49 protein-coding genes and 6 tRNA genes (1 of these 55 cut by a window edge) are annotated in these 56,989 nt (G+C 67.1%); 30 read left to right on the top strand and 25 right to left on the bottom strand.

Annotated features, from left to right (window positions below; all coding sequences use genetic code 11):
* Positions 1–481, top strand: partial view of a hypothetical protein gene (locus tag AC5P60_RS16175; protein ID WP_049452765.1) — the 3' portion only. It extends 161 nt beyond the left edge of the window; only the last 481 of its 642 coding nucleotides appear in the window; the start codon falls outside the window, past its left edge; the stop codon is at positions 479–481.
* 29 nt (positions 482–510) lie between these two features.
* Here the strand turns inward: AC5P60_RS16175 and AC5P60_RS16170 are convergent, their stop codons facing one another.
* Complete coding sequence (locus AC5P60_RS16170) at positions 511–1,137, bottom strand: hypothetical protein (RefSeq protein WP_049452782.1); 627 nt, start codon at positions 1,135–1,137, stop codon at positions 511–513.
* Positions 1,138–1,247: 110 nt separating this feature from the next.
* On the bottom strand, positions 1,248–3,974 hold the full coding sequence (locus tag AC5P60_RS16165; RefSeq protein WP_483693260.1) for a TonB-dependent receptor plug domain-containing protein: 2,727 nt from the start codon (positions 3,972–3,974) through the stop codon (positions 1,248–1,250).
* A 217-nt stretch (positions 3,975–4,191) separates the two neighbouring features.
* Here AC5P60_RS16165 and AC5P60_RS16160 point away from each other — a divergent pair, with 217 nt between their 5' ends.
* Entirely contained in the window at positions 4,192–4,791 is a 600-nt protein-coding gene (locus tag AC5P60_RS16160; protein WP_099490249.1) for a GNAT family N-acetyltransferase, read from the top strand.
* Here the strand turns inward: AC5P60_RS16160 and AC5P60_RS16155 are convergent.
* Positions 4,788–5,564 carry a CDP-diacylglycerol diphosphatase gene (locus AC5P60_RS16155; RefSeq protein ID WP_495201774.1) on the bottom strand — a complete coding sequence of 259 codons (777 nt, stop codon included), beginning with the start codon at positions 5,562–5,564 and terminating at the stop codon, positions 4,788–4,790. The genes AC5P60_RS16160 and AC5P60_RS16155 overlap by 4 nt on opposite strands.
* 68 nt (positions 5,565–5,632) lie before the next feature.
* Positions 5,633–6,313 carry a hypothetical protein gene (locus tag AC5P60_RS16150; protein WP_049403501.1) on the bottom strand — a complete coding sequence of 227 codons (681 nt, stop codon included), beginning with the start codon at positions 6,311–6,313 and terminating at the stop codon, positions 5,633–5,635.
* 170 nt (positions 6,314–6,483) lie between these two features.
* Here AC5P60_RS16150 and AC5P60_RS16145 point away from each other — a divergent pair, with 170 nt between their 5' ends.
* Positions 6,484–6,780: a hypothetical protein gene (locus AC5P60_RS16145; RefSeq protein ID WP_005413768.1), complete on the top strand. Its 297-nt coding sequence runs from the start codon at positions 6,484–6,486 to the stop codon at positions 6,778–6,780.
* 94 nt (positions 6,781–6,874) lie between these two features.
* Here AC5P60_RS16145 and AC5P60_RS16140 read toward each other — a convergent pair whose 3' ends face one another.
* The 7 genes from AC5P60_RS16140 to AC5P60_RS16110 form a co-directional block, all read right to left on the bottom strand.
* The gene (locus AC5P60_RS16140) at positions 6,875–7,759 is read right to left on the bottom strand and encodes a hypothetical protein (RefSeq protein WP_149501188.1); all 885 of its coding nucleotides are present in this window, start codon (positions 7,757–7,759) and stop codon (positions 6,875–6,877) included.
* A gap of 122 nt (positions 7,760–7,881) precedes the next feature.
* Positions 7,882–9,582 carry a D-lactate dehydrogenase gene (gene dld, locus AC5P60_RS16135; protein WP_262101613.1) on the bottom strand — a complete coding sequence of 567 codons (1,701 nt, stop codon included), beginning with the start codon at positions 9,580–9,582 and terminating at the stop codon, positions 7,882–7,884.
* Entirely contained in the window at positions 9,579–10,718 is a 1,140-nt protein-coding gene (gene lldD / locus AC5P60_RS16130) for an FMN-dependent L-lactate dehydrogenase LldD (protein WP_483693261.1), read from the bottom strand. Before lldD ends, dld begins: the two co-directional genes overlap by 4 nt.
* Before the next feature lie 4 nt (positions 10,719–10,722).
* Positions 10,723–11,487, bottom strand: a complete 765-nt coding sequence (lldR, locus tag AC5P60_RS16125; RefSeq protein ID WP_005410034.1) for a transcriptional regulator LldR — start codon at positions 11,485–11,487, stop codon at positions 10,723–10,725.
* 53 nt (positions 11,488–11,540) lie between these two features.
* A complete protein-coding gene (lldP, locus tag AC5P60_RS16120) occupies positions 11,541–13,199 on the bottom strand; it encodes an L-lactate permease (protein ID WP_033833904.1) in 1,659 nt (552 codons plus the stop codon).
* Between the two features lie 223 nt (positions 13,200–13,422).
* On the bottom strand, positions 13,423–13,875 hold the full coding sequence (locus tag AC5P60_RS16115) for an MgtC/SapB family protein (protein ID WP_005413774.1): 453 nt from the start codon (positions 13,873–13,875) through the stop codon (positions 13,423–13,425).
* Between the two features lie 126 nt (positions 13,876–14,001).
* Positions 14,002–14,760: an SDR family NAD(P)-dependent oxidoreductase gene (locus tag AC5P60_RS16110; RefSeq protein ID WP_060380112.1), complete on the bottom strand. Its 759-nt coding sequence runs from the start codon at positions 14,758–14,760 to the stop codon at positions 14,002–14,004.
* A 447-nt stretch (positions 14,761–15,207) separates the two neighbouring features.
* Here AC5P60_RS16110 and AC5P60_RS16105 point away from each other — a divergent pair, with 447 nt between their 5' ends.
* Positions 15,208–16,161 carry a helix-turn-helix transcriptional regulator gene (locus tag AC5P60_RS16105; protein ID WP_005413776.1) on the top strand — a complete coding sequence of 318 codons (954 nt, stop codon included), beginning with the start codon at positions 15,208–15,210 and terminating at the stop codon, positions 16,159–16,161.
* Positions 16,162–16,535: 374 nt separating this feature from the next.
* Here the strand turns inward: AC5P60_RS16105 and AC5P60_RS16100 are convergent, their stop codons facing one another.
* The 3 genes from AC5P60_RS16100 to AC5P60_RS16090 form a co-directional block, all read right to left on the bottom strand.
* The gene (locus AC5P60_RS16100) at positions 16,536–18,446 is read right to left on the bottom strand and encodes a CocE/NonD family hydrolase (RefSeq protein WP_005413777.1); all 1,911 of its coding nucleotides are present in this window, start codon (positions 18,444–18,446) and stop codon (positions 16,536–16,538) included.
* A 221-nt stretch (positions 18,447–18,667) separates the two neighbouring features.
* Positions 18,668–19,054, bottom strand: a complete 387-nt coding sequence (locus tag AC5P60_RS16095) for a DUF4440 domain-containing protein (protein WP_062607263.1) — start codon at positions 19,052–19,054, stop codon at positions 18,668–18,670.
* Positions 19,054–20,412 (bottom strand): MFS transporter, encoded by a 1,359-nt coding sequence (locus AC5P60_RS16090; protein WP_483693262.1) that lies wholly within the window; start codon positions 20,410–20,412, stop codon positions 19,054–19,056. Before AC5P60_RS16090 ends, AC5P60_RS16095 begins: the two co-directional genes overlap by 1 nt.
* A 105-nt stretch (positions 20,413–20,517) precedes the next feature.
* On the opposite strand from AC5P60_RS16090, the gene AC5P60_RS16085 reads away from it, so the two are divergent.
* Positions 20,518–21,414: a LysR family transcriptional regulator gene (locus AC5P60_RS16085; protein ID WP_483693263.1), complete on the top strand. Its 897-nt coding sequence runs from the start codon at positions 20,518–20,520 to the stop codon at positions 21,412–21,414.
* 100 nt (positions 21,415–21,514) lie between these two features.
* On the opposite strand, the gene AC5P60_RS16080 is transcribed toward AC5P60_RS16085, so the two are convergent.
* The gene (locus AC5P60_RS16080; protein WP_461291529.1) at positions 21,515–24,310 is read right to left on the bottom strand and encodes a beta-glucosidase family protein; all 2,796 of its coding nucleotides are present in this window, start codon (positions 24,308–24,310) and stop codon (positions 21,515–21,517) included.
* 337 nt (positions 24,311–24,647) lie between these two features.
* On the opposite strand from AC5P60_RS16080, the gene AC5P60_RS16075 reads away from it, so the two are divergent.
* Complete coding sequence (locus tag AC5P60_RS16075; RefSeq protein WP_033833914.1) at positions 24,648–25,082, top strand: VOC family protein; 435 nt, start codon at positions 24,648–24,650, stop codon at positions 25,080–25,082.
* A 304-nt stretch (positions 25,083–25,386) separates the two neighbouring features.
* Positions 25,387–26,091: a helix-turn-helix domain-containing protein gene (locus AC5P60_RS16070; protein ID WP_049453584.1), complete on the top strand. Its 705-nt coding sequence runs from the start codon at positions 25,387–25,389 to the stop codon at positions 26,089–26,091.
* A gap of 9 nt (positions 26,092–26,100) precedes the next feature.
* Here AC5P60_RS16070 and AC5P60_RS16065 read toward each other — a convergent pair whose 3' ends face one another.
* Positions 26,101–26,979 (bottom strand): sterol desaturase family protein, encoded by an 879-nt coding sequence (locus tag AC5P60_RS16065; protein WP_227843662.1) that lies wholly within the window; start codon positions 26,977–26,979, stop codon positions 26,101–26,103.
* A gap of 142 nt (positions 26,980–27,121) precedes the next feature.
* On the opposite strand from AC5P60_RS16065, the gene AC5P60_RS16060 reads away from it, so the two are divergent.
* The 7 genes from AC5P60_RS16060 (at position 27,122) to AC5P60_RS16030 (ending at position 35,931) form a co-directional block, all read left to right on the top strand.
* A complete protein-coding gene (locus tag AC5P60_RS16060) occupies positions 27,122–28,072 on the top strand; it encodes a LysR family transcriptional regulator (protein WP_221233382.1) in 951 nt (316 codons plus the stop codon).
* Positions 28,073–28,164: 92 nt separating this feature from the next.
* A complete protein-coding gene (locus AC5P60_RS16055; RefSeq protein WP_012480588.1) occupies positions 28,165–28,815 on the top strand; it encodes a DsbA family oxidoreductase in 651 nt (216 codons plus the stop codon).
* A gap of 35 nt (positions 28,816–28,850) precedes the next feature.
* Positions 28,851–29,858, top strand: coding sequence for a cyclase family protein (locus tag AC5P60_RS16050; protein ID WP_099474591.1), 1,008 nt, complete (start codon positions 28,851–28,853; stop codon positions 29,856–29,858).
* 218 nt (positions 29,859–30,076) lie between these two features.
* Complete coding sequence (gene imuA / locus AC5P60_RS16045; RefSeq protein ID WP_049453594.1) at positions 30,077–30,691, top strand: translesion DNA synthesis-associated protein ImuA; 615 nt, start codon at positions 30,077–30,079, stop codon at positions 30,689–30,691.
* A gap of 9 nt (positions 30,692–30,700) precedes the next feature.
* Entirely contained in the window at positions 30,701–32,110 is a 1,410-nt protein-coding gene (locus AC5P60_RS16040; RefSeq protein WP_483693264.1) for a Y-family DNA polymerase, read from the top strand.
* Positions 32,111–32,116: 6 nt separating this feature from the next.
* Positions 32,117–35,233 (top strand): error-prone DNA polymerase, encoded by a 3,117-nt coding sequence (locus AC5P60_RS16035; protein WP_495201773.1) that lies wholly within the window; start codon positions 32,117–32,119, stop codon positions 35,231–35,233.
* 191 nt (positions 35,234–35,424) lie between these two features.
* Positions 35,425–35,931 (top strand): hypothetical protein, encoded by a 507-nt coding sequence (locus AC5P60_RS16030; protein WP_005410054.1) that lies wholly within the window; start codon positions 35,425–35,427, stop codon positions 35,929–35,931.
* 32 nt (positions 35,932–35,963) lie between these two features.
* Here the strand turns inward: AC5P60_RS16030 and ptsJ are convergent, their stop codons facing one another.
* Positions 35,964–37,250: a MocR-like B6 salvage transcription factor PtsJ gene (gene ptsJ / locus AC5P60_RS16025; RefSeq protein ID WP_033833921.1), complete on the bottom strand. Its 1,287-nt coding sequence runs from the start codon at positions 37,248–37,250 to the stop codon at positions 35,964–35,966.
* A 76-nt stretch (positions 37,251–37,326) separates the two neighbouring features.
* Between ptsJ and AC5P60_RS16020 the strand changes: the two genes are divergently transcribed.
* The 9 genes from AC5P60_RS16020 (at position 37,327) to AC5P60_RS15980 (ending at position 45,206) form a co-directional block, all read left to right on the top strand.
* The gene (locus tag AC5P60_RS16020; protein ID WP_005413791.1) at positions 37,327–38,100 is read left to right on the top strand and encodes a YggS family pyridoxal phosphate-dependent enzyme; all 774 of its coding nucleotides are present in this window, start codon (positions 37,327–37,329) and stop codon (positions 38,098–38,100) included.
* Positions 38,097–38,798 carry a glutamine amidotransferase gene (locus AC5P60_RS16015; RefSeq protein ID WP_033833923.1) on the top strand — a complete coding sequence of 234 codons (702 nt, stop codon included), beginning with the start codon at positions 38,097–38,099 and terminating at the stop codon, positions 38,796–38,798. Before AC5P60_RS16020 ends, AC5P60_RS16015 begins: the two co-directional genes overlap by 4 nt.
* Entirely contained in the window at positions 38,795–39,019 is a 225-nt protein-coding gene (locus AC5P60_RS16010) for a hypothetical protein (RefSeq protein WP_005410058.1), read from the top strand. Before AC5P60_RS16015 ends, AC5P60_RS16010 begins: the two co-directional genes overlap by 4 nt.
* Positions 39,020–39,113: 94 nt before the next feature.
* On the top strand, positions 39,114–39,620 hold the full coding sequence (locus tag AC5P60_RS16005; RefSeq protein WP_033833941.1) for a hypothetical protein: 507 nt from the start codon (positions 39,114–39,116) through the stop codon (positions 39,618–39,620).
* A 124-nt stretch (positions 39,621–39,744) separates the two neighbouring features.
* A complete protein-coding gene (locus AC5P60_RS16000; protein WP_483693266.1) occupies positions 39,745–40,254 on the top strand; it encodes an RNA polymerase sigma factor in 510 nt (169 codons plus the stop codon).
* On the top strand, positions 40,251–41,177 hold the full coding sequence (locus AC5P60_RS15995; protein ID WP_483693267.1) for a FecR family protein: 927 nt from the start codon (positions 40,251–40,253) through the stop codon (positions 41,175–41,177). The genes AC5P60_RS16000 and AC5P60_RS15995 overlap by 4 nt, the downstream gene beginning before the upstream one ends.
* Before the next feature lie 64 nt (positions 41,178–41,241).
* Complete coding sequence (locus tag AC5P60_RS15990) at positions 41,242–43,713, top strand: TonB-dependent receptor (RefSeq protein ID WP_049453604.1); 2,472 nt, start codon at positions 41,242–41,244, stop codon at positions 43,711–43,713.
* Positions 43,700–44,500 carry a ChaN family lipoprotein gene (locus AC5P60_RS15985; protein ID WP_111173420.1) on the top strand — a complete coding sequence of 267 codons (801 nt, stop codon included), beginning with the start codon at positions 43,700–43,702 and terminating at the stop codon, positions 44,498–44,500. Before AC5P60_RS15990 ends, AC5P60_RS15985 begins: the two co-directional genes overlap by 14 nt.
* The gene (locus AC5P60_RS15980; protein WP_049395905.1) at positions 44,493–45,206 is read left to right on the top strand and encodes an energy transducer TonB family protein; all 714 of its coding nucleotides are present in this window, start codon (positions 44,493–44,495) and stop codon (positions 45,204–45,206) included. The genes AC5P60_RS15985 and AC5P60_RS15980 overlap by 8 nt, the downstream gene beginning before the upstream one ends.
* Here the strand turns inward: AC5P60_RS15980 and AC5P60_RS15975 are convergent.
* The 8 genes from AC5P60_RS15975 to AC5P60_RS15940 all read right to left on the bottom strand — a co-directional run bounded on the left by AC5P60_RS15975 (position 45,203) and on the right by AC5P60_RS15940 (position 55,256).
* Positions 45,203–45,637, bottom strand: a complete 435-nt coding sequence (locus AC5P60_RS15975; RefSeq protein ID WP_005410065.1) for a RidA family protein — start codon at positions 45,635–45,637, stop codon at positions 45,203–45,205. The genes AC5P60_RS15980 and AC5P60_RS15975 overlap by 4 nt on opposite strands.
* Positions 45,638–45,817: 180 nt before the next feature.
* Positions 45,818–46,720, bottom strand: coding sequence for a cation diffusion facilitator family transporter (locus tag AC5P60_RS15970; RefSeq protein ID WP_005410066.1), 903 nt, complete (start codon positions 46,718–46,720; stop codon positions 45,818–45,820).
* A gap of 28 nt (positions 46,721–46,748) precedes the next feature.
* Complete coding sequence (locus tag AC5P60_RS15965) at positions 46,749–49,037, bottom strand: Orn/Lys/Arg family decarboxylase (protein WP_005410067.1); 2,289 nt, start codon at positions 49,035–49,037, stop codon at positions 46,749–46,751.
* A 20-nt stretch (positions 49,038–49,057) separates the two neighbouring features.
* Positions 49,058–50,410 (bottom strand): arginine/agmatine antiporter, encoded by a 1,353-nt coding sequence (gene adiC, locus AC5P60_RS15960; RefSeq protein WP_495201772.1) that lies wholly within the window; start codon positions 50,408–50,410, stop codon positions 49,058–49,060.
* A 76-nt stretch (positions 50,411–50,486) separates the two neighbouring features.
* A complete protein-coding gene (locus AC5P60_RS15955; protein WP_049453610.1) occupies positions 50,487–51,920 on the bottom strand; it encodes a DcaP family trimeric outer membrane transporter in 1,434 nt (477 codons plus the stop codon).
* A 512-nt stretch (positions 51,921–52,432) separates the two neighbouring features.
* Positions 52,433–53,275 carry a thiol:disulfide interchange protein DsbG gene (gene dsbG / locus AC5P60_RS15950; protein WP_033833931.1) on the bottom strand — a complete coding sequence of 281 codons (843 nt, stop codon included), beginning with the start codon at positions 53,273–53,275 and terminating at the stop codon, positions 52,433–52,435.
* A 30-nt stretch (positions 53,276–53,305) separates the two neighbouring features.
* A complete protein-coding gene (locus AC5P60_RS15945; RefSeq protein WP_483693268.1) occupies positions 53,306–54,109 on the bottom strand; it encodes a TlpA family protein disulfide reductase in 804 nt (267 codons plus the stop codon).
* Positions 54,110–54,188: 79 nt separating this feature from the next.
* Complete coding sequence (locus tag AC5P60_RS15940; RefSeq protein WP_483693269.1) at positions 54,189–55,256, bottom strand: GlxA family transcriptional regulator; 1,068 nt, start codon at positions 55,254–55,256, stop codon at positions 54,189–54,191.
* 187 nt (positions 55,257–55,443) lie between these two features.
* Between AC5P60_RS15940 and AC5P60_RS15935 the strand changes: the two genes are divergently transcribed.
* From AC5P60_RS15935 to AC5P60_RS15905, 7 genes are all read left to right on the top strand, one after another.
* Complete coding sequence (locus tag AC5P60_RS15935; RefSeq protein WP_483693270.1) at positions 55,444–55,854, top strand: heavy metal-responsive transcriptional regulator; 411 nt, start codon at positions 55,444–55,446, stop codon at positions 55,852–55,854.
* Positions 55,855–55,943: 89 nt separating this feature from the next.
* Positions 55,944–56,019, top strand: a tRNA-Ala gene (locus tag AC5P60_RS15930).
* Between the two features lie 54 nt (positions 56,020–56,073).
* Positions 56,074–56,149: transfer RNA gene (locus AC5P60_RS15925), tRNA-Glu, on the top strand.
* A 184-nt stretch (positions 56,150–56,333) separates the two neighbouring features.
* A tRNA-Ala gene (locus AC5P60_RS15920) sits at positions 56,334–56,409 on the top strand.
* Positions 56,410–56,458: 49 nt separating this feature from the next.
* Positions 56,459–56,534, top strand: a tRNA-Glu gene (locus AC5P60_RS15915).
* A gap of 45 nt (positions 56,535–56,579) precedes the next feature.
* Positions 56,580–56,655 (top strand) — tRNA-Ala (locus tag AC5P60_RS15910).
* Between the two features lie 47 nt (positions 56,656–56,702).
* Positions 56,703–56,778, top strand: a tRNA-Glu gene (locus AC5P60_RS15905).
* Positions 56,779–56,989 lie beyond the last annotated feature (211 nt).

The raw sequence follows: 56,989 nt of genomic DNA, 5'->3' as shown, positions 1-56,989 counted from the left end.
GCGCCTGCACCAGCGCGTGCTGTCCGGGCAGAGCGCCACTGCCACGCTGGAACACTGGTGCGCCGAGCACGGCCTGGCCGAACAGGCGCGGGTGCGTGCAGTGCGCGTACACGGTCACGACAAGCCGGCCCCGGCCGACGTACTGCAGGCGCTGGGCGTGAAGCCGGGTACCGACCTGCGCTATCGGCGCGTGCAGCTGGTCTGCGGTAGCCGCGTACTGTCCGAGGCCGACAACTGGTACCTGCCTGGCCACCTCAGCCCGGCCATGAACCAGGTGCTGGACAGCACCGATGAACCGTTCGGTCGCGTGGTCGGCCCGCTCGGTTTCCAGCGCCAGACCTTGGCCGACCAGACGTTCTGGCCGCCGCGGGGCGAAGGCGACCGCGGCGTGATCCTTGAAGTGCGCGCCCTGCTGCGCGACCGCCAGCAGCAGCCTTTCAGCTACGTCATCGAGTCATACCTGCTGCAGGCGCTTCCGTAACGCGCCGTGGCGCCGGTCATCCGCCGGTGCTACGGGCCCGCGATGCCGTTGGCGGCCGGGTCCACCGAGAACACGAAACGCCCACCGCGCTGGTCCCTGCCCCATGTCATCGGCGCGGTGGTAAGGCTGTAGACCGGGGCCGCCTTGTCCATGCCGATCGCCTCGGACCAGGCACTGAAATCCTCATCGGTCCGGCTTCGGATCTCGCCAACACACAGGCTGTAGCCACAGGCGAAAGACGCCAGCGTGCCGTCGTTGCCGATGAGCCGGGTCGCGGCCGTCCTGTAGAGCCGGGTCAGGTCCTGCACTTCCGGGTGACCGGCTGCATCGCGCTCGAACTGGCTGATCACCTGCGCGAAGGCCTTGTCGGAACCCAGCACCGCCTCGCTCTTCTGTGCGGACACCGCACCCTCGTTCAGCAGCATGCGCTCGCCCTCGAGGAAGTGACCCTCCGGTTGCGCGAGCCCAGGGGCAGCCGTCGTGGTACTCGATGCCGTTGGCACGCGCGCTGATACAGCATCGGTCGCGGGGTTGGAAAGGGACGGCGCAGGCGCGGCATTGGCCACCTCCGCGGCATCCTCCACGCTGGCCGCCTGCCTGCCACTGCAACCTGCAATGGCCAGCACGGCAATCACACCCCACCTCCTGACATCCATGCGCATCATCCTCCGTGTATCGCCACAGCATGCCACGTGCGCGACTGCAGCACGGATGCACTGCACAAAGAAAAGCCCGGCAATGCCGGGCCTTTCGTTCGCCCCCGGGATCAGCGGAACCGGTAGTCCAGCTGCACCCAGTACTGGCGGCCATACGGGTCGTAGTTGCCGACCGGGTAGAACGGCCAGCCGCCACCGTTCTTGTCCGCCGGCGGGCGGCTGTCACGCAGGTTGTTGACGATCACGCCCACCGACAGGTTCTCGCCGAACTGGCGGAACACGCTGGCGTTGTAGGTCATGTACGGCGCGATGCGGCCACTGCCATCGGTCTTCGGCAGCGAGCCGAAGCGGTTGCCGTACAGCGTAGTGGTCCAGTCACCCTGGTTCCAGGTGATGCTGCCGTTGGCCTTGCTGCGCCACTGGTAGTCATCCAGCGAATTGCGGATGTCACGCTCCGGATCATCGGAGAACTGCCGGTATTTGTGCTCCAGCACCACGGTGTAGGCCAGGCGCGTGGTGAAGCGGCCATAGCGACCGGCATCGAAACGCCAGTTGCCCTTCAGGTCCAGGCCGCGAACCGATTCAGAGGCGGCGTTGATCGGGTTGATCAGCACACGGGTCACCTGGTCCGGCTGCACGGTTGCATTGGACGGGTTGCGGATCACACGCGACAGCGCGTCCCGGCACAGCGGTGAGCCGATGTCACGCGCTTCGCCGCCCAGCGTCTTGCCCAACCGGCAATCGGCTTCGTCGCGCAGGATGCGGCTGGTATCGAGGCTGGTCACCTCGTTGTCGATGCGGATGTCGTAGTAATCGGCACTGAAATCCAGGCCAGCCAGCGGCGACCAGACCACGCCGAAGCCATACGACTTGGCCGATTCCGGCTGCAGCTGCGGGTTGGCACGGTTGCTGTAATCGATCGACAGGCCGTTGTAGTCGCAGTTGTCATACGACTGGCCTGCGGTGCGGCAGCGCCAGTAATCAGTCATGCCCGGGTTGTAACCACGCGTCTCGGTCGCGAACACGTAGTTCATGTCCGGCGCCCGGAAGCTGGTGGCAGCGGTACCACGGATCAGCAGGCTCTCGATCGGGCGGAACTCGACGCCGAAGCTCCAGGTCGCCTTGCCGATGTGCTCACCACCGGCTCGGTACTGGTCATAGCGCCCGGCCAGGGTGGTGGTCAGCGACTGCAGCAACGGCAGCTGCAGCTCCACGCCGGCAGCATAGCGGTCGCGCTCGCCACCGGCACCAATACCGGCGCTGGTGTTCCAGAATTCACCGGTGCCCAGTCGCGGGTCCGGTCGATTGCGATAGCCCTGGTTGCCAGCTTCGACCACCGCGGCCAGCGCAGCGTCGCCACCGGGCAGTGCGAACAGCCGGCCGTTGACGCTGGCGCTGACGGTCTGCAGCCACGCCGCGTTGCGGCTCTCCTGGTAGCCGGACAGGCTCTGGTACTCGTTCGGGCTCAGCGGCTGGAACAGGCGCGCGGGATCCGGCGCATAGACCTCTACGCCATTGCGCACGCCCAGCTTCGGGCCCAGCAGGTATTCGTTGATACCGGCCAGCAGCACCGGGCGGCGGGTGCGGTTCTCGTAACGCGAACGGCTGTAGACCGCCTCATAGTCCCAGCCACTGTCGCCGATCTGGCCGCGCGCGCCGACGTTGAATGACCACGAGTTTTCCAGGAAGCGGTTGGCATTGCGCGGCAGGCCACCGATTTCCTCGGGCGCAAACCGGCGGTACCAGCTTTCCAGGTTGCCGGTGGTCTGGTTGTAGAAGTAGTTGCGGGCCGAGGTCCAGGTGGGCGCACGGGTGTTGTTGGTGATGCGTGCGCTGCCCACGGCCAGATCGGCGAACAGGTCGGTGGTCTCGTTGACGTGGAAGGTCAGCAGGCCGTAGCCGTTGAGGTTGCGCTTCTCGGTCTGCACCGTCCAGTAGCTGGCGGCGGCCTCGTTGCTGCCGCAATACCAGCCCTGGCGCGGGTTGAAGGCACGGAACACGCTGCCGCCATAGATATCCGACGCCGCGTCGCAGCCATTGGCGCCCGGATCGATGTTGCGACCGGTCGCGGCGTTGCGGCGATACGCGATCGCGGTCGCCTGCGGCGCCTTGCCAGCCGGGTCATCATCCAGCGAGTCCATGAAATCGCGCTGGCGCGCATGGATCGCCTTGCGCACATCGAACTCGAAGCCGAACAGCGCATCCCAGCGCTCGCCGGAACTGCCACCAACCACCTGCGCGCGCTGGTTGTCGCCACCGCCCTGCTGGGTGCCGCCGGCCCGCACGTTCACGTCCACACCCTCAAAGCGGTCCTTGAGGATGATGTTGACCACGCCGGCGATGGCGTCGGAGCCATACACCGCCGACGCACCGGCCGCCAAGACCTCGATGCGCTCAATCAGCGCACTGGGAATGTTGGCCAGGTTGACCACGTTCACCGAGCCCTCGTAGGCCAGCGGGTAGTCGGCCTGGCGGCGGCCGTTGACCAGCACCAGCGTGCGGTTCGGGCCCAGCCCGCGCAGGTTGATGGTGTTGGCGGCCGGGGTGAAGGTGTTGCCGAAGTCCTCCCCCTGCACGTTGCCGGTGTTTTCAGTCAGGGCGCTCAGCGCGTCGAACGCGTTGCGGTAGCCCTGCGCGTCGATCTGCTCGCGGCTGATCACGGTCACCGGCGACGGCCCTTCGACACTGGCGCGCGGAATGCGCGAGCCGGTGACCTTCACTTCCTGCAATGAGGTGGGTGCGCTTTCCTGCGCGAAGGCCGGCGACGACACCAGCATCAGGGACGACAGCGCGAGCACCAGCGGACGCGGGCGCAGCGCCTTGTGGGAGGCAGACATGGGCTTCCTGGGGGAGTTGGACGGGTGGTATGGGACCGGAGGCCTGCGCGGCGCATAACGATCCCGTAACGAAAGTGTCCTGAATGGATGGTTTCAACGGAAATGACCAGCCCTGATGGACTTATGCCTGAACCGAATCAGGCTCCGCCCGGTGATCGTCGCGTTTTTGCAATCTTTTGAATGGTCTGGCGAACCGGGCATTGCCATCGTTCCGGGGATGATGACCCCGTACCCCACATCCCTCCTCTCCCCGCTGCGCCCTGTGTCGCGCCGCCATCTGCTGCAGTTGCAGATGGCACCGGTCACCCTGCGCCCGTTCCAGCGGGCCGATCTGCCGGCCTGGCGCCTGTTCGACGACCGCCGCCGGCGCGGGCGCCGCCATCCGGCCGGTATCGACGAAGAAGCCCGCTTCCTTGCCCACATGCATCGCTCGCGGCTGGAGCAGGACAACGACCAGCTGCTGCTGGGTGTGTTCGATGACGAGCACGGCACTGTCCTGGACCAGCTGCATGTCCGCCTGCAGTCCCTGCATACGCGCTGCGCCGAGCTGCTGTCGCTGCAGCACTGGCACCCGCACGTGGATGCAGCGCTCCGCGCGCTGTGCCCGTTCCTGTTCGAGGATGTGGGCGTGCACCGCCTGTTCGTGATGCTGCCACCGGACTGCAGTGACCCGTTCGCCACTGCGCTGCACGCCTTCGGCTTCGAGCACGAAGGCCTGTTGCGCGACCATCATCTGGATCTGGATGGCTGGCAGGACCGCCAGCTGCTGGCGCTGACTGCACCGGTCTGGCGCAGCCGCCAGCAGCCACCGGGTTAGCGGACCCGCTCCAACGCGTCGCCTGCGCCGGTCAGCACCGAGCAGGCGTGGTCCTGCAGTTCTTCGGCGCTGGCCTCGTTGCCGGTGCCGGCGTCCACCCGGGTCGCCAGCAGGATGAAGCCCGGGGCGCCCTGCATGGCGTCCCGGCCGGCCACGACCAGGCTCCACTGACCAACATCGTCCACGCCTGCGAGATCGTAAGCCAGCAGATTGAGCGGATTGGCGGTCAGTTCCGCGCCCGCCAGCAGGCGTGCCTGGTATTGATGGCCGCGCAGCAGGACCGGCAGCGGTGCCCAGCGGCTGCCGAGGGCGGCAGCATGCGTGTCCAGCGCCTGCAGCACGTCGGCGCGCAGGCAATCCACGTGGATATGCAGCTGGTGCTGCGAGCGGCCGTGCGGCGAGTTCAACGCCAGGCTGGCGACGTTGCGCGGCAGTGGTTGCCGCAGGGCCTGTTCGGTGTGGCTGCGCGCCTGCCAGGCGGCAGCGAAGTAGTTCGGTGCACCACGCTGGTACAGGCTGCGGCTCTCGATACCGCTCACCTTGTCCAGCGGCATCAGCAGGAACTGGTAGTCGCCGTGCGCATCCTTGACCAGCACATCGCGGCGGTCTGCGGCCGTCTCCACGCGCAGGCAGTCGCCGCGTGGACCTTCGGGGCCCCGGCAGTCACGTTCGATCAATCGCCACAATGCATCGGAATGGGCCGGCGGCGGCGGCGCACTGGCACAGGCGGACAACAACAGCAGGGACGACAGCAGGAAGGGGCGTAGGGACACGGCAACGACTCACGGAGCAGGCACGGCAGACAGCGCCGCGCTGCATTCTAGCCAGTGCGAAGCTGCAATCAGTAGGTGCCGAACGGCACTTCAACCACGATCGGGGCGGCACCCTCGCCGGCCTGCAGGCTGTAGCGGTCCAGCGCCCCATCGTCATCGGCGTGCGGCTGGCGCTGGAAATGCAGCGGGTAGCGGGTGTCCCCCAGGCGCACGGCGCTGCCGTCGGCCTCCAGCGCGGCACCTTCCGGAATCAGCAGCCCGCCCAGGTCACTGTAGGCGCCAGGCACATCGGCAAAGCTGTAGTCGGCCAGCTCGTCCACCCGCTGCATCGCATAGACGTGCGGCACATAGGGACGTGCGGGGCTGCGGCCATTGCTCAGGTCGGTCACCCAGGCCTGCGGCAGGTGGTACTGCTCGCGCAGCGCGGCCACGCCCAGCGAGGGGCTGGCCACCTGCAGGCAGCACACCGTGCGCTTGCCTTCGCGGTCAAGAATGGCGAAACGGTCACCGCGGGTGGCCGCCTGCGGCAGCATGGCGAAGGCCAGGTTACGCTGGGCCGGTGCGTAGCCGGATTCGGTCTGCAGGTTGCGCCAGGCACCGAATACCGGGGTTTCGACCGGCGCGGGTTCCGGATCGGCAGCGGAGGCGGAGGCGGAGGCGGAGGCGGAGGCGGCAAACGCTACGCCCAGCAACGACAACACCAGCGCCGTCATCGTCTTGTCCTTGCCGCGGAAACTGCCTGCCGTCATACCGTATCCCACATCTGCGCCGGAAAGGCCCGGCCTGCCCGCTGGCGTACTGCCAGCCATTCCTCCCACTATGCAATGACCACGCTGTGCCGGCAATGACCGGGACGCTGACGCCTTTCGCACGCTCGGTGCTATCGTTCCCGCCATCTTCCCTGCGCAGGAGCGCTCGCATGTCTGCATTCCGTCTGTCCCTGTTGCTGCCGGCCTCTGCCCTGCTGCTGTCGGCCTGTGTCAGTACGCCTGGCCCGGAAGTCAAAGGCAGCGGCCGCTGCGACGCCAGCCAGCTGGGCTGGGCGATCGGCCAGCCGGCCAATGAGCCCAACATCCGCCGCCTGTCCCGCGAGAGTGGCGCCGGCCTGGTCAACCCGATCGGCCCCAGCACCATCACCACCAAGGACATCCGCCAGGACCGCCTGCGCGTGTTCGTGGACAAGGACAACATCATCACGTCCACGCGCTGCGAGTAAGCGCCGCCACCGCTTTTGTAGGGTCGAGCCATGCTCGACTGGCTTTTCGCGCCGCCCATCCGAAGACCCGTCGAGCATCGCTCGACGCTACAATTCAGGGTTCGGTATAGCCGGCACAGTCCGGCAGTGCCTGGTCCGGGTGGAACATCCCCGCCCCGAAGCGGAACAGTCGGGTGTAAGTACACGCCGGGTCCTGTTCGATGCGCAGATCCTGCTTCTTCAGCGGCCCCCTGGCCAGCGAATCCTCGAAGCGCGAAACACCGGCCGGGTACCGGGTCGCCACGGTCTGGTAGCGCAGCACTGGCATGCCCTCGGCAACCGTATCCAGCGCCAGCTTCGCCGAGAACCCGTATTCGTCGTGGCAGGCACCGGCGCGCTGCCTGATGTCCTGCTCGCTGAAACAGGCGCGGATCATCGCATTGCCCAGCCATGGCACGGTCAGCACGTCGTCGTCCACCTGGATGTCGTCCTGCAGGTGACGCACGCGTGCCAGCTGCAGCGTGGACGCGTCGGCACCTCCACCGGAGTACATGGTGCTGAACTTGACGATGCCACCCACCAGCACATTCTGGCGGGCGCGCTGCTGCGGGTCGGTCACCGGTTCATCGCTGCCCACGCCAGGGGCCAGCCGCACGATCCATGGCCACAGCGACAGCTCGCTTTCCTGCGGCACGTCGATGCTGACGTGGTAGGTGTGCGGCTTGCCCTGGCCCGGTGCCTTCTCAAGCACTTCCAGCACGGTCGGCCGGTTACCCTCCTCGGCAACCGGCTGCACGCGTACGCACCAGTTGCCGTCCCGCGTGCAGTCATAAAGCCCCGACGGTCCAGTCTCACTCGCGATCAGTACCTGTCCCAGCGGCTCCATCACGTTGCCGGCGGCATCGCGCTGCTGCGGCAGGATCGCGCTCTGGGCCAGCGCCAGCAGCGGGGTCGCCAGCAATGCAGTGCACAGGGTGGCGCGGACGGCGGCGGTGGGCATGGATGGCTTCTGCGGATGGGCTTCCGATGGTAACCGTTGCCCGGGCGTTGCCCGGGCGGCGTCGAGCCATGCTCGTCTGCTGTCTGTCGGCAGGAGCAGCCGAGCATAGGGTCGGCACTACATCATCCGCAATCGCAGCCACCCCAGCCCTTGGCTTTCGAGGTCTGACCAATGCCCGGATTGAACGTATTGCTCGGGTCCAGCTGCCTGTAGAACCCGGCCAGCGCCGGCTTGGCCGGGTACAGGTGACCGACATTGTGCTCGGCTGGGTACTCGGCACCACGCTGGTCCAGCAATGCCCACATTGCGTGCTCGATCGCCATCGGGTCTTCACCCTTGCGCGCGATGTAGTCCTGGTGGAACACGTGGCACAGGAAGTGCCCGTAATACAGCTTGTGCAGCAGGCGGCCGTCGACATCGGCCGGCAACTGCTCGAACCAGTCGGCATCATCTCGGCGCAGGGCAATGTCCAGCGCCACGATGTCCTGCACCTGCCCGCGATGCACTTCGCGGTAGCGCACCGCGGCACCGGCCACGGCGAAGCGATGCAGGAACGCCTTGCGCCCCTCCTCGGCCGTGCAGTGGAAAAAGCCGCCTTCGTGCCCGGCGAAGAAGGCGCGCAACCAGGCCTCGGTTTCCGCAGCGTCCTGGGCAGAGACCTTCAGCAACAGGTGATGCTCGTAGCGCTGGCGGAACTCGCCCATGCGCTTGGGCAGGTGCGAGGGCAGCAGGCCGGTCAGAACCTGCATCACCCGGTCAGTCACCCCACGCAGGCCCAGCCGTTCGAACCAGCCGTCGACGCGGCTCTTCAATGCGAACGCGGCAGGTACACGTGCGGTGCCGAGGCGATCGATCAGCAGGAAGCTGTCCTTGCCGTAGCGCTCGCCGATGTCATAGGCATCGCGGTGGATGTACTCACCGGCAATCGGCAGGCGCTCGAAGCCGGTCAGCAGCTGGCGCCGGATCGCCGTGAGGCTGTCGGTGCGGTTGCTGCCGATGTAGAAGACTTCGGCGGCCTCCTTTTCGAAGGTATCCAGGCGCACCGCGAACACCGCCAGCTTGCCGGCCGAACCGGCAGCCTCGTAGTGGCGGCTGGGATCAGCATTGAAGCGCGCCGGGGTATCGGCGTCGACCTTGCGCACTTCGTCGGCGTAGCGCGGATCGGAGGCCGCGCGGCCGTCGCCGTCCCCCACATCCGACGCACTGTAGTCGCCGGCCTGCAGGCGCTGCAGGATCTGCTCGGGCGTATCGCCCAGCGCGATGCCGAGATGGTTGACCAGCTGTAGTTGGCCCTGCGCATCGACCCGCGCGTACAGCGCCAGCTCGGTGTAGGCCGGGCCACGGCGCACCAGCGCGCCGCCGGAGTTGTTGCAGATGCCGCCCAGCACCGAGGCGCCGATGCAGGACGAGCCGATCACCGAATGCGGTTCACGGCCCAGCGGTGCCAGCGTCTGCTCCAGGCGGTCGAGCGTGGCACCGGGCAGGCACAGCACCTGGCGGCCTTCGTTCAACAGCTGGATGCCGGTCAGGCGCAGCGTGCTGACCAGCACGATCGGCCGGCCGTAGTCATCGCCGTCCGGGGTCGAGCCACCGGTCAGCCCGGTATTGGCCGCCTGCAGGATGATCGCCGCCCCACCCTGCACCGCTGCCTGCAGCACGCGCCACAGTTCCAGCAAGGTACCCGGGCGCACCACCGCCAGTACCGGGCCATCGCCGAAGCGGTAGCCGCGACGGAAGCGGCGCGTGGCCTTGTCGCCGGTCAGTACATGGCGGCTGCCGACCGCGTCGCGCAACTGTGCCAGCACGGCATCGTGGCCACTCATGGCAGGCTGACCAGCGAATCGCGGCCGATGTCAGCGATGCGACGCGCACCGGTCAGTGTCATCGCCACGCGCATCTCCTTGGCGATCAGGTCCAGCAGGTTGGCCACGCCGGCCTCGCCCTGCGCGGCCAGCGCATAGACGAAGGCGCGCCCCAGCAGCACGGTATCGGCACCGAGCGCCAACATGCGCACCACGTCCAGGCCGGTACGGATGCCCGAATCGGCGAGAATCTTCAGATCGCCCTGTACTGCGTCGGCAATCGCCGGCAGTGCGCGTGCGGTGGACAGCACGCCGTCCAGCTGGCGGCCACCGTGGTTGGAGACCACGATGCCATCGGCACCGAACCTGACCGCATCACGCGCGTCATCCGGGTCAAGGATGCCCTTGATCACCATCGGGCCCTTCCAGAATTCGCGGATCCACTCCAGGTCCTTCCAGGAAATGGAGGGATCGAAGTTGCTGCCCAGCCAACCGATGTAATCCTCCAGCCCGGTCGGGTTGCCACGGTAGGTGGAGATGTTGCCCAGATCATGCGGACGGCCGAACAGTCCCACGTCCCACGCCCAGTGCGGATGGGTGATGGTCTGGCCGATACGGCGCAGCGAGGCATTCGGGCCGCTCATGCCGGAGTGTGCATCGCGGTAGCGCGCGCCCGGCACCGGCATGTCCACGGTGAACACCAGCGTGGTCACGCCAGCGGCCTGCGCCCGCTCCAGCGCGTTGCGCATGAAGCCACGGTCGCGCAGCACGTACAGCTGGAACCACATCGGCCGCTGGATGGCCGGTGCCACTTCCTCGATCGGGCACACCGATACGGTCGACAGCGTGAACGGGATGCCGCGGCTGTCGGCCGCGCGCGCCGCCTGCACTTCACCGCGCCGGGCATACATGCCGGTCAGGCCGACCGGCGCCAGCGCCACCGGCATCGCCAACGTTTCGCCGAACAGCTCGGTTTCCAGGCTCAGGTCGGACATGTTGCGCAGGATGCGCTGGCGCAGCGCGATGTCGGACAGGTCGGAAACGTTGCGCTTCAGCGTGTGCTCGGCATACGCGCCGCCATCGATGTAGTGGAACAGGAACGGCGGCAGCCGCCGTTCGGCAGCAGCACGGTAATCGGTGGAGGCGGAGATGATCATGGGGTCAACCGTGTGGGGAAGGTAGACGCGAGGCCCGCGCACGCCGGGCTTCGTTGTCATCGAGCGTGCGCAGCGTGGTGTGCACGAACTCGAGGTGGGCATGCGCGGCGGCGCGCGCGCGTTCGGGGTCGCCGGCCAGCACCGCGTCCATCATCTCGCGGTGCTGGTCGGACAGCGGCGAGAAGGTCCTCGCCGAGGTGTAGAGCTTTTCGCGGCTCTGCGAGATGTTGGTCTGCAGCAGTTCGAACAGGCCGCGCATCACCTGCAGCAGCACCAGGTTGTGCGAGGCCTCGGCGATGGACAGGTGGAAGGCCGCGTCAGCCTCCGCTTCACCGGTGGGGTCGTTCTTGCCGTGCGCGTCCATCATGGTCTGGAAGGCCTGCGCGATGCGCGTGCGGTCCTCGTCGGTGGCACGCAGCGCCGCATGCCAGGCGGTGGCGCCTTCCAGCGCATGGCGGATCTCCAGTACGTCGAAGCGGTATTCCGGGTCGCCCTGGAACAGCGGCAGGTACGGCGCCAGTGGTTCATCCAGCGCCTGCCGCGCGCGCGCCGCCGGTTCGGCCACGTAGGTACCGCCACCAACCCGTGCGGTCAGCAGGCCCTGGCTGGCCAGCTGCGCGATGGCCTCGCGCAGCGCGGTGCGCGAGACCCCCAGCTGCACCGCCAGGGTGCGCTCGGCCGGCAGGCGGTCGCCCGGCTGCAGCCGCTGTTCCTGCACCAGGCCGCGCAGCTGCGCGGCCACCTTGTCCGAGATACGTTGCGTGCTCATGGCGCCATTGTGGCCCGAAGCGCGCAGCGGGTGGTCGGCCAGCCGTGCATGGCTCAGGGGATCATCCAGGTCAGCCAGTAGGCCTGGGCCAGGGTGATCAGGCCGACCATGGTGGTGAAGACCAGGCTGTGCTTGACCGTGAAACGGAACAGGTCCGATTCCTTGCCGGCCAGGCCAACCGCCGCGCAGGCAATGGCGATCGACTGCGGCGAGATCATCTTGCCGGTGACACCGCCGGTGGTGTTGGCCGCTACCAGCAGCACGTCGGACACGCCGATCTGCTGTGCGGTGGTGGCCTGCAGTGCCGAGAACAAGGCATTGGACGAGGTGTCCGAACCGGTCAGGAACACGCCCAGCCAGCCCAGGAACGGAGAGAAGAACGGGAAGGCGTCGCCGGTGTGCGCCAACGCCAGTGCCAGTGTCGCCGACAGGCCCGAATAGTTGGCGATGAAGGCGAAGGCCAGCACCATGCCGATCGAATAGATCGGCATGCGCAGCTCACGCACGGTTTCGCCGAAGGTCTGCAGCGCCGACCGGGCCGGCATGCGCAGCGCGATGATCGCGATCACCGCCGCGAGGATGATCGAGGTGCCGGTGGCCGAGAACCAGTCGAACTTGTAGACCGCCTCATAGCTGAGCGGCGCGTCCACGATAGGTGGCATCTTCTGCACCCTCTGGTCGAGGCCCGGCACCGGGAGCTTCAGCACCCAGCCTTCCAGCGGGCCGCCTGCCGCGAACAGCGACTTGAACGGCTTGATGCTCCACAGCGTGACCATCGCGGTGAGGATCAGGAACGGCGACCACGCCTTGGCGATCTGGCCGACGCTGTAGCGCGGCGCCTCCAGTGCCTGTGCGGCCGCCTCGGCGCTGGTTTCGGTATCGAAGCGGAAGATCCGTACCGGCTTCCAGCGGCGCAGGAACAGGGTCAGGCAGACCAGCGACGCCAGCGAGGCGGTGATGTCCGGCAGTTCCGGACCGATGAAGTTGGAGGTCAGGTACTGCGCGATGGCGAAGGAGCCACCGGCCACCAGCACCGCCGGCCAGGTTTCCTTGATGCCACGCCAGCCATCCATGATCGCCATGATCCAGAACAGCACGATGACGGTCAGGAACGGCAGCTGGCGGCCGGCCATCTGGCCGATCTCGAAGGCATCCAGGCCGGTGACCTGCCCGGCCACGATGATCGGAATACCCATTGCACCGAACGCCACCGGCGCAGTGTTGACGATCAGGCACAGGCCGGCGGCATACAGCGGCTTGAAGCCCAGCCCGACCAGCAGCGCCGCAGTGATCGCCACTGGTGCGCCGAAACCGGCCGCGCCTTCCAGGAAGGCACCGAAGGCGAAGCCGACCATCAGCATCTGCAGGCGCTGGTCTTCGGTCACCGACAGGATCGAAGCGCGGATGATGTCGAACTGACCGGTCTTGACCGAGACCTTGTAGAGGAACACCGCGCCGATGATGATCCAGGCAATAGGCCACAGGCCGTAGACGAAGCCGAAGCCGGCCGCACCCAGCGCCTGGCTCAGCGGCATGCGGTAGAACAGCAGGGCCACGCCAAGCGCGATGGCCACGGTGATCGTGCCGGCCAGCCAGCCCTTCATGCGCAGCACGGCCAGGGCAACGAAGAAGAACGCGATCGGCAGCAGCGCGATCAGGCTGGACAACCACAGGTTGCCGGCGGGGTCGTACAGGTGTTGCCAGGGCTGCATGAAGACTCTCGACTGGATGCGGAAGGTGCCCCACCGCAGGCGGTGGATCGCCGTGGCTGTCGATTATTGGTCGTACCAACAATGGTTTCGATCAGACCACTTGCAGCGGATTTAACCGCCACTCCGGCGAGGAACCTATTAGACCATAGGGCTAGATGCCATATTGGTCCGACCATTCAGTCCGCATGGTAGTGCCGGCCGCTGGCCGGCAATTCGAGATTCCCTACGAGATCCGTTTCTCCAGCCGCCGCATCACCGCCAGCACCAGCACGCACAGCACGCTCACGCCGATTGCAATCACGTACTTGCTGATCCCCACCGCAATCCCGATGGCCGCCGCCATGATCAACGAGCTGGCCGTGGTCAGGCCGCTGACCTGGTCCTCGCGTGACCCACGCAGGATGGTGCCAGCGGCAACGAAGCCGACACAGGCCACCACCGCTTCGATCAGGCGTACCGGATCAACCTGCAGCAGGTCGCGGTAGCGCTCCTGCTGGAAATGCTCGGCCACCGAGTCGCCAAGGCCGACGATCAACGCGGCGGCCCCTGCGATCAGCATGTGCGTACGCAGGCCAGCGGCGTGCTTGCCCATCTCGCGCTCGACGCCGAGCACGCCGCCGAACAGCATCGCTGCGGCAACGCGCAGCAGGATCGAGACATCCTGGGTAAGTTCCATGGGAAAGCTCCGGAATTTTCCCGGAGCGTCGCGCGGCGATCGTGGGACGGCGGTGAAGGCGATGGCACGCCTTCTTCACCGCACGCATTCCTCCACGCATGGCGTGGATCTACTGACCGCATTCGCTCACTGCGCCAGGTAGCCACCGTCGATGGCGTAGTACGCGCCGGTCGCGAACGAGGCATCGTCGCTGGCCAGCCAGGCCACCAGCGCCGCCACCTCCTCGGCCGTACCCAGCCGCTTCAAGGCGTGACGGCCTTCCAGCGTGGCGCGCACCTTCGGGTCCATCTTCTCCAGCAGCGGTGTGCTGATGAAGCCCGGGCCGACCGCGTTGACACGAACGCCGTCGGCGGCATGTTCCCAGGCGGCGGTCTGGGTCAGCCCGACCACGCCGTGCTTGGCCGCCGCATAAGCGGTGGAACCGGCATACCCCACCTGGCCCAGGATCGAGGCCATGTTGATGATGCTGCCGCCGCTTCCAGCGGCTCGCATTGCCCGGATCTGCGCACGCTGGCACAGGAACACGCTGGTCAGGTTGACGTCGATGACCCGCTGCCAGCCATCAATCGGATAGTCACCGCTGCTGGCGGCCGGCCCGCCGATACCGGCGTTGTTGACCGCCACATGCAGGCCGTCGAGTTCCTTGATCGTGCGCTGCACCGCCGCCTCCACCGCTGCGTCGTCGGTGACGTCCAGCGCGATGCCAATCGCCTGTGCACCGGCATTGCGCAACTGCGCCACGGTGGCATCCACCGCATCCTGCTTCAGGTCCCAGACCGAGATCCGCGCGCCGGACGCCGCCAGGGTCTGCGCCACGGCCAGACCAATGCCGGACACGCCGCCGGTCACGATCGCGGTCTTGCCGGTGAGTTGGTAATCAATCATCTGCGTTCTCCATCAGTGGGGGTATCGAAGTGGCCTGCAGCAGCCAACCACCCCACCCTACGCGCATTCCTGTGATGGCCTGGCTGACACCGCGTCTACGGGTGATCGTTCCACCCATGAAACCTCAACTCAAGTTGATGTATGGAATTACGTACGGATATGCATGCAAAACGCCGGCGTATGCTCGGCGGCATTTTCACTTTGGCCGTAATCGTCAATCGTTTTGACTCTATTGGAATCAAAAGCGCGCGAATCGAGGCGACAATGGGAAACGTTTCCAGTTTCTTCGACACACTCCATTCAATCTGGCGTTTCCCCAGCCATCCAGAGTGCCCACGCCACTGCTTCCCAGCATGCCTGCGCGGGTAACGACCGGATCTGCATCTGCGTTGCAGAGCGCGTGGGCGAGGTCATGCCAGCGTCCACCTCCAAAGTACGTGCCGAGCGATGTCCCGATACTTCACTTTTGCCGATTACCGCCGCTTCGGCCACCGTCATGGCTTCGATTACCGCGCTGACCCGGAACACCTGCGCGACGACCAGTGGGCCGGCCATGGCGAGGTCAACGAGCAGTTCCTGCGCGGCGGCATGAGCCTGATCGCCTCCGACGTCCATAATCGCTTTCCTTATGTAGCGACCGCCCAGCAGAGTCCCGGCCTGGCCATCCGCGTGATGCTGCAGGGCCAGGTCGATGTGCGCATTCCGCGACGCGGTGGTTTCACCCTGCGCGCCGGCACGGCGATGACCGCGCACCACCGCGAGCAGGTCGAGATGACCGGTGCGCATCCCGGCGAAACGCGCATGCGCGGCGTCAGCGTCATGGTGCCCGGCCAGATCGATCCGGATCTGTTCCATCTGCCGCAGCTGGAGACCGCGCTCAACAGCCACCTGGAATGCCGCCACTGGGCCATTCCGCATACCCTGCTGCCGGTACTCGGCCAGTTGTTCGACAGCCCATGGGAAGATGGCATCGACGCCTTGTGGCGCGAGGGCGTTGCTCTGCAGCTGCTGGCCGTTGGCCTGAAGGCCGAGGATCTGCAGACCGACCCTGTACGAACGCTGCGGGCCGGCCAGCGCGAGCGCCTGGAGCGCGTGCGTGCCTACCTGCATGACGACCCCAGCCACGCCCACAGCCTGGTCGAGCTGGCCCAGCTGGCCTGCATGAGCCCCAGCTCGCTGCGCCGTCATTTCGCCCAGCAGTACGGCTGCTCGGTGTTCGACTACCTGCACGAGCAGCGCATGCGCCACGCCGAACAGGGCCTGCGCGAGGACGGCTGGACGGTCGAGCAGGCCGCCGCCGCCAGCGGCTACCGTCATCCCAGCAACTTCGCCGCGGCATTCCGCAAGCGTTTCGGCCTGGTCCCCAGCCGCTGGCGCACGGGCCCCTCGAAGGTGGGGTGAGGCCTGTGCTCTGGTAGGTGTCGACCTTGGTCGACATGCTCCTGCGCGATCGCGGATGCCGGCCAGCGGCCGGCACTACCACACCCGCCTGAATCGACCTGCGATGGCTCCGCTCTGGTGGGTCTCGACCTTGGTCGATCAGCATGCCATTGCCCAGCCTTGGTAGGTGTCGACCTTGGTCGACACGCTCCTGCGCCATTGCGGATGCCGGCCAGCGGCCGGCACTACCCCAGCCGCCTGAATCGACGTGCCATGGCCCAGCTCTGGTAGGTGCCGACCTTGGTCGACACGCTCCTGCGCCATTGCAGTTGCCGGCCAGCGGCCGGCACTACCCCAGCCGCCGGGTATCGCACACCCGGCGGATCTCACTAACCTCAATACACCGGCAGATCGATGTAGCTCGCCTGCGCCGCGCTGTGCCAGACCCGCTGCGTGGCCTTCTGGTAATCGCCTGGCTTGGCCAGGTAGATGTTCGGCACGTAGGTCTGCGGGTTGCGGTCGTACAGCGGGAACAGGCTGGACTGCACCTGCACCATCACCCGGTGGCCCTTCTGGAACGTGTGGTTGGCGTTGGGCAGGTCGAAACGGTACGGCAGCACCTGGTTGGCGGCCAGCGGCTTCGGATCGCTGAAGCTTTCGCGGTAGCGGCCACGGAAGATCGCCAGCGACACAGGCAGCTCGTAGCCACCCATCTCCGGCGTCGACGCTTCCTGGTCCGGATACACGTCGATCAGCTTCACCACCCAGTCACTGTCGGTGCCACTGGTCGAGGCCTGCAGGTGCACCACCGGCGCGCCGCCGATGCGCAGCGGCGCGGTCAGCGGTTCGGTGATGAAGGTCAGCACGTCCGGGCGACCATCGACAAAGCGCTGGTCCTTGACCAGCCAGGTGGTCCACATATCGCGGTCACCGAAGCGGACCGGACGCGGCACGAACGGCACCGGCTTGGCCGGGTCGGACACGTACTCCTCGAAGTCGCCCTCGCCCGCCGCCGGTGCCTGGAATGCCAGCTTGCCGCCGGCCCGCAGGTACAACGGCTTGCTGCTGGCAGCACAGCCCTTGTCGCAGCTGCGCGGCCAACCCTTCAGGCGATCCCAGTGGTTTTCGCCGGTGTTGTAGACCAGCACCGGCGGCGTGTCGGCCTTCGGCGCGCCATCCACCAGGTACTGGTCGAAGAACGGCTTGAGCACATCACGGCGGAACTGCAGCGCGGTATCGCCGTCGAACTTCAGCGCGCCCAGCTCACTGCCGCTGTAGTTCACCTGGCTGTGCCGCCACGGCCCCATCACCAGGTAATTGCGGTTGTTGCCGCTGTCGCGCCCTTCCATTGCCTGGTAGGCGTGGTTGGCGCCCCACATGTCCTCCTGATCCCACAGGCCCTGCAGCCACATGGTCGGCACCTTCAACGGTGTTTTCGCCATCACCGCGTCCAGCGCCTGGCCCTGCCAGAAGCCGTCATAGGCCGGGTGCTCGACCAGCTTCTTCCACCAGGTCAGCTGGTCCACGCCGGTGAAGCGCGCATAGTCGCCAGCCGAACCGATCCGCAGGAAAGTGCTGTAGTCGTCATAGCCGAGGCTGGGCAGCGGCGTACCCTTGCCGCGCTTCTCGGTCTGCATCGCGAAATAGTTGAAGTTGACCTGGCGGAACGCACCGTAGTTGAGCCAGTCGTCGCCCATCCAGCCATCGACCATCGGGCTCTGCGGTGCGGCCACCTTCAGCGCCGGATGCGGGTCGGTCAGCGCCATCACCACGGTGAAGCCCTCGTACGACGAGCCGAGCATGCCGACCTTGCCATTGCTCTCCGGCACGTTCTTCACCAGCCAGTCGATGGTGTCCCAGGCGTCGGTGGAGTGGTCGACTTTGGTGTTGTTCAACGGCCCGCGCAACGGCCGGGTCATCACGTAATCGCCTTCGGAGCCGTACTTGCCACGGATGTCCTGGAACACGCGGATGTAACCGCCGTCGACGAACACCTCGTCGCCCTGCGGCAGCAGGTCGCGCATGCGCGGCGAATCACTGCGGCTGGCGCGGCCAGCGGCATCGTAGGGCGTGCGGGTCAGCAGGATCGGGGCATTGCGGGCGCCCTTGGGCACCACGATCACCGTATACAGCCTGGTGCCATCACGCATCGGCACCATCACCACGCGCTTGTCGTAGTCACGACCGACATCGGGGGCAACGAAGGGCTTGCCGCTGATGTCCGGGGTCATCGGCGGGGTATCGGCGGCCAGCACGGTGCTGGACAGGCAAAGGGCAATGGCTACAGCGACGGCACGCACACGCATGGACAACCCCTCCCGGCAGGAAAGCCTCAAGCCTACTCCTGCCTCGAGCTGTGAGGTGTGGGCGGGCTTTGCATTCTGCGGCGGATGCAGGCAGGACTGATGGCACATGTGCCCGCGGTGCCGCCGCGCTCGCCAACGACCGGTAGTGCCGGCCGCTGGCCGGCAACTTCATGATCCTGGGGCGCGTTACGCGGTTGCCGGCCAGCGGCCGGCACTACCGGTCAGGCCATCGGCACTTCGTGCAGCGCCAACCAGCGCCAGCGACCCTGCTCCCGCCGCAGCACGGCCAACGATTCGCGCCATGTGAGCTGGCCGCTATCGAGCGAATGCCCTTCGCGATAACGCAGCACCGCCAGCGGTGATGGCGCTTCCACCGCCTGCACGGCGTCGATGGAAATCCGCAGCCCGGGGCGCGCCCCGTGACCGCCCGCGAACAGTGCCTGCACGGCCTTCCGGTCCAGCCTGCGACCCGCGATGCCGACCATGCTGAAGTCCGCGCAGAAATGCGCCATCAGATCATCCAGCGCATCCGCAGCCACCTCGGCCCGGAACCAGGCCTGCAGCTTGTCGTGCAGGTGGTGGATTTCATGTTCTGCGGTGATATCCATCAGGCATTCTCGGGTTGCGAAAGGGAAACAGAGTGCGAGTGGCGCAACAGCGCCATCGGCAACAGCGTCATTGCGGCGGCCAGACCCAGAGCCACGCTGGTGGCGCGTGCTGGCAGCCACTGCATGGCCAGCGCCAGCAACAGCGCAATGGCGGCAGTACCAAGGCAGAAACTGAGCTGACGGTTGAGGTTCCAAAGGGCACTGGCATCGCCCAGCGCTTCACCCTCCACGCCGTGGAAAGCCAGCGTCTGCGCGGTGCTGCTGCACAGGCTGCCGCCGGCGCCCATCAGCGCGAACAGCAGCCCGGCCAACGCGAAGGCCGGCTGCGGCAGCATCGCCATCAACAGCAGGCCGCTGGCCTGCAGGATCATTCCCATACGCAGTGCCGTGGCCGGGCCGAAGCGCGCCAGCAGGCGCTTGCTGGCCGTGATCGCAATGGCCGAGGCCAGCGCCCAGGGCAGCATCAACGCGCCGATGCGTGCCGCGCTGTAACCGGCCTGGTGCAGCTGGAGGGTACTGACCAGCTGGCTGCCGATGAACACACCGGGCACTGCCAGATAGACCAGCATCGCCAGGCGCAGGCCCCGATGGGACAGCAGCGACCAGCGCAGCAGGGGCTGCGTCTGCTGCCGTGCATGCCGCAGGTGGGCCGCCGCCAACAGCATTGCGATCAACAGCAGTACGGCACCGGCGGCCCGATGGCCGGGTTCACCCAGCCAGGTCAGCGCCAGCAGCAACGCGCCCAGCGCCAGCATCGCGGTAGACAGCGCATAGGCCTGCAGGCGCGGCGCACTGCGCGCGCCATCGGCCGGCATCCAGGCCAGCACCAGCCCGATCGCCACCACGGCCAGCGGCAGGCTGGCCCAGAGCACACCGCGCCAGGACAACCACTGCACCAGCAGCCCACCGAGCGCGGGCGCCAGTGCCGGCACCAGCAGCGCCACCAGCAGGATGCGGCGGGTCAGCGCGCCACGCTGGTCGGACGTGCATTGTCGGTACGCTGCCGCCTGTGCCACCGGAATCAGCAGGCCACCGGCCAGCCCCTGCAGCAGGCGCCAGCCCAGCAGCCAGCCGATACCCGGTGCGGCGCCGGCCAGCACGGCGGCAACCGCGAACAACAGCAACGCCACCAGCAGCAGGCGACGCTCACCACAGCGCGCGGCCAACCAGGGCGCCAGCGGAATCACCACGCTCAGGCCCAGCATGTAGGCGGTGCCCACCCAGGCCAGGGTACCGACATCAGCGTGCAGTTCCGCTGCCAGTGCCGGATAGGCCACCGTGGCGATGAACATGTTGACCAGATCCAGGGCGAACACCAGCAGGAAGATCGCCTCATGGCGCAGGCGGGGGGACGGCATCGGCGGCGCTCCAGCAGGGAAGCGGCCAGCATGCCGTGCGGGCCTTGTTGGAAAAACACGACAGAAACTGCAACACTGTCAAATCCATTTTGACAATGAATTGCCATGGCCAGCCTCGATCGCTTCGATATCTTCCGCGCCGTGGTCGAGGCCGGCAGCCTGACCGCAGCAGCCGATCGGCTCGGCCTCAGCCGCGCGGTGGTCAGCTTCAACCTGAAGCGGCTGGAGCAGGAGCTGGGCGTGACCCTGCTGTTGCGCAGTACCCGCCACCTGGCCCTGACCGAGGCCGGCGAACAGTTCCTGCAGCACTGCGTGCAGGCGTTGGACGCCGCACAGGCAGCGATCGATGCCGCGCGCCGCGACCAGCACCAGCTTCAGGGCGTGCTGCGCCTGACCACCACGCCGGAGTACGCCCAGCTACGCTTGATTCCTGCGCTGGAGGCGTTCCGTGCGCGGCACCCGGCGCTGCAGCTGCACCTGTCCACGTCTCCCGCGCCGGCGGACCTGATTCCCGAGCGCTTCGACCTGGCGATCCGTCTTGGCCGTCTGCCGGATTCGGGCCTGCACGCCAGCGAACTGGAACGCCATCCACTGTGCCCCGTGGCGGCTCCGTCCCTGCTGGCACGCCTGCCCTCTGCCGATGCTGCCGACGACCCGGTGCAGCTGGGCACCCTGCCCCGCCTCGGCTACCCGCGCCTGGCCGACGTGCCGGTGGTGGCGCCGGATGGCAGCGACGCCCTGTTTGCCACCAACCCGGGCAATGCGGTGGTGCGCGTAGATGGTGCCAGCAGCCTGCGTGCCTTCGCCGTGGCCGGCGCCGGGGTCACCGTGCTGCCACGCTGGCTGATCGAGGACGACCTGGCCCAGGACCGGCTGCGCCCGGTGCTGCGCCAGCACCGCTTCCCGCAGCAGAGCGTGTACGCGGTCTACCCGCACAGCACGCAGCCCTCACCGAAGGTACGGCAGCTGATCGATTTCCTGCGCGGGTGGTTTGGCAAATGAAAAAAGGGACGGAGGGGATTAAGTCGTTTATGCATAAACGACTTAATCCCCTCCGTCCCCTTTTTCAGACACGGCCCTGTGCGGGCCGTGCCTTCACGCATCAGCGCAGCACCTGCTCCACCAGCTGCACGTCCACGCTCTGCAGCGGTTCGGCCGCATTGCGCGACAGCTGGACCTGGTAGGTGCCACCGTCGATCTTCCACTGGCGGGCCTGTGCATCATAGTGGGCCAGCGTCTTCGGCTCGGCTTCGATGCGGATGCGGCGCTGTTCGCCCGGCTGCAGGTTCACCTTGTCATAGCCGATCAGGCGGATCGGCGTGGTGCTGCCAGCCGGAAGCTTCAGGTACAGCTGGGCCACGTCGGCACCGGCACGCTTGCCGGTGTTGCGGATGTCGACGCTGGCGACCAGGCGCGAGCCCTCCACGCTCACCTTCAGATTTTCATAGGTGAACGAGGTGTAGGACAGGCCGTGGCCGAAGGCGAAGGTCGGGGTCAGGCCCTTGGCCGCCATCCACTTGTAGCCGACGTTGGCGCCTTCGATATCGAAATCGAACACATCACCAAACGGCTTGGCCGGCTTGAAGCCGAGGCCGTCGATGTGCGGGCGTGGCAGCTGCGATTCGTCCGTCACCCAGGTCACCGGCAGGCGGCCGGACGGATTGACCTGGCCGGTCAGCAGCGCGGCAATGCCTTCGCCACCGCGGATGCCCGGATACCAGGCCTGCAGCATCGCCGGCACCTGCGCCAGCCACGGCGTGCGCACCGGGCCGTTGGTTTCCAGCACCAGCACGGTCTTCGGGTTGGCCTTGGCCACTGCCGAGATCAGGGCATCCTGGTTGTCCGGCAGCTGCATGTCCGGCAGGTCCACCGATTCGGCGGCCCACTGGGTGGCGAACACGATGGCCACGTCGGCCTGCGCGGCGGCCTTGGCCGCAGCGGCGGCATTGGTCCCGTCCACATACTCGATGGTCGCGTCCGGGCGCGCGGCGCGCAGCGATTCCAGCGGCGAGGACGGGTGGAAGATCACCGGGCCCGGCCAGGTGGTCGGCATCACGCCCGGCACCGCATTGGTGCCCTTTGCGGTCACGCCCACCATCGACGAACCACCGCCGCCGATCACGCCCTTGTCGGCATGGCCGCCGATGATGACGATGCGCTTCACGCTGTCGGCCAGCGGCAGCAGGTTGCCCTCATTGCGCAGCAGCACGCTGCCCTCTTCCACCGTGCGCTGGGCAACGGCGAAGCCGGCCTCGGCATCCACCTTCTGGTGCTGCGGCGGGTTGTCGAAGTTGCCATGCAGGAACATCGTGCGCAGGATGCGCGCCACCATGTCGTTCAGGCGCGCCTGCGGCACTACGCCGCCGTGCACGGCCAGGCGCAGCGGTTCGTCGAAGAACACCGCCGCGTCGAACACTTCACCGGCCGACTGCTGATCGAGGCCAGCCAGCGCCGCCTTCGAACCACTGTGCACGCCGCCCCAGTCGGACATCACGAAACCGGGGAACTTCCATTCCTGCTTCAGCACCTGGTTCATCAGGTAGCCGTTCTCGCAACCGTAGGTGCCGTTGATCTTGTTGTACGAGCACATCGCCACGCCGGGGCGACCGGCTTCAAGCGCGATCTCGAAGGCCAGCAGGTCCGACTCGTGCATGGCCTGTTCGCCGATGCGTACGTCGTGGAAGTTGCGGCGGGTCTCCATGTCGTTCAGCGCGAAGTGCTTCATCGAGGAGATCACGTGCTGGCTCTGCACGCCCTGGATCAGCGCGCCGACCATCGAACCGGCCAGCAGGGGGTCTTCACCGGCGTATTCGAAGTTGCGACCGTTGCGCGGGTCACGCTGCAGGTTGACGCTGCCCGACAGCAGGATATTGAAGCGCTGCTGCCATGCCTCGCGGCCCATCGTGGCGCCACCGGCGAAGGCGACTTCACGGTTCCAGCTCGATGCGGTGGACGGGCCCGACGGCATCGCCGTGGCGAAATCGCCCGGGCGGATGCCACCCGGATTGGTCACGCCGACGCCGGCATCGGCCGACTGCTGCGACGGAATGCCCAACCGCGCCACGCCCGGCACGAAACCAGCCGAACCGACTGCGCCTTCCGGCAGCGGGCCACCGTCCTTGCCCAGCCCGAAGTAGCTGTGCAGCATCTGGAACTTCTCATCCTCGGTCATCGCCTTCAGCAGCAGCGCAGCGCGCGCGTCGGCGTTGAGGGTGGTGTTCATCCACGGCCTGTCGCCATGCGTGTCGGCGGCGTAGGCCAGGGTCAGCAGGGTGGCGCGCAGGGTACTGCCTTCCACCTTGAACGGCGCACTGCTGGCGGCCTGGAAGCCATCGCTGAAATAGCTGGCATCGGCTTCCAGCGCGACACGCGCCGGATCGAAGCCTGCGGCCTTGGCCGATTCACCGGCCACCGCGCCGAGCAGCACCGCCGGTGCACCCAGCCGCGAACGGGTGACCAGCGCCGGCAGCTGCGCCGCACCTGCACCGGCATCGGTATAGACCGCCACGGTGTGGCGGCCGTCGTCCAGGCGCAGGTAGTTCAGGCCCGGCTGGTCGGGGCCGGATTCAGCGGCGATCGGCAACCGGGTCAGCACGGCCTGGCCGCGCTGGGTCTGGCCATCATCCTTGCCGGCAGCAATGAAGCGGTACGCGTAGCCCAGGCCATCGGCCAGCACCTGCAGCGGATCGACCTGGCCGATGCCGCGCTGCACCTGGCGCACGCTCACCGCGTCCACCTGCAGGGTCTTCAACTGGGCGGCCAGGGCCGGCATCGCCTCGGCGGTCGGGGCCTGTTCCAGGGTCAGCACAGTGAACGCGGCAGGGTCGGCCCAGGCCGGGGCGGCCAGTGCGGCAGACAGGGCCAGGGACAGTGCAAGCGGCTTTGTAAACGTTTTCATCGGCAGGCGTAATTCCGTTGCCAAGGCAATCGGTCCAGGGAAAGTGCCGCCGAAGGGTGCAGCGTTCATGCCGCGCAGGGGTTGCCAGGCAACGTCCCGCAGGCCGATGGACGGGCCGGTCTGCGCGCGGGACCCTCCTCCCGGCGTGACAACCTGCCTGCCCGGGCCGCGCAGGGCGACCCAATCCTGTGAAGATTGTGCGAGGGCGTTCACACCTGTCAACAGGACCTAAGTCACAGGGGCAACCCGGCCAGCGGTTATCAGGCCATCACCGGCGGTCATCAGCGCGCCGCGCGAGGCTGCCGATAATGAGGGTCCCTGGCCACGAACCGAGCCCATGACCGTCCATCGCGACTTCGACCATCTCTGGCGCGACCGCTGTGACACTTCCAGCCAGCGCGCGCCGCGCGTGTTGATCCGGGTGTTCGTGGCCCCGGGGGAGTTGGAGCGCAGCGTGGCGTTCTACGAGCAGCTGCAGGGTGTGGTGGCCGATGCGGGGTTCCCGTTTCCGGAGGCCGGGCTGCGTCTGGCGATGGTCGGTGCGTTCCTGTTGATCGAGGGCAGCGAGACGGCGCTGGCGCCGTTCACTTCGACCACGGGAACGCTGCTGGTCGACGATGTTCGGCCCTATCACGACAAGCTGGTCGCGGCTGGCGCCGAGATCATCTTCCCGCTGCAGGTGGTACCCACCGGGGCGGCGTTCAACGCGGTGCATCCCGATGGCACGGTGGTCGAGTACGTGCATCACCGGCCGGATCCGCAGGGGCGCTGAGGGGGCGAACGGCCAGGCTGCGCCCGGCACCCGAGGTAGTGCCGGCCGCTGGCCGGCAACCTCAGAAGCAACAGCCGAAGCAAAAGCGGGCTTCCTGTGGGATGGCGGGGTGGGTCCGGCTGCGGGGGGCGCTGCAAGTACGTCCATGTAAGCTCGGTCGCGCCATCCATGGCGCTCACGCCCCCGCAACCGGACCCACCCCGCCTTCGACAGTCTTTCGCGACCTGCAGTAGATCCACGCCATGCGTGGATGCTCTTCGTTTCATTGTCGAAATATTTGATTTCGATGGAGATTCATCCACGCATGGCGTGGATCTACAATCCCTCCATGTCCTCCCCCGCCCTACCCTGGAATGGCACGTTGCAGCTGGATGCTCACGTGGCCGTGCTGCAGGGCCATGCCGGTGGCAGCGCCTCGCATGCGCACTACGCCCATCAACTGCTGTTGAGCGACGGTACGCCCTGGCAGGTCGAAGTCGATGGCGTACGGCAGCAGGGCCAACGGCTGTGGCTGCCGTCCTTCCAGCCGCACGCAATCCTGTCGGCACCGGAAGCGGGCTGTACGGTGTTCCTTGAGCCGGCGCATGCCGACCTCGAACAGATCCAGCAGCACCTGCACTCGCTGCCCGGCACTGCGATGGAACTGCACGACTGGCTGCCACGACTGAGCCGCCCGCAACCGCTGGACCGCCGCGTGCAGGCGGCATTGGCCAGGATCGCCCAGCACCTGCCCGGCCCGGTGCCGGCCGCCGATATCGCCGAGGCGGCGCACCTGTCGACCAGTCAGCTGCACCGGCGTTTCCAGTCCGAGCTGGCAGTGACCCTGCGCGGCTGGGTGCTGTGGCAACGGTTGCGCCGCGCGCTGATGCATCATCTGAGCGGTCACAACCTGACCGACAGTGCGCATGCCGCTGGATTCGCCGATCTGGCCCATCTCTCGCGCAGCCTGCGCCGCATGTTCGGCATCGGTGCAGCGCAGCTGCAGGGCCTGCAGCTGCACGCGGCCTGACATGTTCGATCATTCGCGCCTGCGCAGACCTTCCGGCAACTCCGGCACCTCGCCATGCGGCAGTTCGCGGAACGGCGCCAGCAGCTGCCCCGGATAATCGCGCGGATAGTCCGGCTGACTGCCGATGCCAAGGTCGCGTTGCTGCAGCCGATAACCCGGCGCATCGAAGGCGGTCCCCAGCAGATGGTCCCAGGCGGTCAGGAACAGGCCGAAGTTGACGTCGCCCGCGGTGCCGTAACGCATGTGGTGGAAGCGGTGCAGCGGCGCCCAGGCCATCACCCGGCCGAGCACGCCGGGACGCATGTCCACGTTGGAGTGCTGCAGCAGCAGCTGGATGGCAATGGCGAAAGCCAGCACCGCAGCCACCGGCATCGGCAGGCCCAACAGCAGCAGCGGCAGCACGCCGCCCACCGCTTCGGCCGCCTGATGCAGCGGGTGTTTCATCAGCCCGTTGAAGCCGTACATGCGGGTGACGCTGTGATGCACCGCATGCAGCCGCCACAACCAGCCGATGCGATGGCTGGCGTAGTGCACCAGGGTGATGCCGAGATCAGCGCAGACGATGGCCAGCAGCACCTGCAGCGCGAATGGCCACTGCACCGGCCACAACTGCCACGGAATGATTGCCGCCAGCAGCGGCACCGCCGCGATCGACAGCAGGTTCAGGCTTTCGTTGACCAGTGCATGCAGGGTGTCACGCAGGCTGTCGCCGTGGTCGTGGTTGAACGCGGGGTCGTACGGCCAGGCACGCTCGGCGGCGAACGAGACCGCGATGGCGGCCGCCAGCAAGGCCAGCAGCCACAACGGATCACCGTGGCAATGGCCGACCCAGACGACGGCAGTGGCAACGAAGCCCAGCAGGAACAGCGGGGCATACAGGCGGAGCATCCAGTGCTTCATGGGCAACCCGGAAAGTGAGGGGCCTGCATGCTGGCGCCGCGTATGGGGTGCTGGCTTGAACAAACGACGCAACCCGCACGCACCGGGTAGACGCCGACCTTGGTCGGCGCCGCGTTTCCCACATCCACGCATGGCGCGGCTCTACAATGGCGCCCTCATCGCGCCCGGGGCCGGCATGGATTCCTTCAACCTGATGCGTGCCTTCCGCCGCATCGTCGAACGCGGCGGGCTGGCCCGCGCTGCCGAAGACCTGGGCATGTCGCCCGCCGGCCTGAGCAAGCAGCTGCGCACGCTGGAAGCGCATCTGGGCGTGGTACTGCTGCAGCGGACCACGCGGCGCATGAGCCTGACCGAGACCGGCCACGCCTATTACCGTGAATGCTGCCGCCTGCTCGACGAGCTGGACGCATTGGAACGTGGCATCGCCGAACAGCGCGGCGACGTGGCCGGGCGCCTGCGCGTGAACGCGCCGCAGTCGTTCGCACTGAGCACGCTGTCGCCGCTGCTGCCACGCTTCCTGCAGCAGCATCCGCAGCTGTCGTTGGATCTGGTGATGGAAGATCGCCTGCTCGATGCAGTCGGTGAGGGTTTCGATGTATCGCTGCGGCTGCGTGCCGAGCTGGATGATTCACGCCTGGTGGCGCGCCGGCTGGCGTCGCTGCAGCAGGTGCTGTGCGCGGCCCCGTCCTACCTGCGGCAGCATCCGGCACCGCAGGCGGTGGACGATCTGCAGGCGCACAGCGTGCTGGCCTACAGCCTGTCCGACTCGCCCGGCAGCTGGCCGCTGCTCGGCCCCGATGGCCAGGTGACGATCACCCTGCCGGCGCGCGTCACCGTCAACAACAGCCTGCTGCTGCGCGACCTGCTGGTGGCCGGCATGGGCATCGGCGCCCTGCCCTCGTTCCTGGCCGCACCGGCACTGGCCCGTGGCGAACTGCAGCAGGTGCTGCCCGACCACTGCTATCCGCCACGCTTCGTGCATGCGGTCTACCCCACGTCGCGCCACCTGCAGCCCAAGGTGCGTGCCTTCATCGATTTCCTGCACGCCGAGCTGCCCGGCTGCGCCGGCCTGGATTCGTAACCGCCAGCGAAAACTGAGCTGCCCGCGGCGTGCTGTTTCGGCTACGCCGCGCTGCCTAATCTGCCGCCTCCCCTCTCACCGATGGCAGGCAGATGTCTTCCGTTCCTTCCCCCGCCACCGCCGCGCCGGTGGTCGATTTCTTCCACGACGTGGTCTGCGGCTGGTGCTTCGTGCTGGCCCCGCGCCTGCAGCAGGTCTCGGCCGAACTCGGCATCCAGGTGCGCCACCGCAGCTTCGTGCTGCAGGACTCACGCGCGCAGATGGTCGAGGTGTTCGGCTCGATGGAGCGCGCCAAGGCGATCATCCTGCGCCACTGGACCGACTGCGCCGCGCATGAAGACACCGCGCGCATCGATATCGAAGGCATGCGCGCACAGGACTTCGAGTATCCGTCCGGCTGGCTCGGCGCACTGGCCTGCCAGGCCGCCGGCATGCTCGGTGGCAACGACGCCCATGGCGCGATGTTCGATGCCGTGCAGTGGGCGCACCTGCACCAGCACCGCAACATCGGCGATGCCGAAGTCCTGCTGGATATCGCCGAATCGCTGGGCCATCCACGTGGCGCCTTCGCTGACCACATGCGCAGCGACGCAGTACGCCAGCGCGTGCAGGCCGATCGTGCCGAAGCCGCTGCCCTCGGCATCCGTTCCATACCCACCGTGATCGGCGGCAACGGCCTGCGCCTGCAGACCCTGCCGCTGCCACACCTGCGCCAGGCCCTGGCGCCTTTGGTCGCGGCCTGAGCCGCACCCTCCCCCACCCTGCAAGGAGATTCCCCATGACCCCACATACCCTGGCCACCGCGCTGGCCCTGCTGCTGGCCGGCACCGCCGCGTCCACCACCGTGTCCGCACACGAACGCGTTCCCTCCGGCCAGCAGGTCGGCACCAGCCCCTGGGGGCCGAAGGACGAGATCGGCCGCCTCAACCTGATCACCGAAGCCTCGCGTGCGGCGATCCTGTCACGGGTCAGCGGCGGCAAGGCCTATGACCTGGCCACCGAATACTACGTCGGCATGCCCAGCTGGCAGGATGCCGGCGACCCGCACTACCAGTTCTGGATGACCCACACCCCGCGCGGCACGGTGATGGACGACCCGATGGGCGTGGGCGAGACCATGAACCTCACCCGCAGCTACACCGGCACCGCATTTTCGATGTACAGCCACACCGGCACCCACATCGATGCGCTGAACCACTTCGGCATCCACGGGAAGATCTGGAACGGCTTCGAGGCCGACAAGCACCTCGGCGATCGTGGCTGGAATGTCACCGGCATCGAGAAGTTCCCGCCGCTGATCGCGCGTGGCGTGCTGATCGACGTGGCCGCCGCCAAGGGCGTGGACATGCTGCCTGACAGCTACCGCGTCACCCGCCAGGACCTGAAGGATGCGCTGGCACGCCAGAAGGTGAAACTGCAGCAGGGCGACGTGGTGCTGATCCGCACCGGCCGCATGCGCCTGTTCGAGCAGCCCAGGGCCTACATGGCCAACCCGCCGGGCATGGGCCTGGACGCGGCGCGCTTCCTGGTCGAGGACAGCGGCGCGATGATCGTCGGTGCCGACAACCTCAGCTTCGAGACCTTCCCCTCGGAGGTGTCCGACGACTACGTGCCGCTGCACACCTACCTGCTGGCCCAGCAGGGCGCGCCGATCATCGAGCTGGTGGCGCTGGACGAACTGGCCCGCGACAAGGTCTACGAGTTCGCCTTCATCGGCGGCCCGCTGAAGATCCGCGGCGGCGATGCCGCGCCGCTGCGCCCGGTGGCGTTGCCAGTCCGCCCGTAACCGGGCCTGTGGGTGCCGACCCTGATCGGCACTCTTTACCCCCTTCAGCAACCTGAAACCGGACCCTCCGATTTCATTAGTAATTCTACTCACAAGGCGAGTAGCATGTCCGGTCTCAGCCCCTGATACCGGCCCGTCGATACTCGCGCCATGCCCGCCGTTTCCGCCCGTTCCTGCCGTTTCCAGCCTGCCCGGCGCCTCCCCTGGAGGGCCGGCTGATGGGTGCCGTCGTCGCCCTCGACCGGCTGCTGGACGGGCGCCAGCTGTGGCGCGGCCCGGCCCGCCAGGGGCCGGCCAGCGACCATCTGGCCAGCGGCCACCCGGCACTGGACGCACGCCTGCCCGGCGGTGGCTGGCCCATCAGCGGGCTGTGCGAGGTACTGCAGGCGGCGCCCGGGGTGGGTGAGCTGGCGCTGGTCTGGCCGGCGCTGGCCAAGCTGAGCCTGCGTGACCGCCCGATCGTGCTGGTCGCCCCGCCCTATCGCCCGCATGCCCCGGCCTGGGCGGCAGCCGGGCTGGACCTGGCCCAGCTGCAGATCATCCACGCAGCGCCGAAACAGGCGCTCTGGGCCACCGAGCAGTGCCTGCGCTCTGCCGCCTGCGCAGCGGTGCTGTGCTGGCCACACCAGGCCGACGATCGCGCCCTGCGCCGGCTGCAGGTGGCCGCCGACAGCGGCCAGTGCCTGGGCTTCGTGTTCCGCGAGGCGCAGGCGGCGCGCAATCCCTCTCCGGCCAGCCTGCGCCTGCAGCTCGACCACGGCCAGGTGCGGGTGCTGAAGTGCCGAGGCGGCCTGCCGCCGGCGCAGCCGTTGCCGCTGGCCATCGCCCACTGAGGCCGCGCCATGCACTGGGCCTGCCTGTTGTTGCCGCAGCTGGCGCTGGACAGCGTGCTGCGCCTGCAGCCGGATCCGCAGCGCCCACTGGTGCTGCTGCAGGGGCCGGCACAGCGTCGCGTACTGCGTGCGGTCAGCCCGTCGGCACGCGCAGCGGGGCTGCGCCCGGGCATGCTGCTGTCGGCTGCGCAGGTGCTCGTGCAGGACATGCACTTGCACGATTACGATCCCAACGCCGAACAGCACACCCGGCAGCTGCTGGCCAGCTGGGCCTACGCCTACAGCTCCCAGGTCAGCCTCGATTTCCCGCATGCACTGGTGCTGGAGATCGGCGCCAGCCGCGCCCTGTTCGGTGACTGGCTGACGATCCAGCAGCGGCTGCGCAACGAACTGCACGAACTCGGCTTCCGTCACCGTCTGGTGGCCGCACCTACCCCACATGCCGCGCGCGTGCTGGCCAACGTCCACGACGGCCTCGGCATCGATGCACAGCAACTGCCGGCGGCGCTGGCGCAGTTGCCCCTGCCGCGCTGCGGCCTGCCCAACGAGGCGGTGACGGTGCTCGGCCGCTCCGGCCTGCGCACGCTGGGCGCAGTGCTCGAGCTGCCGCGCGACAGCCTGGCCCGGCGCTTTGCCCCCGAGGTCCTGCAGCAGCTGGATGCACTGCGTGGGCTAACCACCGCGCCACTGCGCTACTACCAGCCACCGGACCGTTTCGATACACGCATCGAATTCGAGTACGAGATCGAATCCAGCCAGGCCCTGTTGTTCCCGCTGCGTCGCCTGCTGCTGGACCTGGCCGCGTTCCTGTGTTCGCGCGATGGCGGCGTGCAGCGCTTCGACCTGCATTTCGAGCACGACCTGCTGCCGGCCAGCGTGCTGACCATCGGCCTGCTGGCACCGGAACGCGATCCCGCGTTGCTGTTCGAGATCGCGCGCAACCGCATGGAAGCGTTCGCCCTGCCGGCCGGCAGCCGCGCACTGCGCCTGCAGGCCGAACAGCTGCCACCGTTCGTGCCCGCCGCGCGCGACCTGTTCGATACCCGCCCGGCACAGGCGATGCCCTGGAACCAGCTGCGCGAGCGCCTGCGTGCGCGGCTGGGTGATGATGCCGTGCAGCCGCTGGCGGTGCAGGCCGATCATCGCCCCGAACGCGCCAGTGGCACCCAGCCACCGGCCAAGCCCCCGTCGTACTGGCCGCTGCGCCCTGGCTGGTTGCTGGACACCCCGCAACCGCTGCGTGATCCGCGGCTGCGCATCGTCACCGGGCCGGAGCGGATCGAATCGGGCTGGTGGGACCAGGCCGACGCGCGCCGCGACTACTACGTGGTGGAAACCGCACACGGCCAGCGCGGCTGGGCTTTCCGTGAGCGCAACGATCCGCATGCGCCGTGGATGCTGCACGGCTGGTTCGGCTGAGCCGCCATGCACAGCGAACTGCCCGGCTACGCCGAACTGCACTGCCTGTCGGCCTTCAGTTTCCAGCGTGGTGCTTCGATCGCCGAAGAGCTGTTCGCGCGCGCCGCCGGCCAGGGCTACCGCGCGTTGGCGATCACCGACGAATGCTCGCTGGCCGGCATCGTGCGTGCCTGGCAGGCGGCGAAGGCGCATGGCGTGGCGCTGATCGTCGGCGCCGAATTCCAGGTCGAGGACGGACCCAAGCTGGCCCTGCTGTGCACCGACCAGGCCGCCTATGCCGGGCTGTGCCAGTTGATAACTACCTGCCGGCGGCGCGCGGCCAAGGGCGAGTACCGTTGCCTGCGCGAGGACCTGCTCGGCCTGCCCGACGGCCTGCTGTGCCTGTGGCTGGACCGGCAACCGGCCGCCACCGACCTGGAACTGCTGCGCGCCGGCTTCAATGATCGGCTGTGGCTGGCGGTGGAACTGCACCACGAGCACGACGACGCACGCCGCCTGCAGCAGCTGCAGGCCTTCGGCGAACGTCACCGCCTGACGCTGGTCGCCAGTGGCGATGTGCACATGCACGTGCGACGCCGCCGCGCCCTGCAGGACACGCTGACCGCGATCCGCCATCGTTGCAGCGTGGCCGAGGCCGGCTGGCGCCTGTTCCCCAACGGCGAGCGCCACCTGCGCCCGCGTACCGCGCTGGCCCAGCTGTATCCGCCCGAACTGCTGGCCGAGACCCTGCGCATCGCCGAGCGCTGCCACTTCACCCTGGAACAGCTGCAGTACACCTATCCACGCGAGCTGGTGCCGGAGGGGCATGACCCGGACAGCTGGCTGCGCGAGCTGGTCGAAGAAAAGATTCCCTGGCGTTGGCCAGAAGGGATCAAGGACGCACAGCGCAAGCAGATCGAACATGAGCTGGCGTTGATCCGGGAGAAAAACTACGCCTCCTACTTCCTTACCGTGCATGACATCGTGCGCTTCGCCCGCAGCCAGGACATCCTCTGCCAAGGGCGTGGCTCGGCGGCCAATTCGACGGTGTGCTTTGTGCTGGGCGTGACCGAGATCGATCCTGCGCGCAGCAATCTGTTGTTCGAGCGCTTCATCTCCGCCGAGCGCAATGAGCCGCCGGACATCGACATCGACTTCGAGCACGAGCGCCGCGAGGAAGTGCTGCAGTACGTGTTCAAGCGCTATGGCCGCGAGCGCGCCGCACTGACCGCAGTAGCAATCAGCTACCGTGGCCGCAGCGCGATCCGCGACGTCGCCCGTGCGCTCGGCCTGCCGATGGACCAGGTCAACGAACTCGGCGCGGCGATGGACCACTGGGGTGGCGGCATCCCGCTGCCGGAAACCCTGCGCGAGCGCGGCTTCGACCCGGACACGCCGCTGATGCGGCGGCTGCTGTCACTGACCAATGAACTGATCGACTTCCCGCGCCACCTGTCTCAGCATCCGGGTGGTTTCGTCATCTCCGAGCATCCGCTGTCGACCCTGGTGCCGGTGGAAAACGCGGCGATGGCCGACCGCACCGTCATCCAGTGGGACAAGGACGATCTGGATGCCACCGGCCTGATGAAGGTCGACTGCCTGGCGCTGGGCATGCTCACCGCCATCCGCAAATGCCTGGCGATGTTGAAGCAGCACGGCCTGCATGAAGGACGCATGGATGCGATCCCGCCCAAGGATGCAAAGACCTTCGACATGATCTGCGCCGCCGATACCATCGGCGTGTTCCAGATCGAATCGCGCGCACAGATGGCGATGCTGCCGCGCATGCAGCCACGCACGTTCTATGACCTGGTGATCGAGGTGGCGATCGTGCGCCCTGGCCCGATCCAGGGCGACATGGTGCACCCCTATCTGGAGCGGCGCCGGATCCTGCGCGAACAGGGACCGGACGCGTTGAACGACCCGGACAACCCGCTCTACCCACCGCAGCTGGAACGCGTATTCGCACGCACGCTGGGCGTGCCGCTGTTCCAGGAACAGGTGATGCAGCTGGCGGTGGAAGCGGCCGGCTACACGCCGGGCCAGGCCGATGCCCTGCGCCGCTCGATGGCCGCATGGAAACGCCGTGGCGGCCTGGAGCCGCATCGCGAGAAGCTGCTGTCCGGCATGCTGAAGAACGGCTTCAGCCGCGAGTACGGCGAGCATCTGTTCGAGCAGATCAAGGGCTTCGGTGATTACGGTTTCCCGGAAAGCCACGCCGCCAGCTTCGCCCTGCTGACTTATAACAGCTGCTGGCTGAAATGCCATCACCCCGCCGCGTTCACCGCCAGCCTGATCAACAGCCAGCCGCTGGGCTTCTACAGCCCCGACCAGCTGCTGCAGGACGCGCGCCGGCACGGCATCCGCGTGCTGCCGGTGGACGTGCGCCACAGCGACTGGGACTGCACCCTGGATTTCAGCAGGGGCGCGGCCGCGATCCGGCTCGGCCTGCGCCTGGTCGATGGCTGCAACGAGCCCGCCGTGCAGGCCATCATGCGCGAACGTGCGCGGCGCCCGTTCGACGATGTGGGCGACCTGTGCCAGCGCACGGCCCTGGACCGCCGCCAGCAGGGCCTGCTGGCCGATGCTGGCGCACTGCGCGGGCTCAGTGGCCATCGCCATCGTGCACGCTGGGATATCTCCGGCGTGGAAAACCGGCTGCCGCTGTTCGATCAGGCCCGCGCCACCGCCGAAGCCCGCGTGCCGTTGCCCCTGCCCAGCGCCTGGGAGGACATGCAGGCCGATTACCGCAGCACCGGCACCACCCTCGGCCGCCATCCGATCTCATTCCTGCGTGCGCAGCTGCGCAGCCGTGGCTGCCTGGATGCCGCGCAACTGGCGGGCCATGGCCATGGCCATGGCCGTCGCGTGCGTATCGCCGGCCTGGTACGCATGCGCCAGCGCCCACAGACCGCCAGCGGCGTCACCTTCCTCACGCTCGAAGATGAGACTGGCATGGTCAACGCCGTGGTCTGGCGGCACCTGGCCGATCGCCAGCACCGGGTGCTGGTCGATACCCAGCTGATGCAGATCGATGGCCGCCTGGAACGCGTCGATGGTGTGCAGCATGTCATCGTGCAGCGCATGCACTGCCTGGATGAGCTGCTGCAGGGACTGCGCAGCCACAGCCGCGATTTCCACTGACGCCGGGAATCACCGCGTAACGGCCACAGGGTGATGTCGACCAGGTAGAGGTAGAGTCGACTGTCAGTCGACTTGCGCGCGCCAGCGCGGGAATTTCCGTGATCTGATCGAACAGCAGTCGACTGACAGTCGACTCTACCCATCCCCTTTTGCATCCGCTATCGTCGGCACATCCAAGGAAGGACCACCCGATGCCCCGTGCGCTGCTGCTGACCACCCTGGTGGTCTCCACCCTCGCCCTGCTTGTTTCCGGCTGGACCGCCTGGAACCTGCATCGCAGCCAATCGCCACAGCGCATCATCGAAGCACGCGGCCTGGTCATCCACGATGCAAGCGGCCAGCCGCGGGTGATCCTCGGCGCACCGGTCCCCGACCCGCTCAGCCAGGGCCGCACCCAGGGGCCGCGCGCCACCGCCCTGTCTGGCCTGATCCTGCTTGGCCCCGACGGTTCCGAGCGTGGTGGTTATGGCACCAGCGACCGCGGCGGCGAAGCCCTGCTCACCCTCGACGATGCCACCGGCACTACCGAAGTATTCAAGGTCGTCGCCAATCCGGACCGCGGCGCCAGCCTGATGGTCAAGCACCAGAACAACACCGGCGCCATGCTCACCTCCTGGCAGGGCAAGCCGGAGCTGATGTTCGTCGATGACAGCGGCCAGTCCTACTACGTGCGCCCTGGCGCCAACGCCGCGCCCTGATCGGCTTCTGTAGCGTCGAGCCATGCTCGACGCTACACCCCACACACGGCCGCCAGGTCATCGGCCAGCTGCCGCAGCTGCGTCGTCCCCAGCGCCGCACAGGTGATGCGCAGGCCATGTCCCGGCGCCGCCACCGCGAACACTTCGCCCGCCCGCACATGCCATCCGCGCGAAGCCAGTGCCAGCACCTGAGGATGGCTGTCAGCCGACAACGGCAGCCACAGGTTCAATCCCTCCATTGGCAGCGGCGTCGGCATGCCACGCGCGCGCAGCAACTCCTGCAGCGACTGCAGGCGCTGCCGGTAACGCTCACCTGCCGAGGCGATCTTCGCCCGCTGCGTTGCCGACGCCAGCACCGACGTCGCCGCATCCTGCAGCAGATGACTGACCCAGCCGGTGCCGGACGCCAATCGCAGCCGCAACCGCATCGCGGTTTCTTCATCGCAGGCCAACCAGGCCAGGCGCAGGTCGGGGCCGAGCGGTTTGGACAACGAACGCAACAGCGCCCAGCGCCGGCCATCCAGCGGCAGTACCGAGTGGTAGGCCTGCTGCGAAAGCAGCGCGTAATGATCGTCGACCAGCACCGCCACCTGCGGGTAGGCCGCCAGCAGCTGGCGCAACGCCCGTGCCCGCTTCGCATCCAGGCTGGCCCCGGTCGGGTTGTGCGCACGCGGGGTCAGCAGCACCGCGCGTGCACCGGCCTCCAGCGCCTGCCGAAGTGATTCGACCTGCATGCCATGCGCGTCCACCGCCACCGGCAACGGCGCGTGGCCCACGGCATTGAGCACATTGAGGCTGCCGAGGAAGCACGGATCCTCCACCGCGATGCGATCCCCCGGCAGCAGCCAGGCCGCCAGCAGGCGTTCAATGCCATCGACCGCGCCATGGGTCAGCTCCAGCGCATAACCCGCCGGGCAGTCCGCATCCAGCGAGGCGCGCGCCAGCGCCTGCAACCTCGGGTCGACCGTGCCCACGCCATACAGCCGCGGTGCGGCCGGGGCCAGGCGCAGGTTCGGCAGCAGGCGCGGATCCGGATTGCCACCGGCCAGGTCCTGCAGCGCCAGCCCGGGCGTACTGCCCTCGCGCGCCAGCGGCGGCGGCAGGCCACGCACCACCGTGCCGCGGCGGCCCGCCGTGCTGGCCAGACCCGCCGCATCCAGGCGCTTGTAGGCAGCGGCCACGGTGTTGCGGTTCACGCCCAGCTGCTCGGCCAGTTCACGCACCGGCGGCAGCACGCTGCCGGCCGGCAGGCGGCCCTCGCCGATGCCCTCACGGATGCTGTCGAAGATCGACTCGGCACTGTGCCCAGTGATTTTCATTTTGTCCTATGCCAAAATATCTCTTGTCCTGTGCCAGTGTATCCCACCCTGGCCGCCCTGCATTGGAGGTGCCCGCATGCCCCTTGCCGCCGCCGACTGGCCCGTCGCCCAGTCCGTTGAACAGATCGCCGCCAACCTGGTCACGGTGCGCCAACGCATCGCCGATGCCTGCGCCCGCGTCGGCCGGGACCCGGCCAGCGTGCGCCTGCTGCCGGTCAGCAAGACCGTCGATGAAGCCCGCATCCGCATGGCGGTGGCCGCAGGCTGCCACGAACTTGGCGAGAACAAGGTGCAGGAGGCACAACGCAAGGCCGAAGCGATGGCCGACCTGGGCGTGCACTGGTCGGTGATCGGCCATCTGCAGACCAACAAGGCGCGCTACGTGGCGCGCTTTGCCAGCGAGTTCCAGGCGCTGGACAGCCTGCGCGTAGCCGAGGCCCTGCAGCAGCGCCTGCAACTGGAAGAGCGCACCCTGGATGTGTTCGTGCAGGTCAACACCTCGGCCGAACCCAGCAAGTACGGACTGGAACCCGACGCGGTCGAGGCCTTCGTGCAACAGCTGCCAGCCTTCGATCGCCTGCGCGTGCGCGGCCTGATGACCCTGGCCATCTTCACCCCCGACGTCGAGCGCGTGCGCGCCTGCTTCGTGCGCCTGCGCGAACTGCGCGACCAGCTGCAACGCACCGCCCCGCCCGACCTGGACCTGTCGCAGCTGTCGATGGGCATGTCCGGTGATTTCGAAGTGGCCATCGAGGAAGGTGCCACCGTGGTCCGCGTCGGCCAGGCCATTTTCGGCGCCCGCGCCACCCCGGACAGCTTCTACTGGCCGAACAGCGGAGCCCCGGCATGAAGCACGCGGTTGTCCTGCAGCACGTTGGCTTTGAAGACCTCGGCACCCTGCAGCCACTGCTGTTGGCGCAAGGCTGGCAGCTGCAGCCGCTGCAGGCCGGCGTCGATGCGCTCGATGACGCCGAAACCGCCGACCTGCTGGTCGTGCTGGGCGGTCCCATCAGTGCCAATGACACAGGGACCTATCCCTTCGTCAACGACAGCATTGCCCTGCTGCAGCGCCGGCTGCAGCGGCAGCGGCCGACCCTGGGCATCTGCCTGGGTGCACAGCTGATGGCGCGGGCACTCGGTGCCAGTGTCGCTCCCAGTGGTGGCAAGGAAATCGGCTTTGCGCCACTGCTGCTGACCGATGAAGGCCAGCGTTCTCCGCTGCAGTCCCTGCAGGGCATTCCGGTACTGCATTGGCATGGTGAGGCGTTCGAACTTCCGGCCGGTGCACGCCGCCTGGCCAGCACGCCGGCCTGCCGTCACCAGGCCTTCGCCATCGGCAGCCACGCACTGGCCCTGCAATGCCATCCGGAACTGGACGCCCGCCAGTTCGAGCGCTGGCTGATCGGCCACACGCTGGAGCTGGCCCAGGCCGGCATCGATCCCAACGACCTGCGCGCCCAGGCCCGTCGCTATGGCGCACCGCTGGCAGCGGCCGCCACCGCGATGTTCGACCATTGGCTGCAGGACCTGCCGGAGACACCGCAATGAACTACCGATTGCAGATCCACCGCGATGGCGCCCACTGGGGCCACTTCGACTGCAGCGGCCCCGATGCCCTGCAACGCATGGACGCCATTGCCGCACAGCTGCCTGCCGATCAGGGCTTCCAGCTGAAACGGCAGAAAGGTGTCGGCGAAGAGCGCATCCTGTCCAGCAATGCCGATGGCCTGCGGGTACTGGCTTCGCAGATCCAGTACCGCGACATCTGACCCGATGGTGGTGCCGGCTGCTGGCCGGCACCCGGATCTGCCGGCCAGCGGCCGGCACTACCGCGGCTGTTCGCCCGCGTGCGAAGCTTCACGCATGTTGACCCTGCAACGCGGCAACCACCACGGACTGCTCATCGCCCCGCGCTGGCCCTCCACCCGCATCCAACTGGAAGAAGAGGTACTGCAACGCCTGCTCGACGCGCAGGCGATGCTGCCTGCCGGGTTGCGCCTGCTGCTCACCCGTGGCTTCGAACCCGGCCACAGCCGTCTCGGTGGCTTCCGCCGCGCGGTACGACGGCTCGGCATCGCAGCATTCCGCACCTGCTACCCGCAACGCCGCGATGAGATCGATGCCATTTTCGGTGCCAACGGCCACGACATCGATGGCCGTCATGTCGATGTCTCACTGGTACTGCACGGCAAGCGGCTGCGGCTGCTGCCCCTGGGCGTGTTCACCCCACTGCGCTGGCAGGATCGTCGCGTTGCCCGTCATTCCGAAGCCGTCGTGCAGGTGAAGCGCAGCCTGCAGCAGTGCGGCTTCGAGCTGCATCACAACGCCACCGAAGCCCTGCAGATCCACTGCGACTATCGTCCGCGCTGACGCCGCGGTGACCCATGCGTGCCGTGCCTCGCGCCATGGATGCAAATGATTCTCTTTTGCTGTAAGGTGCAGCCGCTGCCCTTGCCGCCGCGGGCTGTTCCCTTTCCCAGTTGTCGCCCGCCCCGTGTCCACGCCTGTCGAACCGACGGATGTCGCGCAGCTGTGCGCGGCCCATTACCTGCCGCTGCACGCCCATGTCCGCCGCAAACTCCCGCAACGCAGCGACGCCGATGACGTCGTCCAGGAAACCTGGCTGCGTGTCGTCAAAGTCGCCGCCAGCGGCCTGCTGAGCAACGGCCGCGCCTATCTGTACCGCGTCGCCCACAACCTGATCGCGGATCACTACCGGCAGCGCCAGCGCCGTCGCGAAGAGGTACTGGATGACACGCAGTTGCAGGCCATCGCCGATCCTGCACCACTGCCCGAGCAGCGACTGCTCGACGCCGAACAGCTGCGCCACCTCGACGCGATCATCGCCGCGCTGCCACCGCGCTCGCGCCAGGTGTTCCTGCTGGCGCGGGTTGAACAATTGGCGCTGGCTGAGATCGGGCGCCAGCTCGGCATCAGCCGGCAGACCGCGCACGGCCATCTGCTGCGCGCCCTCGTCGCCCTGCAGCAGGTGCCCGGCGCATGAGCCAGGACGCGATCGCGCGTGAAACCGCACGCTGGTGGCTGGACGGGCACGACGGTGACCGCGACGAGAACGCGTTCGACCAGTGGTACCAGGCCGACCCTCGCCATGCCGCGCAGTACCAGTATCTGCAGCACCTGTGGCAGGCAGGCGCGACGCTGCCCAGCCTGCAGCGGCAACAGCAGCGCAGGCAACGCCGTCGCCTGCGCGAAGCCGGCATTGCGGTTCTGTTGCTGTGTGCGCTGGGTCTCTACAGCCGCCATGCCTCGCCGCCGGTGGCGCAGGTACTGCGTACGGCCGCTGGCGAGATCCGCGAGGAGACCCTTCCGGATGGTTCGCATGTCCTGCTGTCACCCGGCAGCGAAGTGAAGGTGCGCATCGATGGGCAGCGCCGCCAGCTCCAGTTGCAGCGTGGCCAGGCCTGGTTCCAGGTCGCCGCCGACGCCGACCGGCCCTTCCAGGTACACACTCCGCAGGGCACCGTCACTGCACTGGGGACCGCATTCGATCTTGCCGTGCAGGGCAACAGCAGCGTGGTCACCGTTACCGAGCATCGCGTGCGCGTGGACAGCGGCAACGCCAGCATGCTGGCCAACGACGGCGAGCAGCTGCGCTTCGATGGGCAGTCAACAGCCGATGCAACAACCACCGCCTCCGGAACACTGGCCTGGCGCGAGCGGCGCCTGCACTGGGTCTCGGCCCCGCTGGCCGACGTCACGCAGGGCCTGGACCGCTGGCACGGCGGGCACACGTGGGTCATCGGCGAGCAGCTGCGCCAGCAGCCGGTCACCCTGCTTGGCAGTGCCGACGGCGCAGCCAGCAACCGCGACCAGTTGGCCACTCAGTTGCAGGTGCGCGTGCTGCGCCTCGGCGACGGCATACAGGTGTGGCTGCCGCCACGCAGGGAACGGCGTGATGGACCCTGACATCCGGCCTGCGGCTGCGTCTACCCGGGATGACGACGCTCTGCGTCAGCCCCTGGAGCCCCCGATGCTGTGCCCCCGCCCCCTTGTCCTCGCCCTGTCGCTGGCCTGCGCCAGCACCGTTCCACTGCTGCCAAACAGCGCCCACGCGCAGGCCGCCACTCGAAGCTACGATCTGCCCGCCCAGCCACTGGCGGCCGCGCTGGACGCCTACAGCCGGCTGACCGGTGTCGATCTGGTGATCGGCGCGGCGCTTCCCGCTGGCCATGCCGCGCCGGCCCTTCGCGGTGACTTCGACGATGCGCAGGCCCTGACGCGCCTGCTGGCGGGCAGCGGCCTGCGCCCGCGCTTCATCGATGCGCGCCGCGCCACTCTGGAGCCGGCGCCGGCCGAGCGCGGCGATGGCAGCCGCCGCACCGGGCCCTTGCGGGTGCAGGGCAATACCGCGCACGGCCATTCCCCCGGTGCAGGTGCCAGCCAGTATGTACCAGCCACCCGCGATGGCTTTGCGCCTTCGATCGGCAGCGAGCGCGTGGCGATGCCCGAACGCCAGGAAGGCAACAGCCTGCTGCGCTCGATGCCTGGCACCCACAGCTTCCATTCGCGCAGCCAGCCGGGCCTGCAGGTCAACATCCGCGGCATGACCGGTGCTGGCCGGGTCAACACCATGATCGACGGTGTCACCCAGACCTTCCGCAACAATGCCGGGCATGGCTCGGGTGGTCCGTTCGCCTATGTCGATCCTTTCCTGCTGGCCGGCGTGGACGTGCAACGCGGTGCGGTCGCCGGTGGAGATGGTGCGGGTACGCTGGCCGGCAGTGCCAACTTCCGCACGCTGGATATCGACGATCTGCTCGGTGAGGGCCGTGACTGGGGCCTGCGTGCAGGCTATCGCCACGGCAACAACGGCTACGGCAGCGGCCGTACCTTCGCCGGTGCCTGGCGCCACGGTGAAGAGGGTGGCGACCGCCAGTTCGGCCTGCTGGCCGCTGCCAGCAGCAGCCGCAGCAGCGAATACGCGACCGCGCGTGGGCAGAAGAACAACGCCGACCCGGGCAGCCAGCAGCCCAGCAGCTGGCTGTTGAAAGCACGCCTGCAGCCGAGCGACCAGCACCGGCTGGACCTGAGCCACATGCGTTACGAAAACGACTTCTACCACAACTATCCGTGGCAGATTTCCGCGCGCAACCAGCGCGCCAGCTACCACTACACGCCCTATTCGCCGTGGATCGACCTGCGTGCAACCTTCGCCGGCAACAAGACCCGGCTGTTCTATCCGCCAGTGGAGGATTCCAGCTACATCGGTCGCCGCACCCACAGCAATCTGAGCAGCTGGACCGTTGACAACACCAGCCGCTTCGACATCGGGGCACTGCAGGCGCGCTGGAACACCGGCATCAAGCACCAGTCGGACATCTATGTGGCCGATACCCCCGTCCTGCGCGGTGCCAACCCGCAAGGTCGCAGCCAGCTGGACAGCGTGTTCAGCACGCTGGAGCTGCAGTACGGCATCTACGCGCTGACCGCCGGCCTGCGCCAGGACCGCTTCGGCATCCGTGGCCACATCCCGGTGTGCTCGGATGTGCCCGGCCAGTGCGCGGAGATCAACGGTGGCGGCATCGACGTGCGCCGTACCCAGCGCGCCCTCAGCCCCAGCCTGGCGGTATCGTGGCAGGCCACCGACTGGCTGCAGTTGTTCGCAGAAGCCTCGCGTACTTCCCGCCCGCCGCGGGTGCAGGAGATGTTCTTCGAGAAGATCCCGCTGGAAGGCATGAGCGATGCCGATGGCGTGGGCGCCAACCCGTTCCTGCGCCGCGAGCGCTCGCGCAACCTGCAGGTCGGTGCCAACCTCAGCACCGACTCGCTGCTGGTCGACGGTGACCTGGCACAGCTGCGGATCACCCGCTTCGACAACCGCATCCGCGACTACATCAAGCCGCAGTACCTGCTGATCGTGCATCCGCCGGAAGTGGAACCGTTCGTGGTGCCGATCGACAGCGATCCGCAACTCACTGCCTGGACCGATGCGCTGGACGTGGACGACTTCAGCACCACCACGCGCTGGATGAACCACCCCGGCGTGGTGCGCATGCGCGGTATCGAACTGGAAGCGCATTACGCCAGCGAGCACTACCACGCCACGCTGAGCTGGACCCGCTCGCACACCAGTGCGCCGGCCATCGAGTTCGTCAACCTGGAAGACATCACCGCCCTGCCCGACCGCTACTGGACGCTGGACGTGGGCGGCCGCTGGTGGCAGCAGCGCGTGCAGGCCGGCCTGCGCGCCGAGTACTCCGGGCCGACCGAGGAAGGCTACGACTTCTTCCAGACCCGCAAGACCGGCGGCACCGGCGTGCTGCTCGACTTCTACGCCAGCTTCAAGCCCCAGGCCAACACCACGCTGTGGCTGAACATCGAAAACCTGCAGAACAAGGCCTATGACAACAATGCCTCGATCGACAGCATCTTCAGCCCGATCCTGGACCGCGGCAACGGCCGTGGCCGTACCGTCTCGATGGGCGTCAATGTGGCGTTCTAGCCGTCGCTGGCTGCCCGTATGCCTGCTCGCGCTGGCGACCGTGGCCAGCGCGCAGCCGATGCCTGGCTCAGTGATCGACCTGGCCAACGGCCGGCACCTGGACGAAGCCGCGTTCGTGGCGCATGCGGCGGACGCCCAGAGGCTGATGCTGGGTGAGCGCCATGACCTCGCCGGAGACCACGCCGCCCAGCGCTGGCTGCTGCAGGCGCTGCAGCGGCGGCGCCCGCAGGGTTCGCTGGTGCTGGAAATGATCGCCAGCGAGCGCCAGCCACGCCTGCAGCGGGTGCAGCGCTGGCTGGCCAAGGGCAACCAGGCCGAAGGTGCACGCCTGCAGGAACTGCTGGACTGGGATACGCGTTGGCCGTGGGCCGCGTATGGCGGGCTGGTACAGGATGCTGCCGATGCAGGCACGCCGCTGTTCGGCGGCAACCTGTCGCGTGCCGAGGTCAACGCGCTGCTCGCGTCCACCAAGGGCGTACGGTTCCCGGTGGCCGCTGCCCGCCAGCGCCTGTCGGCGGTGGTGCTGGCCCAGCACGCAGACGCAGCACCGATGCTGGAAGGGATGCTGGCCGTGCAACAGGCCCGCGACACACGCATGGCACAGGTGCTGCTCGATGCGCCCGCGCCGGCGCTGCTGGTAGCGGGGCGCTGGCATGTACTGCGCGGTACCGGGGTACCGGGCTACCTGTCACCGGCTACGCCTGCGCTGGTGATCGCATTGGCTTCGCCGGGTGAAACCGTGGATGCGGCGGATGCCGATCTGCTGTGGGTGCTGGACGATGAGTGAGCGCGGCCAACACTGGCAGGCGATCGCGATCACCGCCGTCCTGCACCTGCTGCCCCTGCTGCTGTTGGTGCACTGGGTGGCAGCGCCGCCGATGCTGCCGCCGCCGGAGCAGGACGTGCGCATCAGCCTGCGCCTGCTGGCGCCGGCCACGCCGCCACAGCCCGTAGAGGAGCGCCAGGCCGACACCCCCAGCCAGGCGCAGCAGGCGCGCGCATCGCAACCGGCAAAGTCGCCCTCGCCACCGAAACCCACCGCCGCGCGCGAGGGCGAGTTGGCCGCCAGCGAAACGGGCGGGACGGGTCGAACGCCGCTGCCGGTCGCCCCGCCGGCGGCCGCGACCGATGCCAGTCCCGCACCGGCATCGATCACGGCCGCTCCGCCCGCTCCAGACGCGCCACCGGCGGACTTCCAGGCCGGCGCCGCCAGCGACCAGTGGGAAGCCCGCCTGATGGCGCGGCTGGAGCGTTACCGCTATTACCCTGCCGCCGCACGCTCGCGCCGGCAGCAGGGCACTGCGTGGGTCAGGGCCAGCATCGACCGCGAAGGCCGCCTGCTGGCTCTGCGGCTGGAACAGTCCAGTGGCCAGCCGATGCTCGATGACGCTGCGCTGCAGACCTTCCGTCGCGCGCAGCCGCTACCGCCCATTCCCGATGAACTGAAGGCACCACAGGAACTGGTGGTGCCGGTGGAGTACTACCTGCGCTAGGCGGCGTAGGCCTCCGCCTCGATCTCGAACAGCATGCCGTCCAGCGCCAGTCGCGGCACCGGGATCAGCGTGCAGGTGGGCGCCGCACGGTTCGGCCAGCGTCGCCGCACCTGGTGGGCAATGATGCCCAGCCGGTCCTCATCGTGGCCGACCACCAGGATGCGCAACCGCGCCACATCAACCAGGCTTGCCTGCGCCGAGCGCAGCGCGGTCTGCAGGTTGTCCAGCGCCTGCCCGACCTGGTCTTCGAAGCTGGGCGAGAGACGGCCCTGCGCATCTTCACCGCCCTGCCCGGCCACGTGGATCACCCGTGCCGGCAGGCGCACCACCGCCACGTGTGAGTAGCCGTTGGCCGAAGGATCGTAGAGGCCCGGTGGATTGAACAGCTCCAGCAGGCCATGGCTGAAGTCCGGTGTGGTCAGCAGGTTCATGCCGCGCGCCTCGTGGGGGTTGCCGGCAGTCTGTGACCTCAACCCCGGTTGAGGTCAAACGGATCCGGTGCAACAGACCGGTCTGCCACGCGCAACGATCACGCGATCCCGTGGAATCGAGCCTGCTCGACTTCCGCTGACGAAAAGCAGTCGAGCTATCTCGACTCTACAGAAGCGTGGTCACGTCCACGCCGGATCTGCGGTGAAATCGATGGTCAGCCAGAACGTGCTGCCCCGAGCATCCAGCCTGACCGCGATCTCATCACGCATCGCATCGACCTCGCCCACCGAGCCCAAGGGCGTAGCCGGATCGGCCAGCACATGGATCTCGATGAAGCGCATCCGCCCCATCTTCGCCACGTGGCTGGTGAAACCGGCATAGCCACGCTCGGCCACGAATGCCTGCATGACCTGCTGCACGCGCCGGTCCAGATCATCCGGCGCCACCTGGAGTACTTCGCGCATGGCCTTCCACGCACTGCGCGCCGGTACCGGCAGTACCGCCAGGCTGATCAATGCCAGCACGATCGAATCCAGGTACGGCACCCAGTGGTGCCACTCACCGCCATGCAGGACCAGTGCCAGTACGAAGGCCAGCACTACCGCCAGGCTCATCAAGCCACCCAGCAGCCAGCCCCGTACATCCAGCCACAACAGCGCCGAGCGCAGGCGCCGCGCCCGCTGGGCGACGAACGCCGCCATCGCCAGGTTGCTGGCACTCAGCAGCGCCGCCCACCACAGCGCGGGCCCGAATTTCACCTCGTGTCCGCCCGTGGTCAAACCGATCACCGCGTTGGCCAGCGCATACACGCAGGCCAGCGACAGGATCACACCGCCCAGCGCCTCGACCATCGGCTCCAGGTGCCAGTAGCCGTACTGGAAGCGCGGGCTCTGTTCCCGCGCCACCAGCCGCAGCACCGACAACGACACCAGGGTCAGGGCAACGTCGACCAGGCTGTACACTCCGTCGAACAGGATGGCCTGCGATCCCACCAGCAGGCCACCGCTGAAGCCGACCACGCTGACCGCGATGGTGAACCCGATCGAGAACTTCAGGATGCGTTGCTCGCGCGCGGTATCCATCGTTCGCCGAAGGGCCGACCGTCGCCGGTCAGGCCTTCAGTACCTCCACCTTGTACGAGGTCACATCGCCGTCGTTCTCGATGATGAGCCCGTGCACGTCCGACTCGAAGCCCGGGAAGCGGGCATTCTGCTCACGGGCGATGCGCAGCGACTGGATGATCGGCTCATCGCTGTCGCCAAAGCGCTCGCCCGGCATGATGGTCGGAATGCCCGGCGGGTACGGCACCAGCATGGTCGCGGCGATGCGACCACTGACCTGCTCGATGTCGACCCGCTCGATCTCGCCCTTCACCAGGTGGTTGTAGGCATCGGCCGGGGTCATCACCGGGGTTGGCAGATCCACGTACATCTCGCGCATCACCTTGGCCACCGCGAACTCCTGGTTGAACGCATGCAGCGCGTCGCACAGGTCACGCAGGCCCCAACCGGCGTAGGCATTCGGGTAGTCGGCGGCCAGCGTCGGCAGTGCCTGGCTGAGCGGCGCGTTGCGGTCGTACAGTTCCTTGAACGCCATCAGTTCGGTGACCAGGGTGCTCCACTTGCCCTTGGTGATGCCCATCGAGAACAGGAACAGCACCGAGTACAGGTTGGTCTTCTCCACGGTGATGCCGCGGCCCCACAGGAACTTGCTCAGCACCGCCGCCGGAATGCCCAGCTTGCCCATGCTGCCGTCCATCGCCAGGCCCGGGGTCAGCAGGGTCACCTTGATCGGGTCGATCAGAACATAGTCATCCACCAGGTTCTCGAAGCCGTGCCAGTGCGCATCCGGCTGCAGGTACCACTCCTCGCGCTTGGCCACCATCGGTGCCGGCGTATCGCCCTTGTCCAGACTGCGCTCGACCTGGGTCGGTTGCCACACGCTGAACCACCAGTCGTCGCGGCCGAGATCATCGCGGACATGCAGCATCGCGCGGCGGAACGCGATCGCCTCGTCATGCATTTCCTGCACCAGCGAACGGCCGGCGTCGCCTTCCATCATCTTCGAGGCCACATCACAGGCCGCGATCACTCCGTAATGCGGGCTGGTCGAGGTGTGCATCATGAACGACTCGTTGAAGCGCTCGGCATCCAGATTGCGCTGCGCCGAGTTACGCACGTGGATCATCGAGGCCTGCGAGAACGCGGCCAGCAGCTTGTGCGTGGAATGCGTGGTGAAGATGATCGCATCCTGCTCGCGCGGCTTGCCCTTGGCCATGCCGTAGTGGTTCTCGTAGAACGGATGGAACGCAGCGTAAGCGTACCAGGCTTCGTCGAAATGCAGGAAGTCCACCGCGCTGCCGATCTCGTCGGCGATCTTCTCGGCGTTGTAGCACAGGCCATCGTAGGTGGAGTTGGTCACCACTGCGATGCGCGGCTTGGAGCCGGCCTTGTAGGCCTTGCTGGCCAGCGGGTTGGCGGCGATACGCTGCTGCAGCGACTCGGGCGTGAACTGGTCCAGGCTGATCGGGCCGATGATGCCATGCGCGTTGCGGCTGGGGGTGAAATACACCGGCACCGCGCCGGTCATGATCAGCGCGTGCAGCAGCGACTTGTGGCAGTTGCGGTCGACGAACACCACGTCGCCGCGGGCCACCGTGCCGTGCCAGACGATCTTGTTGGCGGTGGAAGTGCCGTTGGTGACGAAGAAGGTATGGTCGGCACCGAAGTTGCGTGCGGCCTCGTTCTCGGCGTCCTTGATCGGACCAGTATGGTCAAGCAGCGAACCCAGTTCCGGCACCGAGATCGACAGATCGCTTCGCAGCGTGTTCTCGCCATAGAACTGATGGAACGCGCGGCCGACCGGCGATTTGGTGAACGCCACGCCGCCCGCATGGCCAGGCGTATGCCAGGAATAGTTCGACTCGGCCGCGTGATGGATCAGCGCCTTGAAGAACGGCGGCAGCAGGTTCTTCATGTAGTCTTCGGCCGCGCGCATCACCTGCCGCGAGATGAAGCTCTTGGTGTCTTCGAACAGGAAGATGAAGCCGTGAATGTACTTGAGCAGCTTGCTCGGCACCTTCTCGATGGTGCGGCGCTCGCCGTACAGGAACACCGGTAGGTTGGCGCGGCGCGCGCTCTGCTCGCGCAGGAAGGCGGTCAGGCGCTGGAACTCGCCATCCACCTCTTCGCTGCCATCGATCGAGATCAGCACCGCCGACGCCGCCACGTAGGTGCGGGCACCGGCACGGGCATCATCCAGGTTCAGGCCGCACAGCACGCGCTGGTCGTTGCTGCGCAGCTCTTCCACCAGGGCGCGGATCAGGATGCCGCCGATGCGCGGCGACTCGTAGTCGTTGTCGATGACAATGACCGGGTAGTCCAGGGACTTGAAGTACACGTTGATTCTCCTTGTCTAACTCAGGAACGCTGGCCGCCGGCGCTGATCGCCGAGGCCTCGCGGGCGCGCTGCCGCTGCTGGCGGCGCTCCTCGCTGAAGAAGGGATAGAACACGGTGATGAACAGCACGAACAGGAACGCGTACTGCACGATGGTTCCCGACGAGCCGTAGATCGCCCACAGGCAGTAAACGACGGTCAGGCTGGTCAGGGTCCAGAACGCACCGGTGTGGACCAGGGTGTGCGAGCGCTCGACCACGAAGTAGCAGGCCACGCACGAGTAGATGTAGGGCAGCAGGGTCAGCACCACCGCCGCCGATGTGATCACGTCGAACTGTGCCGACGCGGTTTCCGAGGTGGAGGTGACCAGCACCGCCAGGGTCATCAGCACGGCCACGATCAGCACACCCTTGACCGGCACGTCGTCCTTGTTGGTCTTGCTGAAGATGCTCGGGAACAGGCCGTCATCGGAGGCCGCCTTGGCGCTCTGCGCGGTCAGCAGGATCCAGCCGCCCAGCGAACCGGCAGCGCCGATGAAGGCACACAGGCTGACCAGCGCACCGCCCCAGCCACCGACGGCCTTGGCCGCAGCCAGTGCGAACGGCGCATCGGAGGTCTGCAGTTCGCCATTGGGCACCATGCCCATGATCACCGAGGAGCTGGCGATATAGGCGATGGCAGCCAGGAACACGCCGGCCAGGGTGGCACGGGCCACGTTCTTTTCGGGGTTCTCGACCACACCAGCGGTGACCGAGGCCGACTCGACGCCAATGAAGGCCCACAGCGTCAGCGCCGCGGCGCTGGAGATCGCGCCGAAGTTCGATTCGCCGGACACGTTGTAGGCGCCCTTGAAAATGTCGGCATCGAAGAAGAACCAGCCGAAGATGGCGATGCCCAGGATCGGCACCAGCGCAAAACTGGTGGTGACGGTCTGCACCCGGCTGACGAACGCCGGACCGATCACGTTGGCGAAACTCAGCGCCCATACCAGGATCAGCACCGCGATGCAGCGCACCAGCGGCTCGGACAGGATCGGGAAGAAGTAGCTGAAATAGCCCACCGCGGCGATCGGAATGGCGACGTTGCCGATCCAATTGGCGAACCAGTAGATGGTGTTGGTCTGGAAGCCCATGTACGGCCCGAACCAGTCGCGCGCATAGGCGTACGGGCCGCCCGCCTTCGGTGCCAGCTTGCCCAGCTTGGCGAACACGAAGGCCAGCAACAGCGCACCGGCGGTGGTGATCAACCAGCCCCAGATCGAGGCGGTACCGATCTTGGCCAAGCTCGATGGCAACAGGAACACGCCTGAGCCCATCATGTTGCCGGCGACGAGGAAGGTGGCTCCGACCACCCCGATTTTCTTTGCTTCTGCCATGACGATCTCCGGTACTGACATGAGCCCGGCAGCACCGGGCGTGGGGACGGTTGCGCTGGCGTACGACCGCTGGCGCCTATTTGATGAAGTTGTATTGCAGGCTGCCCTGCACCCGGACCGTGTCGCCGCGCGCGCCGCCCTGCTGTTCCAGGCGGCCGTACAGCACCTCCATGCCCATCGTCCACGACGGCGCGGGGCTCCAGATCAGGTTGAATACGCCGTACCGGCTCTGCCGGAAGGCATCGGCCGCCAGTGCGGCGTTCCGCTCCAGGGTCAGCTGGCCGAAGATCAGGTTCGATCGCCACAACTCGGACCAGTAGTGGGTATAGCCGACGAAGCCGCCGTGCAGGTCCAACGCGTCGAGGCGGCCATCGGCACCGACCACCGCGTCCAGCCCGGAGCCGGTCAGGTCGGCGGTATAGCGGCTGAGGCCGCGTCCTCCCAGCGCACCGAACAGCAGCAGGTCGCGCTCGCCCACCGAGGCCGAGCCACTCAGCTGCAGGCCGCCGGCCATTCGCCGGTCGCGCTCGCCATCGCCGTCATAGGCCAGGCTGCGCGCCACCGCGCCCACCTGCAGGTGGCCCCAGTCGCGCTCCATGCGCGCGGTCACGGTTACGTCCGGCAGACGGTTCACCGCAGCCCGCTCATCACTGGCACCGGCAAGTTCAGTCTTCGGGTCTTCGGCCGCCACGGTCAGCGTGTTGCCCTTGCCCATCGTGAAGCTGTGGTGGATGCCGGCCACCAGCAGATAGCCGGCGCCGCCCGGCCCGGCGAAGTCCAGCGTGTCGGGCAGGCTGTCCGGGTCCATGAAGCTGGAGTAGCCATAGCCGGCATAGGTATTGCCGAGCTGTCCATACGCATGCCGCAGGCGGAACTCGTAGCCATCGCTGCTGCCGAAGAAGTCGTTCTCCAGATAGAAGCGCAGGTTGCCGTGCGTGGTTGGACGCCGCGCCTCGAAGCTGAAGCGGGTCTGCTTGGCGTGGATGTTGAAGTTGGAGACATCGCGGTGGCTGCCGCCCACCGGCATCGACGAAGGAATGAACTGATCCTCGTCGCCGGCCGCGCGCGAATCTGCGATGGCATCCAGCTTGGCGTAACCGCCGATGCGGATCACCGTATCAGTGCCGGGTATGGCAAAGAACCCCTTCAGATCCGGATCGGTCGGGCCCGCCGCACTGTCCGGTCGCGATGCCGCAGTGGACGGATCAGCGACCGAATCGCGCTGCGGCAGTACCGGCTGCGCCACACCCGGCACCTGGGTGCGATGGATCACGTCGGAAGGGGCGGCAGAGGCCATCGGCGCCATTGCAGGCGCGGCTGTTGCCTGCACAGGCGCAGCATCACGCTGCTCAAGCCGGTCCAGCCGTTGCTGCATGCGTTCCAGCGCCTGGCGCATGGCGGCCATCTCGCTCCGCAATGCCTGCGCATCCTCTGCATCACCCTGTTGAGCGTACGCCGGCGTGATCGCCAGTGCCCCCAGGCATGCCAGACTCAGTACGGCCAAACGCATTGCATCCTCCCCTGACGAACACTCGCATCACGGTTCCGGAGCGCATTCATGCGCCGCCCTGGCTTCGCGTTGCCGTTGCTGGAAATGCGGGTACTGCGTCGACGACATCGGCCAGCCTGCGCACGGCAGGCAACAGGACGATGACACTGCCCCGCCTGCACCCATGTCGACTCCATCAAGGCCGCGCTGCCAGAGAGGTGGCGACCGCAGCGGTCTGGGTAACAAGCACAGAGTGAGAGTGTCGTGAATGGCTGTGCCGGCCGACCCTGATCAGGGCGTGGCGAGCGCGGCATCCATCGCGCATTGACGCTGTATTCCATGCGTCAAAGGCTAGTCCGTTTGTCGCTTTTGGCCTTGATTGGAATCAAGGCACGATGCTTGATCTCAGTCACGATTCAGACGTGACGACGAACAGACAATGCGCAAGCGGTTGTGTTCGCCTGGGGCAGGAACGCAACAGGCCCGCATGTCACCATGCGGGCCTGTGGTCTACATCATCATGCAGGCGTGGATCAGCGCGGACCAAGCACCGTCTGCAGGTCGTCGCCCTGCGGCAATCCGGCCCGGCGCTGCACCTGGCCCTGTGCATCCTGGAACAGGATGCCCGGGGTGCCCTGGAACCCCATTTCCAGCATCAACACCTGGTTGGCGTCGAGCTTGCCGGCTATCTCGCGGCTGATGTTCGGCAGCGCTTTGATACCGCCACGGTCGAACTGGTGTTCGTTCTCCAGCAGCGCCGCGCTCGGATCACGTGCGGAGAGGATGGCTGCGGCCTTGGCCGGACTGTCCTCGCGGATCACACCCACCATGATGTGGCGCAGCTGTACCTTGCCGGCGTCGACCCACGGACGGGCCGCCTCCCAGAACTTGTGGCAATACGGACAGTTGGCATCGCTGAAGGTATAGACCACGCGGGGCGCGTCGGCCTTGCCATCACGTACCCAGGCGCTGGCTTCGAGCTTGGTCCACATTTTGACCGACATCGGTGCGGCAACCAGCTTCTCGACCGCTTCGGCAGCCACATCATTACCTTCGGCATCGAACAGGCTGCCCACCAGTACGTGCTTGCCATCGGCCGTGACATAGGCCGCTGCAGGCTGCTGCCCTCCCACCACGCCAGCAAAACCGCGCAGGCCGTCCGGCGCATCGAACTCGGCAACGACCTCGAAGCCGTGCTTCTCGATGCCCTTCAGCACCGCTGGACGGTCGCCCTTGGCGGCAGATGCCGGAGCAGTCGTCGCCGACGCCGTAGCGGCCTTGCCCGGCGGCGTCTGTGCCTGGCTGCAGGCGGCCAATGCCAGCATGACCGGCAGCAGGAGCACCGCCGGGGCGGTGCGCAGGGAAATCGACAACATGGGAACTCCGTAGTGAGATGCCTGCGCAGGCTACCGCAGCCGGCGCAGTTTGTGTTCAAGGCCGGCCGCAGTCAGTTCGCCCAGGTGCAGTTCACGCAGGCGCCCATCGGCGTCGAAAAAGAGCGTGGAAGGATATTCCTGAACGCCGAGCACGGTGGAAGCAGCAGCGTCATCATCCAGCAGCACGTTGCCCAGCATCAGTCGTTCGCCGGCCAGGAAACCCTGGACCTCATCCAGGGTTTCGCCCTGGTTGAGGAATACGAACTGCACGTCATCATGTGCCTGTTGTGCCGTCGCCAGCACCGGCATCTCACGGCGGCAGGGCCCGCACCATGTGGCCCACAGATTCAGCACCAGCGGCTTGCCGCGGAATTGCTGCAGATCGATACGATCGCCTTGAAGGTCCGCCACCTGCAGCGCCGGCAACGGCATCTGCCGCTCCTGCCATGCCGACAGCAACTGGCCACCAGCGACCCAGAACAACGCACCCACCAGTGCGCTCGTCAGCACCGGTGCACGCAACTGACGCCACGGCCGCAGACGCCATAATCCCCACGACAGCCCGGCCACCAGCACCACCATCAGGTGATAGCCACCATCGGTGACCTGCAGAATGCTCCAGGGCTCCGAACGATAGAGCGCGAAATTCAGCACAACAAAACTGACACGACCACACAGCAGGCCGATCAGCAGCATGTCCAGCACCATGCCTGCTGCCGACGGCAGCGGCATTCCCACTGCCCTGCGCGGCCAAAGACGGGCAACGATCATGGCCAGCAACGTGCACATCAGGATCAACACCACCGGCATCGGTACCGGTCCAACACTCGACATCAGCCCACCTGTTCAAGTTCCACTGCCTGCATGGTCAAAGCGTCACGCCCAGGTTGCAAGCGCTCGCCCGCCCCCATGGTCAGGCCGCACTCCGCCCCAACTGCATTCCGGGGGACGCCTGCAGGCCGCGCAGACTTCCGGCCACCGACGGCATCAACGGTCGCTCCCGTCGCTTGCAGTTGACGTGGCGGCGATAGTTGGCCGGTGTCATGCCCACGATGCGGAGGAACAGACGCCGGAACGCGCTCTGATCAGCGTAGCCCCCCCCCCAGGCCACCTCCTCGATGCCTGCGCCCTGCTGCAGCAGGGTCTGCGCCTTGGCAATGCGCAGCCGTTGGCAGTATTCGATCGGCCGCAGACCGGTCGCCCGGAGGAAGCGCCGCTGCAGGGTGCGCGGTTCCAATCCGGAAACCTCGCAGATTGCGGCCAGAGTGGCTCCTCGTGCCGCAGTGGTATGCAGCCAGCGCTGGGCCTTCAGTACATCGCGGTCACCGTGGGCGAAGTTGGCACTGAAACGCTCAAGATCCTGCTGGATTCCTGCGGGCACGACGATCCCGAGCTGTTGCGCGACCGCGCTCGCCACGCCCTGCCCGTGCAGCCGGTACAGCAAACGCAGCCCGAGGAAACGCCAGGCCTGCGATCCGCCAACCGTCAGCAGATCGCCATCGTCGACCAGCGCCCGCTCACTGGGCACCCAGCTCACCGCCTGCGCCTGCAGCCCAGGATGTCGCCCCAGATCGGGGCCGCTGACCGTTCTTCCGGCCAGCAGTCCCGCACGGGCCAGTACACCGACCCCGTCGCTGGCAGCAGCCAGCAGGCTGCCCCCGTCGTAATGGGCCCGCAACCAGTCCAGCAGGACCTCTTCGGCGCGCAGACAGGCTCCGGGGCTGATCTGGCCGGGAACCGCGATCACCGCGAGAATGGCGGCGTCGAGCATTTCAGCACCCGCGATGCGGTGTACACCGGTCTGGCTGGCGGGAACGATCCAGCGGGTGACAAGCACACGCTTGAAGGGTCGGCGCTGCTGTTGGGCCAGGCGGTTGGCGACGTGGGCCATTTCGGCCAGCACAGAGGCGGCGGAGGGGTCCCCTCCCGGATATTCGACCACCGCAACCTCTACGAATGCTTCGTTCCTGACTCCCTCCACAGACCACCTCCTCGGTTCGTTGCAGGCCATCGAACGGCCGGTTCAGGCGAAGGGTAGGAACAGGCCCATCTGCGGGGCTATGAAGAAAGTTGCAAAGTGGGCTGAATGCGCGCACCGAGCTGAAGCCTTGACTCTCGACCAGACTCCAGGCTTCACAATGGCCGGCAGGATCCGCAGGAAAGCTGCCATGAACATTGGACAACTGACCCGTCAGGCGGGCGTGCCGATCGATACGGTCCGCTATTACGAACGGCAGCAGCTGCTGCCGACGGCGGCGCGCTCGGCCGGGGGTTACCGCATCTTCGGCGAGCCGGATCTGCGCCGGCTGCGCTTCATCCGCCGCGCCAAGGCACTGGGCTTCAGCCTGGAGGAAATCGGAGAACTGCTCGCGCTCAGTGATCACCACCAGCAGGACATGGGCAGCGTGCGTGACACCGCGCAGGCCCGCCTGCAGGACATCGCACAACGGATGGCCGAACTGCAGCGCATGCACATCGCGCTGTCGCAGCTGGTCGACGCCTGCCCCGGCCATGGCGCGCTGGACCAGTGCCCGATCCTGGCCGCTCTGACCGACGACACCACGGCCGCAGGCGACTGACATCGGCTTCGCAACACGCGTGAAGAAAAGTGCAACAAATGCTTGCCAACCCCCTGGGGCAAGGCTATTATTTCGCTCCTCAGCGACGTGGGGCCATAGCTCAGCTGGGAGAGCGCCTGCATGGCATGCAGGAGGTCAGCGGTTCGATCCCGCTTGGCTCCACCAATCTTTCGGCATTAGGCCGTCGAAAGGTCGCTAAAGAACATTGATGAGAATTGCGTCCCCATCGTCTAGAGGCCTAGGACATCACCCTTTCACGGTGGCGACCGGGGTTCGAATCCCCGTGGGGACGCCACTCATCACGAACAACGAGGACCCGGCCGATAACCGGGTCTTTTTTGTTCACCGCCTACCGGTATTCAGGGTGTGGCGTTGCGGTTCCCCTGCCCTCGTGGCTGCGGTTGAACCGGAACGAAAAAAGTTCAAAAAAGACTTCCACAAACGTGAACACGCAGGTATGATAGGCGGCTCGGTAACACGGGGCCATAGCTCAGCTGGGAGAGCGCCTGCATGGCATGCAGGAGGTCAGCGGTTCGATCCCGCTTGGCTCCACCACTTTCGACATTAGGCCGTCGAAGGTTCTACAACTTGAAGTTTTTCATGCGTCCCCATCGTCTAGAGGCCTAGGACATCACCCTTTCACGGTGGCGACCGGGGTTCGAATCCCCGTGGGGACGCCAGTTTCAAAACGGACTCTGCTCCCGGCAGATCATCCGGAGTTTCATGGGGCCATAGCTCAGCTGGGAGAGCGCCTGCATGGCATGCAGGAGGTCAGCGGTTCGATCCCGCTTGGCTCCACCACTTCGACATTAGGCCGTCGAAGGATCTACAACTTGAAGTTTTCGTGCGTCCCCATCGTCTAGAGGCCTAGGACATCACCCTTTCACGGTGGCGACCGGGGTTCGAATCCCCGTGGGGACGCCAATTCTTGAAAACCCTGGCTTCGGCCGGGGTTTTTCTTTGCCTGAGATTCCCGTGAAAGCCCTGTCCACGCATGGCGTGGATCTTATCTCTTGCCAATCTGGCACCTTGGGTGCCGAGAGCCCGGCGTGGGCGACCGTGTGGATCCAGGTCTTGCGACCGAGAAGTAGCTTGGGTCCCCACGCCGGATTCTCCCTGAACCGCCCGAACAGTT

This window comes from Stenotrophomonas sp. YJH_SMC_120, from assembly GCF_059368675.1.
Note: the sequence above shows the minus strand (reverse complement) of the source record. Positions and strands in the feature narration are given on the sequence as shown.

Coding starts and splice junctions, on each gene's coding strand:
- AC5P60_RS15990 (WP_049453604.1), top strand. CDS start 41,242: ATGCTGTGCCCCCGCCCCCTTGTCCTCGCCCTGTCGCTGGCCTGCGCC.
- AC5P60_RS15935 (WP_483693270.1), top strand. CDS start 55,444: ATGAACATTGGACAACTGACCCGTCAGGCGGGCGTGCCGATCGATACG.
- AC5P60_RS16145 (WP_005413768.1), top strand. CDS start 6,484: ATGTCTGCATTCCGTCTGTCCCTGTTGCTGCCGGCCTCTGCCCTGCTG.
- AC5P60_RS16100 (WP_005413777.1), bottom strand. CDS start 18,446: ATGCGTGTGCGTGCCGTCGCTGTAGCCATTGCCCTTTGCCTGTCCAGC.
- AC5P60_RS16065 (WP_227843662.1), bottom strand. CDS start 26,979: ATGCTCCGCCTGTATGCCCCGCTGTTCCTGCTGGGCTTCGTTGCCACT.
- AC5P60_RS16115 (WP_005413774.1), bottom strand. CDS start 13,875: ATGGAACTTACCCAGGATGTCTCGATCCTGCTGCGCGTTGCCGCAGCG.
- lldD (WP_483693261.1), bottom strand. CDS start 10,718: ATGATCATCTCCGCCTCCACCGATTACCGTGCTGCTGCCGAACGGCGG.
- ptsJ (WP_033833921.1), bottom strand. CDS start 37,250: ATGAAAATCACTGGGCACAGTGCCGAGTCGATCTTCGACAGCATCCGT.
- AC5P60_RS16050 (WP_099474591.1), top strand. CDS start 28,851: ATGACCCCACATACCCTGGCCACCGCGCTGGCCCTGCTGCTGGCCGGC.
- AC5P60_RS16110 (WP_060380112.1), bottom strand. CDS start 14,760: ATGATTGATTACCAACTCACCGGCAAGACCGCGATCGTGACCGGCGGC.
- adiC (WP_495201772.1), bottom strand. CDS start 50,410: ATGGCAGAAGCAAAGAAAATCGGGGTGGTCGGAGCCACCTTCCTCGTC.
- AC5P60_RS16030 (WP_005410054.1), top strand. CDS start 35,425: ATGCCCCGTGCGCTGCTGCTGACCACCCTGGTGGTCTCCACCCTCGCC.
- AC5P60_RS15985 (WP_111173420.1), top strand. CDS start 43,700: ATGTGGCGTTCTAGCCGTCGCTGGCTGCCCGTATGCCTGCTCGCGCTG.
- AC5P60_RS16085 (WP_483693263.1), top strand. CDS start 20,518: ATGGCCAGCCTCGATCGCTTCGATATCTTCCGCGCCGTGGTCGAGGCC.
- AC5P60_RS16020 (WP_005413791.1), top strand. CDS start 37,327: ATGCCCCTTGCCGCCGCCGACTGGCCCGTCGCCCAGTCCGTTGAACAG.
- AC5P60_RS16080 (WP_461291529.1), bottom strand. CDS start 24,310: ATGAAAACGTTTACAAAGCCGCTTGCACTGTCCCTGGCCCTGTCTGCC.
- AC5P60_RS16040 (WP_483693264.1), top strand. CDS start 30,701: ATGCACTGGGCCTGCCTGTTGTTGCCGCAGCTGGCGCTGGACAGCGTG.
- AC5P60_RS16160 (WP_099490249.1), top strand. CDS start 4,192: ATGATGACCCCGTACCCCACATCCCTCCTCTCCCCGCTGCGCCCTGTG.
- AC5P60_RS16015 (WP_033833923.1), top strand. CDS start 38,097: ATGAAGCACGCGGTTGTCCTGCAGCACGTTGGCTTTGAAGACCTCGGC.
- AC5P60_RS16075 (WP_033833914.1), top strand. CDS start 24,648: ATGACCGTCCATCGCGACTTCGACCATCTCTGGCGCGACCGCTGTGAC.
- AC5P60_RS16165 (WP_483693260.1), bottom strand. CDS start 3,974: ATGTCTGCCTCCCACAAGGCGCTGCGCCCGCGTCCGCTGGTGCTCGCG.
- AC5P60_RS15970 (WP_005410066.1), bottom strand. CDS start 46,720: ATGGATACCGCGCGCGAGCAACGCATCCTGAAGTTCTCGATCGGGTTC.
- AC5P60_RS16010 (WP_005410058.1), top strand. CDS start 38,795: ATGAACTACCGATTGCAGATCCACCGCGATGGCGCCCACTGGGGCCAC.
- AC5P60_RS16105 (WP_005413776.1), top strand. CDS start 15,208: ATGTCCCGATACTTCACTTTTGCCGATTACCGCCGCTTCGGCCACCGT.
- lldP (WP_033833904.1), bottom strand. CDS start 13,199: ATGCAGCCCTGGCAACACCTGTACGACCCCGCCGGCAACCTGTGGTTG.
- AC5P60_RS16060 (WP_221233382.1), top strand. CDS start 27,122: ATGGCGCGGCTCTACAATGGCGCCCTCATCGCGCCCGGGGCCGGCATG.
- AC5P60_RS16140 (WP_149501188.1), bottom strand. CDS start 7,759: ATGCCCACCGCCGCCGTCCGCGCCACCCTGTGCACTGCATTGCTGGCG.
- AC5P60_RS15945 (WP_483693268.1), bottom strand. CDS start 54,109: ATGTCGAGTGTTGGACCGGTACCGATGCCGGTGGTGTTGATCCTGATG.
- imuA (WP_049453594.1), top strand. CDS start 30,077: ATGGGTGCCGTCGTCGCCCTCGACCGGCTGCTGGACGGGCGCCAGCTG.
- AC5P60_RS15955 (WP_049453610.1), bottom strand. CDS start 51,920: ATGCGTTTGGCCGTACTGAGTCTGGCATGCCTGGGGGCACTGGCGATC.
- AC5P60_RS15975 (WP_005410065.1), bottom strand. CDS start 45,637: ATGAACCTGCTGACCACACCGGACTTCAGCCATGGCCTGCTGGAGCTG.
- AC5P60_RS16055 (WP_012480588.1), top strand. CDS start 28,165: ATGTCTTCCGTTCCTTCCCCCGCCACCGCCGCGCCGGTGGTCGATTTC.
- AC5P60_RS15980 (WP_049395905.1), top strand. CDS start 44,493: ATGAGTGAGCGCGGCCAACACTGGCAGGCGATCGCGATCACCGCCGTC.
- AC5P60_RS16035 (WP_495201773.1), top strand. CDS start 32,117: ATGCACAGCGAACTGCCCGGCTACGCCGAACTGCACTGCCTGTCGGCC.
- lldR (WP_005410034.1), bottom strand. CDS start 11,487: ATGAGCACGCAACGTATCTCGGACAAGGTGGCCGCGCAGCTGCGCGGC.
- AC5P60_RS16005 (WP_033833941.1), top strand. CDS start 39,114: ATGTTGACCCTGCAACGCGGCAACCACCACGGACTGCTCATCGCCCCG.
- dsbG (WP_033833931.1), bottom strand. CDS start 53,275: ATGTTGTCGATTTCCCTGCGCACCGCCCCGGCGGTGCTCCTGCTGCCG.
- AC5P60_RS16095 (WP_062607263.1), bottom strand. CDS start 19,054: ATGGATATCACCGCAGAACATGAAATCCACCACCTGCACGACAAGCTG.
- AC5P60_RS16150 (WP_049403501.1), bottom strand. CDS start 6,313: ATGACGGCAGGCAGTTTCCGCGGCAAGGACAAGACGATGACGGCGCTG.
- AC5P60_RS16090 (WP_483693262.1), bottom strand. CDS start 20,412: ATGCCGTCCCCCCGCCTGCGCCATGAGGCGATCTTCCTGCTGGTGTTC.
- dld (WP_262101613.1), bottom strand. CDS start 9,582: ATGAGTGGCCACGATGCCGTGCTGGCACAGTTGCGCGACGCGGTCGGC.
- AC5P60_RS16070 (WP_049453584.1), top strand. CDS start 25,387: ATGGCGTGGATCTACAATCCCTCCATGTCCTCCCCCGCCCTACCCTGG.
- AC5P60_RS15995 (WP_483693267.1), top strand. CDS start 40,251: ATGAGCCAGGACGCGATCGCGCGTGAAACCGCACGCTGGTGGCTGGAC.
- AC5P60_RS16170 (WP_049452782.1), bottom strand. CDS start 1,137: ATGGATGTCAGGAGGTGGGGTGTGATTGCCGTGCTGGCCATTGCAGGT.